The organism is Streptomyces millisiae (assembly GCF_031845425.1).
Lineage (GTDB): Bacteria > Actinomycetota > Actinomycetes > Streptomycetales > Streptomycetaceae > Streptomyces > Streptomyces millisiae.
The window spans coordinates 1-57,671 of the sequence record NZ_JAVREM010000017.1; the positions used below are offsets into that span (position 1 = coordinate 1).

At 74.0% G+C, this 57,671-nt stretch carries 25 protein-coding genes and 1 pseudogene (1 of these 26 running past the window's edge); 3 read left to right on the plus strand and 23 right to left on the minus strand.

From position 1 onward, the window contains the following. Nucleotides 1-247 precede the first annotated feature (247 nt). The 7 genes from pheT to infC form a co-directional block, all read right to left on the minus strand. A complete protein-coding gene (gene pheT / locus RNC47_RS15605) occupies nucleotides 248-2,773 on the minus strand; it encodes a phenylalanine--tRNA ligase subunit beta (protein WP_311599248.1) in 2,526 nt (841 codons plus the stop codon). Continuing rightward, entirely contained in the window at nucleotides 2,773-3,903 is a 1,131-nt protein-coding gene (pheS, locus tag RNC47_RS15610; protein ID WP_311599250.1) for a phenylalanine--tRNA ligase subunit alpha, read from the minus strand. Before pheS ends, pheT begins: the two co-directional genes overlap by 1 nt. A gap of 156 nt (nucleotides 3,904-4,059) precedes the next feature. Continuing rightward, on the minus strand, nucleotides 4,060-5,166 hold the full coding sequence (locus tag RNC47_RS15615) for a sensor histidine kinase (protein WP_311599251.1): 1,107 nt from the start codon (nucleotides 5,164-5,166) through the stop codon (nucleotides 4,060-4,062). Nucleotides 5,167-5,282: 116 nt separating this feature from the next. After that, nucleotides 5,283-6,134 (minus strand): TrmH family RNA methyltransferase, encoded by an 852-nt coding sequence (locus RNC47_RS15620; protein WP_311599252.1) that lies wholly within the window; start codon nucleotides 6,132-6,134, stop codon nucleotides 5,283-5,285. A gap of 131 nt (nucleotides 6,135-6,265) precedes the next feature. Continuing rightward, nucleotides 6,266-6,652, minus strand: coding sequence for a 50S ribosomal protein L20 (rplT, locus tag RNC47_RS15625; protein WP_132928306.1), 387 nt, complete (start codon nucleotides 6,650-6,652; stop codon nucleotides 6,266-6,268). 110 nt (nucleotides 6,653-6,762) lie between these two features. After that, a complete protein-coding gene (gene rpmI, locus RNC47_RS15630) occupies nucleotides 6,763-6,957 on the minus strand; it encodes a 50S ribosomal protein L35 (RefSeq protein ID WP_311599253.1) in 195 nt (64 codons plus the stop codon). A 62-nt stretch (nucleotides 6,958-7,019) separates the two neighbouring features. Then, nucleotides 7,020-7,634, minus strand: coding sequence for a translation initiation factor IF-3 (infC, locus tag RNC47_RS15635; protein WP_107485146.1), 615 nt, complete (start codon nucleotides 7,632-7,634; stop codon nucleotides 7,020-7,022). 333 nt (nucleotides 7,635-7,967) lie between these two features. Between infC and RNC47_RS15640 the strand changes: the two genes are divergently transcribed. Continuing rightward, on the plus strand, nucleotides 7,968-8,384 hold the full coding sequence (locus RNC47_RS15640) for a DUF1844 domain-containing protein (protein ID WP_311599254.1): 417 nt from the start codon (nucleotides 7,968-7,970) through the stop codon (nucleotides 8,382-8,384). Here RNC47_RS15640 and RNC47_RS15645 read toward each other — a convergent pair. The 4 genes from RNC47_RS15645 to rfbB all read right to left on the minus strand — a co-directional run bounded on the left by RNC47_RS15645 (nucleotide 8,338) and on the right by rfbB (nucleotide 11,899). Further along, nucleotides 8,338-9,078: an MIP/aquaporin family protein gene (locus RNC47_RS15645; protein ID WP_311599318.1), complete on the minus strand. Its 741-nt coding sequence runs from the start codon at nucleotides 9,076-9,078 to the stop codon at nucleotides 8,338-8,340. The genes RNC47_RS15640 and RNC47_RS15645 overlap by 47 nt on opposite strands. A 180-nt stretch (nucleotides 9,079-9,258) precedes the next feature. Further along, nucleotides 9,259-9,987, minus strand: coding sequence for an SseB family protein (locus RNC47_RS15650; protein WP_311599255.1), 729 nt, complete (start codon nucleotides 9,985-9,987; stop codon nucleotides 9,259-9,261). Nucleotides 9,988-9,997: 10 nt separating this feature from the next. Beyond that, nucleotides 9,998-10,792, minus strand: coding sequence for a thioesterase II family protein (locus RNC47_RS15655; RefSeq protein ID WP_311599256.1), 795 nt, complete (start codon nucleotides 10,790-10,792; stop codon nucleotides 9,998-10,000). A gap of 108 nt (nucleotides 10,793-10,900) precedes the next feature. Further along, nucleotides 10,901-11,899, minus strand: coding sequence for a dTDP-glucose 4,6-dehydratase (rfbB, locus tag RNC47_RS15660; protein WP_311599257.1), 999 nt, complete (start codon nucleotides 11,897-11,899; stop codon nucleotides 10,901-10,903). A 389-nt stretch (nucleotides 11,900-12,288) separates the two neighbouring features. On the opposite strand from rfbB, the gene RNC47_RS15665 reads away from it, so the two are divergent. Beyond that, on the plus strand, nucleotides 12,289-15,090 hold the full coding sequence (locus RNC47_RS15665; RefSeq protein ID WP_311599258.1) for an AAA family ATPase: 2,802 nt from the start codon (nucleotides 12,289-12,291) through the stop codon (nucleotides 15,088-15,090). Nucleotides 15,091-15,160: 70 nt separating this feature from the next. On the opposite strand, the gene RNC47_RS15670 is transcribed toward RNC47_RS15665, so the two are convergent. The 8 genes from RNC47_RS15670 to RNC47_RS15705 all read right to left on the minus strand — a co-directional run bounded on the left by RNC47_RS15670 (nucleotide 15,161) and on the right by RNC47_RS15705 (nucleotide 44,453). Continuing rightward, a complete protein-coding gene (locus tag RNC47_RS15670; protein WP_311599259.1) occupies nucleotides 15,161-20,599 on the minus strand; it encodes a type I polyketide synthase in 5,439 nt (1,812 codons plus the stop codon). Further along, nucleotides 20,596-36,774 carry a type I polyketide synthase gene (locus tag RNC47_RS15675; RefSeq protein WP_394814792.1) on the minus strand — a complete coding sequence of 5,393 codons (16,179 nt, stop codon included), beginning with the start codon at nucleotides 36,772-36,774 and terminating at the stop codon, nucleotides 20,596-20,598. Before RNC47_RS15675 ends, RNC47_RS15670 begins: the two co-directional genes overlap by 4 nt. Nucleotides 36,775-36,988: 214 nt before the next feature. Next, nucleotides 36,989-38,185, minus strand: a complete 1,197-nt coding sequence (locus RNC47_RS15680; protein ID WP_311599261.1) for a cytochrome P450 — start codon at nucleotides 38,183-38,185, stop codon at nucleotides 36,989-36,991. Continuing rightward, nucleotides 38,182-39,492 carry a methylaspartate mutase gene (locus RNC47_RS15685; protein WP_311599263.1) on the minus strand — a complete coding sequence of 437 codons (1,311 nt, stop codon included), beginning with the start codon at nucleotides 39,490-39,492 and terminating at the stop codon, nucleotides 38,182-38,184. Before RNC47_RS15685 ends, RNC47_RS15680 begins: the two co-directional genes overlap by 4 nt. Next, on the minus strand, nucleotides 39,479-39,982 hold the full coding sequence (locus tag RNC47_RS15690) for a cobalamin B12-binding domain-containing protein (protein WP_394814790.1): 504 nt from the start codon (nucleotides 39,980-39,982) through the stop codon (nucleotides 39,479-39,481). The genes RNC47_RS15685 and RNC47_RS15690 overlap by 14 nt, the downstream gene beginning before the upstream one ends. After that, nucleotides 39,979-41,217, minus strand: coding sequence for a type III PLP-dependent enzyme domain-containing protein (locus RNC47_RS15695; RefSeq protein WP_311599265.1), 1,239 nt, complete (start codon nucleotides 41,215-41,217; stop codon nucleotides 39,979-39,981). The genes RNC47_RS15690 and RNC47_RS15695 overlap by 4 nt, the downstream gene beginning before the upstream one ends. Next, nucleotides 41,214-42,731, minus strand: a complete 1,518-nt coding sequence (locus RNC47_RS15700; RefSeq protein WP_311599266.1) for an AMP-binding protein — start codon at nucleotides 42,729-42,731, stop codon at nucleotides 41,214-41,216. Before RNC47_RS15700 ends, RNC47_RS15695 begins: the two co-directional genes overlap by 4 nt. A gap of 162 nt (nucleotides 42,732-42,893) precedes the next feature. Beyond that, nucleotides 42,894-44,453, minus strand: coding sequence for an AMP-binding protein (locus RNC47_RS15705; RefSeq protein WP_311599267.1), 1,560 nt, complete (start codon nucleotides 44,451-44,453; stop codon nucleotides 42,894-42,896). Between the two features lie 136 nt (nucleotides 44,454-44,589). Here RNC47_RS15705 and RNC47_RS15710 point away from each other — a divergent pair, with 136 nt between their 5' ends. Next, nucleotides 44,590-44,838 (plus strand): acyl carrier protein, encoded by a 249-nt coding sequence (locus RNC47_RS15710; RefSeq protein WP_311599268.1) that lies wholly within the window; start codon nucleotides 44,590-44,592, stop codon nucleotides 44,836-44,838. Nucleotides 44,839-44,842: 4 nt separating this feature from the next. Here the strand turns inward: RNC47_RS15710 and RNC47_RS15715 are convergent, their stop codons facing one another. The 4 genes and pseudogenes from RNC47_RS15715 to RNC47_RS15730 form a co-directional block, all read right to left on the minus strand. Further along, complete coding sequence (locus RNC47_RS15715) at nucleotides 44,843-45,793, minus strand: ACP S-malonyltransferase (RefSeq protein WP_311599269.1); 951 nt, start codon at nucleotides 45,791-45,793, stop codon at nucleotides 44,843-44,845. Between the two features lie 3 nt (nucleotides 45,794-45,796). Then, nucleotides 45,797-46,717 (minus strand): proline iminopeptidase-family hydrolase, encoded by a 921-nt coding sequence (locus tag RNC47_RS15720; protein WP_311599271.1) that lies wholly within the window; start codon nucleotides 46,715-46,717, stop codon nucleotides 45,797-45,799. A 113-nt stretch (nucleotides 46,718-46,830) separates the two neighbouring features. Further along, nucleotides 46,831-57,399 (minus strand): type I polyketide synthase, encoded by a 10,569-nt coding sequence (locus RNC47_RS15725; protein ID WP_311599273.1) that lies wholly within the window; start codon nucleotides 57,397-57,399, stop codon nucleotides 46,831-46,833. A 52-nt stretch (nucleotides 57,400-57,451) separates the two neighbouring features. Beyond that, nucleotides 57,452-57,671, minus strand: a pseudogene (locus tag RNC47_RS15730) (type I polyketide synthase); its annotated part runs 4,640 nt beyond the window's last position; the annotation flags it as partial.

Here is a 57,671-nt window from a genome sequence, read left to right on the forward strand (position 1 = left end):
GCCGCGGGCCCGCGCGCGGTGCACGGCCGATGGCCGGGCCCGCGGCGGCTGCGCCGCCGGGCCACCCGGCCCGGGCCGCGCGACGACCCGCCCGGAGGGCGGGTGGGTGGGCGCGGCACGGCCGCCAGGCCGACACGGCCGCCAGGCCGACACGGCCGCCAGGCCGACACGGCCGCCAGGCCCGACCTCGGCGGCTACGCCGCCTGGTCGGGCCGGCGGGCCGGTGGCCAGGGCCAAGCGGCCAGCGTTACCGCTGGGTGGCGCCCGTGCGGGCCGTCGCGGCGGCTACCGCCGCCTCGCGGGCGGCTGTCGTCTCCTCGGCCTTCAGGGTCCGGTCGGGTGCGCGGAACCGCAGGGTGTAGGCGAGCGACTTGCGGCCCTCGCCCACCTGTTCGCCGGTGAAGACGTCGAACAGCCGCAGGGACTCCAGCAGCTCGCCGGCCCCCTCCCGGAGCGCCGCCGCCACCTCGGCCGCCGGGACGGAGGCGTCGACGACCAGCGCCACGTCCTGGGTGGCCACCGGGAACGAGGACACCGCGGGGGCCGCCGGCAGGCCGGCGCCCGCGCGCTGGAGCGCGTCCAGGTCGGCCTCCATCGCGCAGGTGCGCTCCGGCAGGCCGAGGGCCTTGATCACCCGTGGGTGCAGCTCACCGGCGTGGCCGACCAGTGTGCGCTCGCCGTCCGCCACCGCGTACAGCGCCGCGCACCGGCCGGGGTGCCACGGGGCGTGCCGGTCGCTCTCCACGACGAGTTCGGCGCCGGCCTCGGCGGCCACCGTGCGGGCGGCCTCGACGGCGTCCGCCCAGCTGGCCGGGCGGCCCTCGCCCCACCAGCCGGCCGGCTCGCGGGAGCCGGCGAGGACCACGGCGACGCGCCGCGGCTGCCGCGGCAGCGCCGCGTCCAGCAGGGCGATCTCCTCGGCGGACGGCCGCCTGGTGACCGGCAGCCGGACGGGCGCCGGCTCGTCGCCGGTGGGCCGGAAGACCAGGCCGGTCTCGAACAGGGCCAGGTCGCCGGTGCCGCGGCCGACGTTGCGCCGCAGCGCGTCGAGCAGTCCGGGCAGCAGCGTGGTGCGCAACGCCGGCTCCTCGTCGGAGAGCGGGTTGAGCAGGCGGACGGTGCGCCGGCGGTCGTCGTCCGCCGGCAGGCCGAGCGCGTCGAGCTGGGCCTCTCCGAGGAACGGGTAGTTGGGCGCCTCGACGTAGCCGGCGCCGGCCAGCGCCCGGCCGACCCGCCGGTGGAGCCGCTGCCGCTCGGTGAGGCCGCGGCCCGGCTTGGGGCGCGGCAGCGTCGACGGCAGGGCCGCGTAGCCCTCGAGGCGGATGACCTCCTCGGCCAGGTCGTTGGGGTCGGTGAGGTCGGGTCGCCAGCTCGGCGGGGTGACGGTCAGCAGGTCGCTGCCGGTGACCGTGCAGCCGACCTCCTGGAGCCGGCGCACGACGGTCTCGCGGCCGTAGGTCATGCCGGCGACCCGGTCGGGGTGGTCGGCGCGGATGGTGATGGTCACCGGCGGCGCCTCGGTGACGACCTCGGTGACGCCGGGCTGCGCGGTGCCGCCGCCGAGCAGCACCAGCAGGTCGACGGCGCGCTGCGCGGCCGCGCCGGCCGCCAGCGGGTCGACGCCGCGCTCGAAGCGGCGGGCGGCCTCGCTCGACAGCCGGTGGCGGCGGGCGGTGCGGGCGATGGCAACCGGGTCGAAGTGCGCGGCCTCCAGGACGATCTCGGTGGTGCCGCGGCCCTCGCCGATCAGCGGCTCCGGCTCGTCGACGGGCGCATCGGCGATCTCGGTGTCCTGGCCGCCCATCACGCCGGCCAGGCCGATCGGCCCGTTGGCGTCGAAGATCACCAGGTCCTCCGGGTCGAGCGCGCGGCGCGCGCCGTCCAGGGTGGTGAGCTTCTCGCCCGGCTGGGCACGGCGCACGCCGATGGGCCCTGTGACCCGGGTGTGGTCGTAGGCGTGCAGCGGCTGGCCGATCTCCAGCATCACGTAGTTGGTGACGTCGACGGCGAGCGAGATGGGCCGCATGCCGGCCTTCTGGAGCCGGCGCTGGAGCCAGATCGGGGACCGGGCCTCGGGCCGCACCCCGGTGACGGTGCGGGCCACGAACCGGTCGCAGCCGGGGTCGGCGACCCGGACCGGGAAGCCCTCGGCGTTGGGCGCCGGCACGTCGAGCAGCGCCGGGTCGCGCAGCGGGAGGCCGAAGGCGGTGGCGGTCTCGCGGGCGATGCCGCGCATGGACAGGCAGTAGCCGCGGTCGGTGGTGACCGCGATGTCCAGCACCTCGTCGACGATCTCGAGCAGCTCGATGGCGTCGGTGCCGGCCTCGTGCTCGGGCGGCAGCACGATGATGCCGTCGTGGTCGTCGCCGAGGCCGAGCTCGCGGGCGGAGCAGATCATGCCCTCGGAGACCTTGCCGTAGGTCTTCCGGGCGGTGATCTCGAAGCCGCCGGGCAGCGTGCCGCCGGGCAGCACGACCACCACCTTGTCACCGACGCGGAAGTTGCTGGCGCCGCAGATGATGTTCTGCGGCTGCCCGGTGCCGTTGGCGGTGCCGACGTCCACCTGGCAGTAGCGGATCGGCTTCTTGAACTCGGTGAGCTCCTCGATGGCCAGCACCTGGCCGACGACCAGGGGTCCGGTGAGGTCGGCGCCGAGCTGCTCGACGGTCTCGACCTCCAGGCCGGCCGAGATCAGCCGGGCCGCGACCTCGCGGCCGGTGATCCCCTCCGGCAGGTCCACGTATTCCCGCAGCCAGGAAAGCGGGGCGCGCATCAGATCTCCATCCCGAACGGCCGGGTGAACCGCACGTCACCCTCGATCATGTCTCGCATGTCCACGATGTTGTGGCGGAACATCAGCAGGCGCTCGATGCCGAAGCCGAAGGCGAAACCGCTGTACCGCTCGGGGTCGATGCCGCAGGCCACCAGGACGCGCGGGTTGACCACGCCGCAGCCGCCGAGCTCGATCCAGCCCTCGCTGGAACAGGTGCGGCAGGGCCGGTCCGGGTTGCCGACGGACTCGCCGCGGCAGCGGAAGCACACCATGTCCATCTCGGCGGACGGCTCGGTGAACGGGAAGTAGTTGGGCCGCAGCCGGGTGCGCATTCCCTCGCCGAAGAGCGACTGGACCATGTGGTCGAGGGTGCCCTTGAGGTCGGCCATGGTGAGGCCCTCGTCGATGGCCAGGAGCTCGACCTGGTTGAAGACGGGGGTGTGGGTGGCGTCCAGCTCGTCGGTGCGGTAGACGCGGCCCGGGCAGATCACGTAGATGGGCGGCTCGCGGTCCAGCATGGAGCGGACCTGCACCGGCGAGGTGTGGGTGCGCAGCACCAGGTCGGCCTCGGCGCCGCCGGCCCGGTCCTTGTCGCCGGCGAGGAAGAAGGTGTCGTGGGTGGTGCGCGCCGGGTGGTCGGGGCCGATGTTGAGGGCGTCGAAGTTGAACCACTCCGCCTCGACCTCGGGGCCCTCGGCGACCTCGTAGCCCATCGCCGTGAAGATGTCCTCGATGCGCTCGGAGAGCGTGGTCAGCGGGTGCCGGGCGCCGGCCGGGCGCCGGTCGTAGGGCAGGGTGACGTCCACCGCCTCCTCGACCAGCACGCGCTCGTCCCGCTCGGCCTCCAGCTCCTCCTGGCGGGCGGCGAGGGCGCTGCCCACGGCCTTCCTCGCCTGGCCGACGCGCCGACCGGCGTCCGCCTTGGCGTGCGGCGGGAGCGCGCCGATCTCGCGGTTGGCCAGGGCGAGGGGCGACCGGTCTCCGGCGTGGGCCACCTTGACCTCGCGCAGCGCGTCGAGGCTGTCGGCGGCCGCGATGGCCGCGAGCGCCTCGTCGCGCGCTCGGTCGATCTCTTCCGGTTTCAGTGCCTCGACCTCGACAGGGTCGTACGACTTGTTGGGTGCCGACATATCTTCCGTTGCTTCCGTTTGGCGTGGCGCCCCGCTGCGCGCCCCGCGCCGAGTCTACGGGGGCACGCCGGGGGCGTGGGCATGCGGTGCGAGGGGGGGGTGAGCCCGCGGCCAGGGCCGGCGGTGATCCGGTGCGATCGGTGACGATCGCGGGGGTCACGAAAGGAACGCCGGGGTGCCCGCGGGCAGGGTAAATCGGAACCTGGCGCCGCCCTGGGGCGAGCGGCCGACCGCGACGGTGCCACCGTGGGCCTCGACGATGCCCTTGACGATGTAGAGGCCGAGCCCGGTGCCGCCCCGGTCGTTGCCGCGCCAGAAGCGCGTGAAGACCCGGTGGACGGCGTCCTCTGGGATGCCGGGGCCTTCGTCGCTCACGGTGACCGATGTCCCTTCCTGGCTGGGGGCGCCTTCCGGCGTCGGCGGGGAGGGGGCGCCGGACGGCGCCCTGTCCACCTCGATGGTGACGGTTCCCGCGCCGTGCCGCACGGCGTTTTCCAGCAGGTTGCCGAGGACCTGGTCGATCTTGTCGGGGTCGGCCCACAGGCCGGGCAGCGAGTCGGCGATCCGCAGGTGGAAGCGGTCGGCCTGGACGCCGCCGTTGACCAGGGTCTCGACGTGGCGGCGGACCGCCTCGTCGAGCCTGACCGGCTGGCGGCGGATCTCCAGGCGGCCCGAGTCGATCCGGGAGACGTCGAGCAGCTCCGTGATCAGCCGGGTGACGCGGTCGGCGTCGCTGTCGACGGTCTGCAGCATCAGCTTCTTCTGCTCGTCGGTGAACCGCTCCCACTTGTCGAGCATGGTGGCGGTGAAGCCCTTGACCGAGGTGAGCGGGGAGCGCAGCTCGTGGGCGACGGTGGCGATCAGCTCGGCGTTGCCGCGCTCCGCGCGCCCTCCGGTGTGGCCGCCGCGCAGGGTGAGGACCAGGCGGCGGACGGGGCCCGCCGGCCGGGACCGCGCGTAGCGGGTGGTGACCAGCAGCTCCTGGCCGCTGGGCAGCAGCAGGGTCCGCTCGGGCTGCCCCGGACGGTCCGCGGGGCCGTGGTAGGGGTCGGTGAGCCGCCACCAGTCGCGGCCGTCCGTGGACTCGAGCGGCAGCGCCTCCTCGATGCGGCGGCCCAGCGCCTCGGCGGCCGGGCGGCCGGTGAGGCGGGCCGCCTCGGCGTTGAAGCAGACGACCAGGCCGGCGTCGTCCGCGACGACCAGCCCTTCCGGCAGGTCGTCGGGGAGCAGGTCGAGCTCCCCGGCACCGGCTTCGGTGTCCATCCCCGTCCGCCCCTCTCGCAGTGCGGTCAGCGTACTAGGACGCGTCGGTTCATCCCTCCCCCGGCGGAGCGCGCGACCACCGTGCCGGCGCGCTGATGGCCGAAGGTCAACCCCCACTACGTCGCCGCCCGGCACCCGCCGGGCGCGCGCTGGGCGCGTGCCGAGGCGTACAGGCAGACGGCCGCCGCGGTGGCCAGGTTCAGGCTCTCGGCCCGGCCGTGGATGGGGACCCGGACGACGGCGTCGGCCAGCGCCCTGGTCTCGGCGGGCAGGCCCCAGGCCTCGTTGCCGAAGATCCAGGCGGTGGGCCCGCCCATGGCGCCGGCGTCGAGCTCCGCGTCCAGGTCGCGGTCGCCGCCGCCGTCGGCCGCCAGCACCCTGGTCCCGGCCGCGGCCAGACCGGCGACGGCGCGCTCCACGGGGACGCCGACGGCGACCGGCAGGTGGAACAGGCTGCCGACGGAGGCGCGCACCGCCTTGGGGTTGTAGAGGTCGACGGAGGCGTCGGTGAGGATCACGGCGTCGGCGCCGGCCGCGTCGGCGCAGCGCAGCACGGTGCCGGCGTTGCCCGGGTCGCGGACGTGGGCGAGGACGGCGACCAGCCGGGGGCGGGCCGCCAGGATCTCCTCGATCGGCCGGTCGAGGAACCGGCAGACGCCCACCATGCCCTGGGGGGTGACGGTCTGCGAGATGCCCGCGACGATCTCCTCGGTCGCCCGGTGCACCGGGGCGCCGGCGGCCAGGGCGGCCTCGACGATGTCGCCGTGCCGCTCGGCGGCCTCCGGGGTGGTGAACAGCTCGACCAGGGTGCGCTCGCCGCCGGCCCGGTGGTCGGCGGCCTCCCGTACCGCCTGGGGTCCCTCGGCGAGGAACCTGCGCTCCTTGCCCCGGAAGCTGCGGCGGGCCAGCCGCCGGGCGGCGACGACGCGCGGGGAGCGTGGGGAGGTCAGCTCGGCGGCGGGGGGCATGGCGTGGGACTCGCTATCTCTTCGGCTCGGGCGGTGGTACGCGTGGCCGCACCGGGACCGGTGAAAGCACGAACCCGCAGGCACGTGGCCTGCGGGTCCGGACTCGGTGTGCCAGCGAGGAGCGGGCTGGCTCAGGCGGCGGCCCTGGGGGCGTTGACGTCGCTGGGCAGCGCCTTCTGAGCCGTCTCGACCAGGACCGCGAACGCGTTCGGGTCGTTGACCGCGAGCTCGGCGAGCATCTTGCGGTCCACCTCGATCTCGGCGGCCTTCAGGCCCTGGATGAACCGGTTGTAGGTGACGCCGTTGGCGCGGGCGGCGGCGTTGATCCGCTGGATCCACAGCTGCCGGAAGTCGCCCTTGCGCTTCTTGCGGTCGTTGTAGTTGTAGACGAGGGAGTGGGTGACCTGCTCCTTCGCCTTGCGGTAGAGGCGCGAGCGCTGACCGCGGTAGCCGCTGGCCTGCTCCAGAACAGCCCGGCGCTTCTTGTGGGCGTTGACTGCCCGCTTGACGCGTGCCACGTGTGTACTCCTTGTAGGGGGGCCGCGGGACGGTCACGCGGCCCGGAACGGATGGGGTCCCGGTCGGACGCCCGGATGTCCGCGGCCGGTCGGCCGGCGGACGCGCCGGGTCACTTGCCGAGAAGCTTCTTGATCCTCTTGGCGTCGGCCGGAGCCGTCTCCGTCACACCGGCGAGGCGACGGGTCAGCGTCGACGGCTTGTGCTCCAGGTAGTGACGGCGACCGGCGCGAGGGCGCATCACCTTGCCGGAACCAGTGATCTTGAAGCGCTTACTGGTACCGCTGTGCGTCTTGTTCTTCGGCATGTCGCCGTTCTCTCCTCGTCGTCTTCCTGATCCTTGACGCCCGGCAGGGGGCGCCGGCCTTGTCAGGCCGACGCCTTGCCCTGCTGGCGCTCGGCCTTGCGGGCGGCCTGGGCCTCCCGCGCCTCGGCCATCGCCTCGGTCTTCTTCTTGTGCGGACCGAGAACCATGATCATGTTGCGCCCGTCCTGCTTGGGGTTTGACTCAACAAAGCCCAGATCCTGGACGTCCTCAGCGAGCCGCTGCAGCAGCCGGTAGCCCAGCTCGGGGCGGGACTGCTCACGACCGCGGAACATGATCGTGATCTTGACCTTGTCCCCCTGCTTGAGGAACCGGACGACGTGACCCTTCTTGGTGTCGTAGTCGTGCGGATCGATCTTCGGCCGGAGCTTCATCTCCTTGATCACCGTGTGCGCCTGGTTCTTGCGCGCCTCACGGGCCTTCATGGCCGACTCGTACTTGAACTTTCCGTAGTCCATGAGCTTGCAGACCGGCGGGCGGGCGTTGGCCGCCACCTCGACCAGGTCCAGGTCGTACTCCTGGGCAAGCTCCAGGGCCTTGGCAAGCGGCACGATGCCGACCTGCTCGCCACTGGGACCGACGAGTCGCACCTCGGGGACGCGAATCCGGTCGTTGATACGGGGCTCGGCGCTGATGGGGCCTCCTCGGTTGCGCCGCACGGTTGCCTGGCGGACAGCCGTGCCGGGATCGTTCCTGGCGGACAGCCGTTCGGCGGCGTGAAAAAACGCCCCGAACGGCACACAGGCGGGGCTCCTTGGGGATCCGGGAGCACCGCCGCAGATCACCGCGGGGCGCAGCCTGACCAGTGACCTGCCGGCCCGGGGGGCCAGCCAGGTGGGAGTACGGAGCCTCCACTTGTGGGTCAGCCACATGAGTGACCGACCGGTCGAATTCCAGACTACACGAAGTACCCGGTGGTCGCTTGCGCACGGTATGGGTGCGCGACCGGGGGCCGCGCGTGACACGGTCGGGCCGGGCCTACCCTGGACGGCATGAGCGAGACCGCACCGGCCGACCGTCCCGGCGAGACCCCCGACCCCGCCCCCGCCGCACCCGACGTCGAGGGCCTGACCCGCGACATCGCCGACGTGCCCGCGGTCGAGGTGATCACCACCGTGGCGGTGCACCTGATGAGTTCGGCCGCGGTCAACCTGGGCCTCGCCGAGGGCGGCGAGGAGCACAAGGACCTGGACGAGGCGCGCAAGCTGATCACCGCGCTCGCCGGCCTGGTCACGGCGAGCGCCACCGAGGTGGGTTCCTACCACGCGGCGCCCCTGCGGGACGGTCTGAAGTCGCTGCAGCTGGCGTTCCGTGAGGCGTCCGCGGTGCCGGACGAGCCGGGCCAGGGGCCTGGCGAGAAGTTCACCGGGCCGGTCCTCGGCTCGCCCGCCGCGCGTTCTGCTCGCTGAACCAGCCGCCGTTCTCGGTGTGCACCAGCTGGTGCACCAGCACGGCGACGGCGGCGCCGACCAGCGGGGCGACGATGAAGAGCCACAGCTGCGTGAGCGCGGAGCCGGTGGCGAAGATCGCGGTGGCGACGCTGCGCGCCGGGTTGACGCCGGCGCCGGTCAGCGGGATGCCGACGAGGCTCACCGCGCCGAGGGCGAGGCCGATCGGCACGCCGTCGAAGCCGCGGAGCAGGAGGCCGGGCCCCGGGGTCGCGGCGAGGTAGACGAAGACCAGCAGGAAGGTCAACAGCGCCTCGATGACGAAGGCGCCGCCGAGCGAGATGCCCACCGCGGAGCGGCTGTCGAAGCCGTTGCTGCCGAAGGCGCCGTGGGTGCCGAGCCCCGGCACCTGCTTGGCGACCAGGAAGAGCAGCGCGGCGCCGACGATGGCCCCGGCGAACTGGGCGATCCAGTAGGCCACGGCGGCGCGTGGGTCCATCCGCCCGGCCAGCAGCATGCCGAGCGTGACGGCGGGGTTGACGTGCGCGCCCGAGACGTGGCCGAACACGTAGACCAGGCCGATGAGCACGAAGGCGAAGGCCAGCGAGATGCCGAGGGTGCCGATGAACTCCCCGGCGAGCACGGCTGATCCCACGGCGAAGAAGACCAGGAGCAGGGTTCCCACGAACTCGGCGACCAGCGGTCGCGGGTCTATCGCGGCGGGGCCGCCGGCGTGGCGGGTGTCGGCGGAGTCGGTCGTGCCGGGCTCGGTCTCGGCGGACATGGCGCCCTCCTGTGCCAGACGTCGGTCGTGCTGGCAGTCTCCGACACCGGATCGCGACCCGCACGCGCATGCCGCCATGCGGGTGGCGGTCGCCGCCGCCAGGACCGCGGCTCAGCGGCGGTAGGTGGGCTCGCCCGGCAGCTTCGCGTCGGGGGGCAGCACGGCGAGTTGGAGGCCGCGCACCAGGTGGGCGCGGAGCGTGGCGTCGGCGGCCAGCGTGCCGGCGAGTCGGCGCACGGTCTCGGCGGTGGGGGCGGCCGGGTCGAGCAGCAGCGCCAGGGTGGCGTCGGCGTCCTGGCCGCCCGGCACCAGGCGGGCGACGCGGACGGCGGGCTCGGCGGCGAGCGCGGCGCGGACGGCGTCGAGCACGGCCGGCGCGCCGGCCGGGTCGCCGCCGCCGGCCACGGCGCGCAGCGCGGGGCCCGAGAGTTCGTAGCTGACCGGTCCCGCGACGTCGACGACGAGGGCGCCGGCGTTCTCCTGGACGGCGGCGCGCAGCGCCTGGGCGGTGGTCACGGCGACGGGGCGGGCGTCCGGGCGCCAGCGGGCCAGGGTCTCGGTGGCGGTGAAGACCGGAAGCGCGCGGCGGCCGCCGGGCAGTTCGAGGGTGAGGACGGCCATCTCGCTGCTCTTCTCGCGGCGCAGCCCGTCGGGTCCGGTCTCGGCCTCGCCGAGCACGGCGACCACCGGGACGAGCAGCCGGGCCGGCCCGAGCGCGGCCAGCAGTCGCGGCTCGGTCCGTGGATCGCGGGCCCAGGCGTCGAGCGCCTCCCGCACCGTGGGGTCGGCCGTGCCGTCGTCGTCGGCGAAGGCGGGTCGCGGGATGTTCTTCGGGGCCACGGTGAGGAGACTATGCGGGGCCGCCGCGGGGCGCCGTGGCGGGGGTGGTGCCGGCGAGCCAGGCGGTGGCCGTCTCGGTGAGGGTCCGCGTCACCGCGGCGGCCTGGGTCGTGAGGTAGAAGTGGCCGCCCGGGAAGGTGTGGACGGCGCAGGGTCCCGTGGTGTGGTCCTGCCAGGCGCGGACGTCGTCCACCGGCGCCAGGGGGTCGTCCGCCCCGGTCATGGCCGTCACCGGGCAGTTCAGCGCGGTGCCGGGCCGGTGGCGGTAGGTCTCCACCGCCGTGTAGTCGGCGCGGATCGCCGGGAGGAGGGAGCGCAGCAGTTCGTCCTCGCCGAGCACCTGGGTGGCGGTGCCGTCGAGTCGGCGTAGTTCCGCGAGTACCTGGTCGTCGTCGCGGCGGTGGACGAACTCCCTGGGCTGGCGGGAGGGGGCGCGGCGGCCGGAGACGATGACGCCCAGGGGCCCGGTGCCGCTCTCCTCGAGGCGGAGGGCGACCTCGAAGGCCAGGGTGGCGCCGAGGCTGTGGCCGAAGAGGACGACGGGGCGGTCGAGGCACGGCCGCAGGGCCTCGGCCGACTGGTCGGCCAGCTCGGCCATGCTGTCCACGCACGGCTCGTGGCGGCGGTCCTGCCGCCCCGGGTACTGGATGCCGAGGACGTCGTAGGCGGGGGCCAGGGCGCGGGAGAGCGGGAAGAAGTAGCTGGCGGATCCCCCGGCGTGCGGGAAGCAGGCCAGGATCAGGGGCGCCTGTGGGGAGGGGTGGAAGCGGCGCACCCACCGGGTCGTCGCTGCGGGGGCCGTCATCGTCTCGGCGCCTTTCTCTCCGTCTTCGCTCCGTGCGGCCGTGCCACCGCGTGCCGCTCGGTCCACGGTGAGCCAGGGGGCGGTCGCCGGGCGACCCCTATCCGCCCCTTACCAGGAGCCCTCGACCACGGGGCTGCGGCCCTTCAGGGGCTCCCACCAGTCCCGGTTCTCGGCGTACCAGCGGATGGTGTCCCTGACGCCCTCGTCGAAGGGGATCTCCGGCCGCCACCCGAGTTCGCGGCGGATCTTGCCGGAGTCCAGCAGGTAGCGGCGGTCGTGTCCCGGGCGGTCGGGGACGACCTCCGTGAGCGTGGTCGGCAGGCCCAGTTCGTCGAGTACGAGGTCCGCGAGTTGTCGGACGCTCGCCTCGACTCCCGTTCCGACGTGGTAGGTCTCGCCCGACTGCCCTTTGAGCAGCACCGCCTCGACGGCCCGGCAGTGGTCGAGCACGTGGATCCACTCGCGGCGGTTGTCGCTCGACTCGTACATCGGCAGCGGTCGTCCGTCCAGTGCCCGGGTGGTGAACAATGGGAGCACCTTTTCCGGGAACTGGTGGCTGCCGTAGTTGTTCGCGCAGTTGGTGATGGTGACGGGCAGGTCGAAGGTCTCGTGGTAGGCGCGCACCGCGTGGTCGGCTCCGGCCTTGCTCGCGTTGTAGGGGGTGCGGGGCCGGTAGGGACTCCTTTCGGAGAAGGTCTGCGTGGAACGCAGCGAGAGATCGCCGTACACCTCACAGGTCGAGATGTGGTGGAAGCGTTCCACGCCGGTCTCCCGGCAGACCTCGAGGAGGTTCTGGGTGCCGAGCACATTCGTGCGGAAGAAACGCCCGGGGTCGAGCACCGCGAGGCTGTTGTGGGATTCCGCGGCGAAGTTGACCACGATGCCGACCCCGTGCTCGTCGAGGAGTCGTCTGACGAACGGGGCGTCGCCGATGTCGCCGTGCGCGAAGACGATGTCGTCGCGTACGTCGGCGAGGTTGGTGAGGGTTCCCGCGTACGTCAACGCGTCCAGCGCGACCACGGTGTCCCCGGGGTGCTGCCCGAGCCAGTACCGCACGAAGTGCGAGCCGATGAAGCCTGCCGCGCCGGTTACCAGGAGAGAGGTCATGCCGAACACGCTAACGAGATCACGGCCGCGCGTCCCCGGCCGGCGCGGTGCGTAGCGGTTCATAGGGGCCCGACTCCGGGCCCTGGCGGCGCCGCGCCCTTCCCCCGCGCGAACCCGGTCCGGCCCCCCGGGGGGTCACGCGTCGGCGCCAGCGAATGGTGGCAGTGAATGAACCGAATTGGCAGGAGATGACCGAACTGGCGTGGTTGTGGGGAAGTAATCACCAAGATGTAATTCTACAGAACCCTTTCACGACCTGCGTGTACGTGATACAGTCGCGAAATTCCGGCTAAGTCAACCCAAGAAGCAAGTAAAGCTACACCCTAGAGGTCGACCACATCATGTGCCCCACGGCGCATTGAAAAACAAATCAGGGGGAAAGTTTTACCATGTTCACGGGGAGAAAAAAACATCTGGACGTCCTGCTTTCCTCGCTCACCCAGGCACAAAGCGGAAGTGGGCAGGTGGCGCTGGTTACCGGATGTCTCGCCTCCGGAAAGAGCGCACTGCTTCAGCAATTCTCCGAAAAAGCCGATTCCTCGGGCGCCATCGTTTTCAACGCCACGGGTTCGAGAACCGAACGCGACCTGCCCATGGGAGTCGTCTGGCAGCTACTGCACAGCACCCCGATCCCCTCCAAGGTAATCCGCCGTTTTTCTCGGTTCAGCAGAGCGGAAACCGCGGGGAGAAGCGAGGAGGATTCTCCGTCGGGAGGGCTCAGACGGGGCGAGGTTCTCGCCCTGAACAGCCTGTTCTCGTCCCTGCTGATCCTGGCCAGGTCGCGTCCCGCCGTCATCATCGTCGACGATCTCCACTTCGCCGACAACGCCTCGTTGCAGGCGCTACTCTTCCTCCGGCATCGCCTGCGGTCCTCGCGGGTTCTGGTCGTGCTCTCCTCCTGGGACCGGCCCGGATATGTGGGCCCGGCCGTGCAGATGGAGCTGATGCGCCAGGCCCACCACCGTATCCGTCTCGGTCGGCTGTCGACCGAGGAGATCACCGAACTCGTCCTGGACGCGGGCCACCGGGATCCTTCCTCGGCGGCGGATCTCGCCGCCGGCCTCGGCGTGCTCAGCGGCGGCAATCCGCTGCTGGTCCGTGCCCTTCTGGACGACAGTCCACTCGGCGTGGACGAGGGGCCGGGGCCGGCCGGGCGCCCCGTCGCCGGCGAGGCCTTCCAGCGGGCCGTGCTCGACTGTCTGCACCGCTGGGACCCGGCGTTGATGGAGGTGGCCCGCGGTCTCGCCGTGCTCGACGACCACGCCGCGCCGGAGCTGATCGCGCGCCTGCTCCCCATGCAGCCGGACACGGTCCCCCAGCTGTTGGCCGTCCTGGAGAAGGCGGGGCTGCTGCACCAGGGGCGTCTCGGCAGCCCCGAGATCGCCGCCGTCGTCCGGGGCACGCTCTCGGGCGAGGAGACCACGCGGCTGTACTCCCGCGCCGCGGAACTGCTCTACGAGCACGGCGCCATGGCGAGGGACGTCGCCCGCCGCCTGCTCCGCGCCGACACGGTGCCTGGCCCCTGGGCGCTGCGGGCCCTGCGGCAGGCGGCCGAACAGACCCTGGCCGAGAACGACGTGGACTCCGCGGTGCGCGGCCTGGAGCTGGGGCTCCGCGAGTGCGGCCAGGGGCCGGAGGCCCTGAAGTTCCGGGCGGCCCTGGTGCGGGTGGCGTGGCGGGTCAATCCCTCCGCGGCGGCGCGCCACATCTCGCCCCTGTACGACGCGCTGAACCTCGGCCAGTTGAGCGCGCGCGACGCCGCGCCACTCATCCGGCACCTGCTGTGGCAGGGCGACCGGGCGACGGCCACCCGCCTGCTGTGGTCCATCACCTCCTCCCCCGAGGCGGGGCGGACGGCGGGGCTCGCCGAACTCCGGATCGCCCACGAGTGGATCTACGGCGCGCCGTGCGAACCGCCGGCCGCCGAGCCCACGGCGCCCTCCGACCGGAGCAGGGCGCGAAGGCCGGCGGCCGGCCCGCAGCCGCGGGGCAGCGCGACGCTGAGCACGCTGTGGCGGCAGGGGATGAGCGAGGCGCTCCTCAACGGCGTGGAGCACATCCTGCAGGGCCGACTCGGCGACACCATCCCGGAGGCCGGCGCGATGGCGCTCCTGGTGCTGCACCACTCCGGGCACCGCAAGCGGGCCGAGTATTGGCACGGCGTGCTGTCCGCGGAAGCGGCCCGGTTGGACGCCCCGACGTGGCAGGCCGTCCTGGCCAGCGTCGGCGCCGACATGGCGATGCGGCGCGGCGACCTGGCACGGGCGGCGGCGCTGGCCCGGGACGCGCTGAGCCGGCTCCACGCCCAGAGCTGGGGCGCGGCGATCGGCTTCCCGCTGTCCACCCTGATTCTCGCCGAGACGGCGATGGGCCGGTACGAGGAGGCGTCGAAGCTGCTCGACCTGGTGGTCCCCGAGGCCGTGTTCGACACCGTTGCCGGACTGCAGTACCTCTACGCGCGGGGACACTACAACCTGGCCGTGGACCGGGTGCTCGCGGCGGCCGGCGACTTCGAACGGTGCGGCGCCCTGATGCGGGAGTGGGACGTCGACTTCCCGGCGCTGGTGCCCTGGCGCAGCAGCCTGGCCCAGGCGAACCTGCGGCTGGGACGTTCCAGGGAGACCGCCGAGCTGATCGCCCAGCAGCTCGACCTGCTCGGCCCGTCCGAGTACGCCCGCACGCGCGGCGTCTCGCTGCGGGTGCTGGCGGCCGCCAGCCCGCTCAAGGAACGGTGCGCCCTGCTGCAGGAGGCCGCGCTGCTGCTGGAGCAGAGCGAGGACCGCCTCGAACTCGCCCGAACCCTCAACGACATCAGCCAGGTGTATCAGACGCTCGGTGACCTCGGCCGGGCCCGTCTGGTGGCCCGGCGGGCGACCCAGGAGGCCAAGGCGTGCAACACCGATGTCGTCACCCCGCTCCAGGCCCTCCGGGTGCCGAAACATGTCATTCGGAGCCAGTCGGAGCCACCGGCCCACCAGACTGACGGGCTGGTGGCGCTGAGCGAGGCCGAGCGGAAGGTCGCCACGCTGGCCGCCTACGGCCACACCAACCGGGAGATCGGACGCAAGCTGTACATCACGGTGAGCACGGTCGAGCAGCACTTGACGCGCGTCTACCGGAAGCTCAACGTCCGGCAGCGGACGGACCTGCCGTCCGAACTGACCCGCTACGCCTCCGACATCAGGCCGTAGCAAGCCGGCCGGAAACGCCGGAAGGGCCGGGGCGACGCCCCGGCCCTTCGGCGTGCTCGGCTCCGGCCCCTCACCCCAGGGCGCCCAGCTCGTCGTCGAGGATCTCGAAGAGCTCCTCCGCGGTCGCCCCCTCGACGTCGTTCCCCGGCTCCTGCTCGGTGCCGGTGCCCCGAGCCAGCGTGGCGGCGAGGGACCGCATGCGGGCGGCGAGCCCGGCGCGTTGCTCCGCGGTGAGCGGCGCGCTGTCCGCCAGGGCCGCCTCCAGGGCGGTGAGCCGCGCCTCCGGCGACGGGCCGGCCGCCTCCGCCGCCGGCTCCTCGTCCCCCAGGCCGGCCAGCAGCCGGTCGGCCACGGCGGCGGCCGTGGGGTGGTCGAAGACCAAGGTGGCCGGCAGCCGCTGCCCGGTGACGGTCTCCAGGTGGTTGCGGAGCTCGATCGCGGTGAGCGAGTCGAAGCCGAGGTCAAGCAGCCCACGCTCGGGCTCCACCATCTCCTTCCGTTCGTGGCCAAGCACCATGGCGGCGGTCGACCGCACCAGGTCCAGCACCGCCCGCTCGCGCTCGCTCCCGGTCAGGGCCAGCAGCCTCCCCCGGACCGCCGTCGCGCCGCCGGACGGCGCCACGCGGCGCCGGGCGGGCGCGACCAGGGCGCGCAGCATGGCCGGCACGCCCTCGGGAGCACGGGCGACCCCCGACAGGTCGAGCCGCGCCGGCACCAGGGCGGGCTCGTCCGAGCCGAGCGCACGGTCAAGGAGCGCGAGCCCGTCGTCGAAGGACAGTCCGAGCACACCGGAGCGGGCCATCCGGACGAGATCGGTCTCCGACAGGGCGCCGGACATGCGGCCGTTCGCCCACAACCCCCAGGCCAGCGACACGGCCGGCAGCCCCCGCGCCCTGCGGTGGTGGGCCAGCGCGTCGAGGAACACGTTGGCGGCGGCGTAGTTGGCCTGCCCCGCCGCCCCGAGCGTCCCGCCCATCGAGGAGAAGAGCACGAAGGCGGCCAGGTCGAGCCCCAGGGTGAGTTCGTGCAGGTTCCACGCCGCGTCGACCTTCGGGCGCAGCACCGCGTCCATGCGCTCCTCGGTGAGGGTGGTCAGCACCCCGTCGTCGATCACCCCGGCGGTGTGGACGACCGCGGTCAGGGGGTGGTCCGGGGGGATGGCGGCGAGGAGTGCGGCGAGGGCGTCCCGATCCGCGACGTCGCAGGCCGCGACCGTCACCTCGGCACCCAGTTCGGTGAGCTCCGCCCGGAGTTCGCCGGCCCCTGGGGCATCCTGACCACGGCGGCTGACCAGCAACAGATGCCGGACACCATGCCGAACGACGAGGTGTCGGGCCAGCACCGCACCGAGCCCACCCGTCCCACCCGTGACCAGCACCGTCCCCACCGCATCGAACCCCACCCCGAGACCCGGAACGTCGACAGCGGGCGGAACGGCCGCACGGGCCACCCGGGGAACCCGGATTCCCCCGTCACGCACCGCCATGTCCCGCTCGTCGGCGTACGCGGCGGCACGGACGGCCCGCACGAGAAGACCGGGTTCCGCAGCCCCGGCACCCGCCCCTTCGACGTCGAGCGCCGCGAACCTGCCCGGGTATTCGAGTGCCGCCGTGCGCACCACTCCCCACACGGCCGCGCTCGTCAGGTCGGGAACCTCCTCCCCCGGCCCTGCCGCGATCGCGCCGCTGGTGACGACGACCAGCCTGGACTCCGCGAACCGCTCGTCGGTCACCCAGTCCCGAGCAACCCCGAGCACCGCGTTGGCCGCCGCCCGGACGGCCGAGGCGCTCTGCGCCACCCCTGCCCCCTCGCCGGCGGCCCGGCAGAAGTGGAACAGCACGTCCGGGGCAGGCTCCCCCGAGTCCACGTCGGCGGTGAGGGCGGCCCAGTCCCGGTACGTGCGCACCCGTCCCCCGGCCGACTCGATCGCCCGGGTCAGTTCCGGGAAGCCGTCGCCCAGAACAGCGCAGTCACGAACGGGCGGCAGTCCCCCGGCCGGCGTCCAGGGGATCCACTCGACGCGGTACATGGTGTCGGGTGTGGTGGGGTCGACGGGGCGGACGGCCAACGACGCGACCGAGACCACGGGTTGTCCCTGCCCGTCCGTGACGAGCAACGAGACCGCGCCGGTTCCCGCACTGGTATCGGCTGGGGTGATGCGGACCCGCAAGGAACCCGCCCCAGGGCCGTGCACCACCACGCCGGACCACGAGAACGGCAACACCGGACCACCAGCCACATCAGCGTCAAGGAGTTGGGCGTGCAACGCCGCGTCCAACAACGCCGGATGAAGCCAGAACCCCGACACATCCACCCCGGCCCCCTCCGGCACCGCGACCTCGGCGAACACCTCCTCCCCACGCCGCCACACCGCGCTCAGACCACGAAACGCCGGCCCATAGCCATACCCCGCCGCCTCCAACTCCTCATACACACCCCCCAACCCCACCTCCACCACCCCCACCGGCGGCCACACCACCAACCCCTCCCCATCCTCACCGGCCACCTCCAAAAACCCAGCCGCATGCCGCACCCACCCACCAACGCCGTCCATGGCACGGGAGTGAATCGCGAACCCACGCCGGCCCTCCCCATCCGCACCATCCACACTCACCCGCAGATCAACCGCACCACGCTCCGGCACCACCAACGGAGCCTGGAGGGTCAACTCCCCCACCACCCCACACCCCACCTCAGCCCCAGCCCGCACCGCCAACTCCACAAACGCCGTCCCCGGCAACAACACCCGCCCCAACACCCGGTGATCCCCCAACCACCCCTGATGGCCAACCGACAACCGCTCCGTCAGAACAACCCCACCCGACTCCGGCAACTCCACCACCGCACCCACCAACGGATGCTCCAACCAGAACCGCCGACGCTGAAACGCATACGTCGGCACATCGACCCAACAAGCACCAGAACCAGCGAACAGCGCCTCCCAGTCCAGTTCCGCGCCGTGGACGTGGAGTTGGGCCACTGCCTCGGCCAGGGCGCGGGGCTCGTCCCGATCCCGGCGCAGGGTCGGCGTCAGCACGACACCGTCGGTAGGGCTCAGGCACTCCTGAGCCATGGCGGTGCATGTGGCGTCCGGACCGATCTCCACCCACCGGCCCACGCCCTGGCTCTCTGCCGCCCGGATGGCGTCGGCGAACCGCACGGGGCGCCGTACCTGCGACACCCAGTACTCCGGATCACACCAGTCCCCGGCCCCACCGCTCACGGTCGACACGATGCCGACACGCGGCTCCCGGTACGTCAGCCCCTCGGCCACCGCCCGGAACTCCCCCAACATCGGCTCCATGAGCGCCGAATGGAAGGCGTGCGAGACACGAAGCCGCCGCGTCCGGCGGCCCGCCAACTCACGTTCCAAGACGGCCACCGCCTCCGCGTCGCCGGAGACGACCACCGATGAGGGGCCGTTGACGGCCGCCAGGTCCAGCCCCTCGCCAAGCAGCGGCAGGACCTCCTCCTCGGAAGCCGCCACCGCGAGCATCGCCCCACCCGCCGGCAACGCCTGCATCAACCGACCGCGAGCCGCCACCAACGCACACGCATCCGGAAGCGACCACACCCCGGCCACATACGCCGCCGCCAACTCCCCGATCGAATGACCGACCACCACATCAGGCCGCACACCCCACGACTCCAACAGCCGGAAGAGCGCCACCTGCACCGCGAACAACCCCGGCTGCGCGAACTCCGTACGATCAAGCGCGGTCGCGTCCTCAAAGACGACTTCACGCAACCGTCCGCCGAAGCCCGCACACACCTCGTCAAACGCCTCAGCGAACACCGGGAACGCCTCATACAGCCCACGCCCCATCCCCACCCGCTGCGAACCCTGACCCGAGAACACGAACGCGAGCCGACCGCTGCCCTCGGTGCCCGTGAACGCTCCGGAGGTCGTCTCGCCGGCCGTCAGTGCCTTCAGGCCGCGTAGTAGTTCCGCGTGGTCGTCGGCGATCAGCGCGGCCCGGTACCGCAGATGTGATCGGCCCGTCGCCAAGGACCACCCAACGTCGGCAGGATGGAGCTCCGGCTGCTCTCCGACCAGTGACAGCAGCCGAGCCGCCTGTGCGCCCAACGCCTCAGGGGTGTCTCCCGACAACACCCATGGGGCCACTACCCCACCGGCCCGCGGCGCCGACTCCGTGGCGGGTGCCTCCTCGATGATCACGTGCGCGTTGGTGCCGCTGATGCCGAAGGAGGAGACGCCAGCCCGCCGGGGGCGGTCGGTCTCCGGCCACTCCCGGGGTTCGGCCAACAGCCGCACCTCGCCGGCCGACCAGTCCACCTGGGGCGTCGGCTCGTCCACGTGCAGCGTGCGCGGCAGGACCCCGTGCCGCATCGCCATCACCATCTTGATCACGCCCGCCACACCCGCCGCCGCCTGCGTGTGCCCGATGTTCGACTTCAGGGAGCCCAGCCACAACGGACGCTCCTCCTCGCGCCCCTGACCGTAGGTGGCCAACAGCGCCTGCGCCTCGATCGGATCGCCGAGCCGCGTCCCCGTGCCGTGCGCCTCCACCGCGTCCACCTTGGAAGGGGCCAACCCGGCGTCGGCCAACGCGGCCCGGATCACCCGCTGTTGCGCCGGACCGTTCGGCACGGTCAGGCCGCTGCTGGCGCCGTCCTGGTTCACCGCGCTGCCCCGCACCACCGCCAGCACCCGATGCCCGTTCCGCCGCGCGTCCGACAACCGCTCCAACACCAACACACCCACCCCCTCAGAGCAGCCGACGCCGTCGGCCGAGGCCGAGAACGCCTTGCACCGCCCGTCGGGGGCCAACCCGCGCTGCTCGCTGAAGTACACGAACATGTCCGGTTCGGCCATGACGGTCACGCCGCCCGCGAGCGCGAGGGTGCATTCGCCGCGGCGCAGCGCCTGGGCGGCCAGGTGGAGGGCGACCAGGGAGGACGAGCAGGCGGTGTCCACGGTGATCGCCGGGCCTTCGAGGCCGAGGGTGTAGGCGACCCGGCCGGAGACGATGCTGCCGTCGCTCGTTCCCGCCCCGTAGTCGTGGTACATGACGCCGGCGAAGACCCCGGTGGCACTGCCCCGCAACGACAGCGGCGGCACACCCGCCCGCTCCAACGCCTCCCAGGACGCCTCCAACAACAACCGCTGCTGCGGATCCATCCCCAGCGCCTCACGCGGCGAGATGCCGAAAAGCCCGGCGTCGAACTCCGCCGCGTCGTAGAGGAACCCGCCCTCGCGACCGTAACTGGTACCCGGCCGCTCCCCCGTCGGGTCGTACAACCCGTCCAGGTCCCAGCCCCGATCGACAGGAAACCCCGAAACGGCGTCCCGCCCCTCGACGACCAGCTCCCACAACTCCTCCGGGGAACCCACCCCACCCGGATACCGGCACGCCATCCCCACGATGGCGATGGGCTCCGTCGCGGCTGCCGTGAAGCGTTCGTTCTCGCGGCGCAGTCTCTCGTTGTCGAGCATGGACTGCCGAAGGGCTTCGACGAGCTGTTCGGTGGAGGGCCCCGTGCTCATGATGTCTCCTCTTCACCAGCGTGTCCGACGGAGCCGCCGGATGCCGGGAACGCGTCCCCGAGGACGGCACGGACGAGATCCCCGGCGTCCATCTCCTTGATCGTCCTGGCCCGTTCGTCGGTGTTCTCGGTTTCCTCGGTGCTCTCGGCGCTCGACTCGTCCGTCTCGTTCTCCGACAGTTCGGCCAGGAGGTACTTGGCCAGTGGGGTCGGGCTCGGGTAGTCGAACATCAGCGTGGCCGGGAGTCTGAGGCCGGTCGCCTCGCCCAGCCGGTTGCGGAGTTCGATCGCGGCCAGCGAGTCCAGGCCCAGGTCGGTGAACCCCTTGTGGGGGTCGACCGCCCTGCCGTCGGTGTGTCCCAGCACGGCTGCGGCCTCGGTGCACACCAGGTCCAGCAGGACCCGCTGCCGGTCGCCGCTTCGTTGGCCGGCCAGCCGCTCCGCGAGGGTGTTCACGCTCGCGGCGTGCGCGGCGGCGGGTGGCTCGGTCGCGTGAGCGGGGTCGGGAAGCAGCAGGGCGGGTACGTCGTGCCGGCCGCGCAGGGCGGACCGGTCTATTCGGACCGGCACGAGCACGGCGTCCGGCGCCGCGAGGGCGGCGTCGAACAGGGCTAGGCCGTCGCGCGCGGTCAGTGGCGGGGTGCCGTTGCGGCTGAGCCGTTCCATGTCGATGTCGTCCTCGCTGCCCTCCCATGGGCCCCAGGCCAGGGAGAGGCCGGGCAGGCCGAGGGCGGCCCGGTGTTCGGCGAGCGAGTCGAGGAACACGTTGGCCGCCGCGTAGTTGGCCTGCCCCTCGGCGAGGATCAGTCCGCCCGCCGAGGAGTAGAGCACGAAGGCCGCGAGGTCCAGGTGCCGGGTCAGCTCGTGGAGGTTCCAGGCACCGTCCACCTTGGGGCGCAGCACGTCGTCGACCTGGCGCGGTGTCAGGGTGTTGAGCGTTCCGCCGTCCAGGCGGCCCGCCGCGTGGATCACCACGGTGAGCGGGTGCTCGGCCGGGACCCGGGCGAGCACCGCGGCGAGGGCGTCGCGGTCGGCGACGTCGCAGGGCGCGAGGGTGACGGGGGCGCCGAGCCGGGAGAGATCGGCGCTCAGTTCCGCTGCTCCCGGCGCGTCCGCGCCGCGTCGGCCGACGAGGAGCAGGTGCCGTATCCCGTGCTCGGTGACCAGGTGCCGGGCCAGGGCGCCGCCGAGGAGGCCGGCTCCGCCGGTGATCAGTGCCGTGCCCTCGGGATTCAGCACCGGTCCGGTGCCGGTCGTGGAGACCCGGTCGAGCCGGGGCTCCAGGAACTTTCCTGTCCGTACGGCGAGTTCCGGACGGTTGAGCGCCACGGCGGTCGGCAGGGCACGCAGTGAGGCGTCCGTGGCATCGGTGTCGATCAGGGTCACCCGCCCCGGGTTCTCCGCCTGTGCCGCGCGGACCAGTCCCCAGAGGGGTGCGGTGGCGAGATCCGGTCCTGCCGGCGCGTGCACCGCGTGCCGGGTCAGGACGGCGAGGCCGACCCTGGACAGGCGCGGCTCGGCCAACAGGTCGCGTACCAGAGCCAGGGTCCGGTGCACCGCGTCCCGCGCGGCGGCGGGCGGATGGTGTCCGGACGCGGCGTCGGCCGACGGAGGGCAGGGCAGCAGGACGGTGTCGAGCGCCGCGGCCGACTCGGCGAGCGATGCCACGTCGTGGTGGGTGGGGAGGTTCAGGCCGAGGTCGTCGGTGCCGAGTACGGCCAAGCGCCGGTGGTGGGGCGCTGCGGATGCCCGCGGTTGGGGCATCGGCCGCCAGGCGACGCGGAACAGGGACTCCGGTGTGTCGGTGCTGTCGGCGAGCCGGGTCGCACCGATCGGCCGGGTCACCAGGGATGCCACGCTCGCCACGGGGCGACCGGAGGTGTCCATGAGGTCCAGTGCCGCGGCGCCGTCACCGGACGCGGGACGGACCCGGACCCGGAGGGCCGTGGCTCCGGTGGCGCGCAGCGACACGTGGTTCCACACGAAGGGGATCGTGGTCTCGGTGAGTGCCTTCGGGCCACCGTCGGCGAGGAAGTCGACGGCGCCGAGGGCCGAGTCGAACAGAGCGGGGTGGAGGCCGTAGGAGGCCGCGTCGGTGTCGGCGGGCAGGGCAACCTCCGCGTACACCTCGTCGCCCCTTCTCCAGACGGCCCGCAGATTGCGGAACACCGGGCCGTAGCCGTACCCGGCCTCCGCCAGGTCCTCGTACACGTCGTCGATGTCGATCCGTCGCGCGCCGTCGGGAGGCCAGGCAGCGGGGCCAGGGGCCCTTCCTCGGTCGGTCGCGTCCGGGGGGTTCGCGGCGCTCGTCGTCAGCGTGCCGGCCGCGTGCAGGGTCCAGGCGGTGTCGGGGGGTGCGCCTTCGGGTCGTGAGTAGACCGACACCGGTCGCCGGTCGTCCTTCTCGGGCCCGACGACGATCCTGGTCAGCGCTCCGCCCTCCTCGGGCAGCACGAGCGGCGCCCGCTGTGTCAGTTCCTCGATGACGTCGCAGGCGGCGTGCTTCCCCGCGTGCAGGGCCAGTTCCACGAAGGCCGTACCGGGCAGCAGTACCTGGCCCATGATGCGGTGGTCGGCGAGCCAGGGCTGCTGGCCGGTGGAGAGGCGGCCGGTGAGGACGACGCCGCCCGAGTCGGGCAGTTCGACGACCGCGCCGACGAGCGGGTGGTCGTCCCCGCCGACACCGGCCGAGGCGATGTCACCGGAGGCGGGTGTGGCGTTCAGCCAGTACTCCTGGCGTTGGAAGGGGTAGGTGGGGAGGTCGACGCGGTGGGCCCCGGTCCCGGCGAACAGGGCCTCCCAGTCCACGGCGCCGCCGCTCGCGTAGTGCGTACCGATCGCGGTGAGCAGCGCCGTTGCCTCCGGACGGCCACGGCGCAGGGTCGGGGTCAACGTGACCTCGTCGGCGTCGGTGAGGCACGCCTCGGCCATGGCCGTGCAGGTGGCGTCCGGGCCGATCTCGACGAACCGGTCCATGCCCTGGGCCTCCACCGCCCGGATGGCGTCGGCAAACCGCACCGGCTGCCGCACCTGCGACACCCAGTACTCCGGATCACACCAGTCCCCCGCACCCGCGGCCTGGCCGGTCACCGTCGATATCGCCCGCAGGCCCGGCTCCCGGTAGGTCAGCCCCTCGGCCACCGCCCGGAATTCGTCAAGCATCGGCTCCATCAAGGCCGAGTGGAACGCGTGCGACACGCGAAGCCGCCGCGTCCGGCGGCCCGCAAGCCTGGCCTCCAGGCCGGCCACCGCGTCCTCCCTGCCGGAGACGACCACCGACGAAGGACCGTTCACCGCCGCCAGGTCCAACCCCTCACCGAGCAGCGGCAGGACCTCCTCCTCGGAAGCCGCCACCGCGAGCATCGCCCCACCCGCTGGGAGGGCCTGCATCAACCGGCCGCGAGCCGCCACCAGAGCACAGGCGTCCTCAAGCGACCACACTCCGGCCACATACGCCGCCGCCAACTCCCCGATCGAATGACCCACCACCACATCAGGCTTCACGCCCCACGACTCAAGGAGCCGGAACAGGGCCACCTGCATCGCGAACAACCCCGGCTGCGCGAACTCCGTACGATCCAGCGCCCCCTGATCCGAACCGAAGACCACCTCACGCAACGACCCACCGAAGCCCGCACACACCTCGTCAAACGCCTCGGCGAACACCGGGAACTCGGAGTGGAGTTCACGCCCCATCCCCACCCGCTGCGAACCCTGACCCGAGAACACGAACGCCGTCCCACCCGTGCGGGCGTGTCCCCGTACGACGTCGGCCGGGAACGTTCCGGAGGCGATTTCGGTGAGCGCGCGGAGCGCGCCCTCGGGGTCGGCGGCCAGGACGACCGCGCGGTGGTCGAGGCCGGCGCGGGTCGTCGCCAGCGAGTAGCCGAGGTCACGCAGCGACGGTGCCTCAGCCGCACGCGCGGTGAGGTGCTCGACGAGGCGCGCGGCCTGGGACCGGAGTGCGTCCTCCGTGCCTGCCGTGATCGGCAACGGCACGGGGTCGGGTGCCGGCGCCGGGAGGGCCGGGAGGCCGACGGCGGGCGCGGGCGCCGGCGCCTCCTCGATGATGACGTGCGCGTTGGTGCCGCTGATGCCGAACGAGGAGATCCCCGCCCGACGCGGGCGACCCGGGTCGTCCCACGCCCGCGGCTCCGTCAGCAGCTCCACCGCGCCGGCCGACCAGTCGACGTGGGGGGAGGGGGCGTCCACGTGGAGGGTTCTGGGCAGCGTGCGGTGCCGCAGGGACTGCACGATCTTGATGACCGCCGCGACGCCGCCGGCCGCCTGGGCGTGGCCGATGTTGGACTTGATCGACCCGAGCCACAGCGGTCGGTCCGCCGGCCGGTTCTGTCCGTAGGTGGCCAACAGCGCCTGCGCCTCGATGGGATCGCCGAGGCGGGTCCCGGAGCCGTGTGCCTCGACCGCGTCCACGTCGCCGGGGGTGATTCCCGCGTCGGCAAGCGCCGCCTGGATCACCCGCTGTTGGGCGGGACCGTTGGGCGCGGTCAGCCCGTTGGAGGCGCCGTCCTGGTTCACCGCGCTGCCCCGCACCACCGCCAGCACCCGGTGCCCGTTGCGGCGGGCGTCCGACAGCCGTTCCAGGAGCACCAGGCCCACGCCCTCGGCCCAGCCGGTGCCGTTGGCCGCGGCGGAGAAGGACTTGGAGCGTCCGTCGGGGGCGATGACGCCCTGCCGGCTGGAGTCCACGAACAGGGCGGGGCTGGACAGGACGGTGACGCCGCCGGCCAGTGCGAGCGAGCACTCGCCGTTGCGCAGCGCCTTGGTGGCGAGGTGGAGGGCGACCAGCGACGACGAGCAGGCGGTGTCGATCGTCATGGAAGGGCCTTCCAGGCCCATGACGTAGGAGACGCGGCCGGAGACGACGGCTCCCGAGCTGCCGTTGGCGAGGTACCCGGCGACGGCGGCGGGCGCGTCGTGGACCCGGCTGCCGTAGTCGTCGTACATCGCTCCGGCGAAGACCCCGGTGGAGCTCCCGCGCAGCGAGCTCGGGTCGATCCCGGCCTGCTCGACGGTCTCCCAGGCGGTCTCCAGCAACAGTCGCTGCTGCGGGTCCATGGCCAGGGCCTCGCGGGGGCCGATGCCGAAGAACTCGGCGTCGAACTCGGCCGCGCGGTGGAGGAAGCCGCCCTCGCGGGTGTAGCTCTTGCCGCGCCGGCCCGGCTCGGGGTGGTAGACGCCTTCGATGTCCCAGCCCCGGTTGGTGGGGAACCCGCTGATCGCGTCGGTGCCTTCGGCGAGCAGCCGCCACAGGTCGTCGGGGGTCATGACGTCGCCGGGGTAGCGGCAGCCCATGCCGATGATGGCGATGGGGTCGTCGTCGTGCGAGGTCGTCGCGGCCCTCGCCGCCGGGGTGGGCGCGGCTGCCGGGGCGGGCCCCGCGATCCTGCTCCTGAGGTAGTCGGCCACGTGATGGACCGTGGGGTGGTCGAAGACCAGGGTCGCGGGCAGGGTCAGGCCGGTCGCCGAGCCGAGGAGGTTGCGCAGTTCCACCGCGGCGAGCGAGTCGAAGCCCAGTTCCTTGAAGGCCCGCCCGGCGTTCACGTCCGCCGCGCTCGCGTGGCCCAGGACGGTCGCGACGTGCTGGGTGACCAGCTCGGTGAGGGCCTGGTCGCGCTCGGCGTCGGGGAGTTGGGAGAGGCGTCGGGCCAGGTGCGATTCCTGTCCCGCGGGCGTGCCGGTGGTGGCCGCGCGGCGACGGGCGGCGGTGACCGGCAGGCGGGCCGGGGTGAGCGAGCGCAGCAGCGCGGGCAACTCGTCGGTGCGGGCCTTCAGGGCGTCCTGGTCGATCCGCAGCGGCGCGATGACGGGTTCCGTGGCACGCAGGGCCTCGTCGAACAGGGCCAGCGACTCCTGTGCGTCCATGGCCGGCAGTCCGAGGCGAGCCATGCGGTGGAGGTCGTCCGCGCCGAGTTCGCCGCCGAGTCCGGTGTTCTCGGCCCACAGGCCCCAGGCCAGGGAGCTCGCGGCCAGGCCCGCCGCGTGGCGGTGCTCGGCGAGGGCGTCGAGGAAGGCGTTGGCGGCGGCGTAGTTCGCCTGGCCGGCGGCCAGCACGCTGCCGCCCGCCGAGGAGAAGAGCACGAAGGCGGCCAGGTCGAGGTCCCGGGTCAGCTCGTGAAGGTGCCACGCGCCGTCGACCTTCGGGCGCAGGACGTTGTGGAGCTGTTCGTCGGTCAGTCCGGCGACGAGGCCGCCGTCGGCCGTGCCGGCCGCGTGGACGACGGCGGTCAGCGGCTGGTCGGCCGGGATGGCGTCCAGTACCGCGGCCAGTGCCGGCCGGTCCGCGGTGTCGCAGGCGGCGATCGTCACCGAGGCGCCGAGGGCGGTCAGTTCCTCGCGCAGCTCCTCGGCGCGGGGGGCGTTGGGCCCGCGGCGGCTGGTGAGCACCAGGTGCCGGACGCCGTGTTCGGTCACCAGGTGGCGTGCCACCAGGCGGCCGAGGCCGCCGGTGCCGCCGGTGACGAGCACGGTTCCGTCGGGCTTCGGCGGGGTGGGCGGGGCGTCGGCCTGGGTCGCGAGGCGGGCGAACCTGGGCACCTGGGCGGCCGAGCCGCGGATGGCGAACTCGGGTTCGCCCGAGGCGATGGCGGCCAGGAGCAGCCCGGGAGGGGCGTCGTCGGCGTCCACGAGGACGAGGCGCCCGGGGTGCTCGGCCTGGGCGGCGCGCAGCAGTCCCCATACCGGGCTCGCGGCCGGGTCGGGGGTGCCCTGTGGGGACACGGCTCCCCGGGTGAGTGCCACCAGGCGGGCGCCGTCGAAGCGTGCGTCGGCCAGCCAGTCCCGCAGGGTGCGGAGGGCTCCGGTGGTACGGGCCCTGGCCTGGGCGGGCACGTCGGTCGGGTCGCCCCCGGCGGGAGGGCGGCAGTCGAGGACCACAACCTGGGGGAGGGGCGCGCCCGCCTCGATCGCGGCGGTCAGCGCGCCGAGGTCGTCGTGCACGGCGTCGGCGGGGACGAGGTGGCTCAGGACGTCGGTCGCCGGCGACGCCGCTCCCTCCGTCTCCTCCTCGACCGTGCCGGTGCCGACGACGGCCCAGCCCGCGGCGGGCCGGGACTCGTCGGCGGTGAGGGGGAGCGGGCGCCACTCCACCCGGTAGAGGGCGCCGTTCGAGGCGTGATCGGCGGGCGGGGCGAGCGGTTGTCCCGAGACCGGCCGCGAGACCAGGGATTCCACGGCGGCGACGGCCCTGCCCTCGCGGTCGGCGATCTCGATCGCGGAGACCTCGTCACCGCTGACGCGGGTGATCCTGACGCGCAGCCCGGTGGCCCCGGCCGCGTGCAGCGTGACGCCGTTCCACACGAAGGGCAGCAGCGTCGCGCCGTCCGGGTCGGTGAGCAGGTCGGCGTGCATCGCCGCGTCGAGCAGGGCGGGGTGCAGGCCGTACGCGGCGGCGGTGCGGGCGGTGGTGTCGTCGGCCTCGATCTCGGCGAACACCTCGTCGCCGCGCCGCCACGCGGCCCGCAGTGCCTGGAACGCCGGCCCGTAGTCGTAGCCCCTGGTGCGCAGGGTCTGGTAGGCGCCGTCCAGGTCGATCGGCTCGGCGTCGGCGGGCGGCCAGTGGCTGAGGTCGAACGACTCCGGACGGCTCTCCTCGGCGAGCACGCCGGTGGCGTGGCGCGTCCACTCCTGGTCGGCCGGGGCGTCCTCGGCACGCGCGTACACCGCGAGCGGGCGCCTCCCCCGCTGCGGTGCGCCGACGACCACCTGGACGGCGACGCCGCCCGCGTTCGGCAGTGCCAGCGGTGTCTCCAGCGTCAGTTCCTCCACGGTGCCGCAGCCGACCTGGTCGCCCGCCCGGACGGCGAGTTCGACGAAGCCGGTGCCCGGCAGCAGGGTCGTTCCGTGCACCACGTGGTCGGCGAGCCACGGCTGGCTCTGGACGGACAGCCGGCCGGTGAGCACCACGGTGTCGGCGCCGGGGAGGGCCACGACCGCCCCCAGTACCGGGTGGTCCCCGGGGAGTTGGCCGAGTCCCGCGACGTCGGTCGCGGGCGTGGCGTCCAGCCAGAACCGGCGGTGCTGGAAGGCGTAGGTGGGCAGGTCGAGCAGGTTGCCGCCCCGGCCGAGCAGGGCCGGCCAGGTGATGGGTACGCCCCGCACGTGCAGCCGGGCCAGGGCGGTGAGCGCTTCGGACGGTTCGGCCCGATCGCGCCTGAGCAGGGAGAGGAAGTTGAGGTTCGGAGGGTTCTGGAGCGCCTCGGCGCCCATGGCGGTGAGGACCCCGTCGGGGCCGAGTTCCAGGAAGGTGGTGGCTCCCTCGTCCGCCGCCACCCGGACGGCGTCGGCGAACCGCACCGGCCGCCGTACCTGCGACACCCAGTACTCCGGATCACACCAATCTGTGGCCCCACCGGTCACGGTCGAGACGATGCCGACACGCGGCTCCCGGTACGACAGTCCCTCGGCCACCGCACGGAACTCCCCCAACATCGGCTCCATGAGCGCCGAGTGGAACGCGTGCGACACCCGGAGCCGTCGCGTTCTATGGCCCGCAAGCCTGCGCTCCAGGTCAGCCATCGCCTCCGCGTCACCGGAGACGACCACCGACGAAGGACCGTTGACCGCCGCCAGGTCCAACCCGTCGCCAAGGAGCGGCAGGATCTCCTCCTCTTGGGCCGCCACCGCGAGCATCGCCCCACCGTCTGGGAGGGCCTGCATCAACCGGCCGCGAGCCGCCACCAACGCGCACGCATCCGAAAGTGACCAGACCCCGGCCACATACGCCGCCGCCAACTCCCCGATGGAGTGACCGACCAGCACATCAGGGATCACACCCCACGACTCAAGGAGCCGGAAGAGCGCCACCTGCACCGCGAACAAGCCCGGCTGCGCGAACTCCGTCCGATCAAGCGCCGCCGTGTCCTCGAAGACCACCTCACGCAACGACCCACCGAAGCCCGCACACACCTCGTCGAACGCCTCGGCGAACACCGGGAACGCCTCATACAGCCCACGCCCCATCCCCACCCGCTGCGACCCCTGACCCGAGAACAGGAAGGCGAGACCGCCGCCGTCCTCGGTGCCCGTGAGCGTCCCGGGGGCCGTTTCGCCGGCCGCCAGGGTCTCCAGGCCGCGCATGAGGTCCGCGTGGTCGCCGGCGAGCACCGCCGCCCGGTGTTCGAGCGGTGCGCGGGTGGTGGCGAGGGAGCGTGCGAGGTCGCCGAGGTCCGTGCCGGGCCGCTCGCCCAGGAAGGAGCGCAGCCGGGCGGCTTGGTCGCCGAGCGCGGCGGGGCCGCGCGCGGAGAGCACGAACGGCAGGACGGGCAGGCTCGGTTCCCCGGTCCCCCTGCTGGGCAGGTCGGGGGCGGGCGGCGCCTGTTCGACGATGACATGGGCGTTGGTACCGCTGATGCCGAAGGAGGAGACGCCGGCCCGGCGGGGGCGGTCGGCCTCCGGCCACTCCTGGGGTTCGGCCAACAGCCGCACCTCGCCGGCCGACCAGTCCACCTGGTGCGAGGGCTCGTCCGCGTGCAGGGTCCTGGGCAGGACGCCGTGCCGCATCGCCATCACCATCTTGATCACGCCCGCCACACCCGCCGCGGCCTGCGTGTGCCCGATGTTCGACTTCAGGGAGCCGAGCCACAGCGGGCGGTCGGCCGGCCGGTCCTGGCCGTAGGTGGCCAACAGCGCCTGCGCCTCGATCGGATCGCCGAGCCGCGTCCCCGTGCCGTGTCCCTCGACCGCGTCCACCTCGGTTGGGGCGGCTCCGGCGTCCGCCAACGCGGCCCGGATCACCCGCTGTTGGGCGAGGCCGTTGGGCGCGGTCAGACCGTTGGAGGCGCCGTCGTGATTGACGGCGGAGCCGGAGACGACGGCGAGGACGCGGTGCCCGTTGCGGTGGGCGTCGGAGAGCCGTTCGACGAGCAGCATGCCCACGCCCTCGCCCCAGCCGGTGCCGTCGGCCGCGGCGGAGAAGGACTTGCAGCGGCCGTCGGCGGCGAGCCCACGTTGGCGGCTGAAGTCGATGAAGGTGTCGGGTGTGGACATGACCGTCACCCCGCCGGCCAGGGCCAGGTCGCACTCGCCACGGCGCAGCGCCTGGACCGCCCAGTGCAGGGCGACCAGGGAGGACGAGCAGGCCGTGTCGACGGTGACGGCGGGTCCCTGGAGGCCCAGCGTGTAGGCGATGCGGCCGGAGACGACGCTGGAGAGGCTTCCGTTGCCGAGGTAGCCGGCCATGTCCTCGGGCACGGTGCCGAGTCTGGTGCCCCAGTCGTGGTACATGACGCCGGCGAACACGCCGGTGTCGCTGCCGCGCAGCGAGCGTGCGTCGATGCCCGCCCGTTCCAGCGCCTCCCAGGAGACCTCCAGGAGCAGCCGCTGCTGCGGGTCCATGGCCTGGGCCTCGCGCGGGCCGATCTCGAAGAACTCGGCGTCGAACTCGGCCGCCTCGTACAGGAACCCGCCCTCGCGGCTGTAGCTCCTGCCCGGTGTCCCGGGTTCGGGGTCGTAGAGGGCGTCGACGTCCCAGCCGCGGTCCGTGGGGAATCCCCCGATGGCGTCGGTGCCCTGGGCGAGCAGCCGCCACAGGTCCTCGGGGGAGGTGACGCCGCCGGGGTAGCGGCAGGCCATGCCGACGATGGCGATGGGCTCGTCCGCCACGGCGGGGGCGGCCGGGGTCGGGGCCGGGGCCGGTTCGTCGTCCGGCTGGTCGGCGAGCAGCCGCAGGATGTGGTCGGCCAGGGCCTGCGGTGTCGGGTGGTCGAAGACGAGTGTGGCGGGCAGCCCGAGACCGGTGATGGCGTTGAGCGCGTTGCGCAGGTCGACGGCGGCCAGCGAGTCGAAGCCGAGGTCGGTGAAGGGGCGGCGGGGGCTGACGGCGTCCCGGTCGGTGTGGCCGAGGACCTTGGCGACCTGGCTGCGCACCAGTTCGAGGACGGCGCGCTCCCGGTTGGGCCCGGCCAGCTCCGCCGGGGGCCGCCCGGGTCGGGTCCGGTGGGGAGCGTTCCGTGCGGCGGCCGGGTGGCGGGCCGGTGCCGGGACGAGGTCGCGGAGCAGGCCGGGCAGGGTGTCGGCGCGGGCCCGCAGGGCGGTGGGGTCGACGGTGACCGGCGCCAGGGTCGGTTCCGGGGTGCGCAGGGCGGCGTCGAGTGCGGCGAGGCTCTGTTCGGCGGTCAGCGGAACGAGCCCCAGGCGGTCGACGCGGCGCCGTCCGGCCTCGGCCAGGCGGCCGCCCATGCCGGTGTCGCCGGACCACAGTCCCCAGGCCAGGGAGTGCGCGGGCAGGCCGAGCGACGCGCGGTGGGTGGCCAGCGCGTCGAGGAACACGTTGGCGGCGGCGTAGTTGCCCTGTCCCGCGCCGTCGACGAGGCCGGCGGAGGAGGAGAACAGGACGAAGGCGGCGAGGTCCTGGTCCCGGGTCAGCTGGTGGAGGTGCCAGGCGCCGTCGACCTTGGGGCGCAGGACGGTTCCCAGCCGGTCGGCGGTGAGGGTGCCGATCAGGGCGTCGTCGAGCACGCCCGCGGTGTGCACCACGGCGGTCAGCGGGTGCTCGTCCGGTATCCCGGCCAGGGCGGCGGCCAGGGCGGTGCGGTCGGCGACGTCGCAGGCCCTGACGTCGACCGTGGCGCCCAGCTGCCGCAGTTCCGCGGTGAACGGCTCGGCGCCCGGGGTGTCCTGGCCGCGCCGGCCGAGCAGGAGCAGGTGGCGGACGCCGTGGGCGGCCACCAGGTGGCGGGCCACGAGCCGGCCGAGGCCGCCGAGACCGCCGGTGACCAGCACGGTGCCGTCCGGGTTCCAGCCGGCCGTTCCCTCGGCGGAGTCCTCGGCGGAGTCCTCGGCGGGGTCCCGCGCCGGGTCGTGGGGGTACCGGGTGAGCCGTGGTGCGAGCAGCGCGCCGTCCCGGCGGCGGAGTTCGGGCTCTCCGGTGCCGAGAGCCGCGCGCAGGGCGGGCGCGGGCAGGGGGGTGTCGTCGAGGTCGAGCAGGACGATCCGGCCGGGATGCTCCGCCTGGGCGGAGCGCACCAGGCCGCGCACGGGTGCCACGGCGAGGCCGGCGGGGGCGGCCGGGTCGGCGCCGCGGGTGACGACCACCAGTCGGGAGTCGGCGAACCGTTCGTCGGCGAGCCACCGCTGGAGGGTGGCGAGGACGCGCAGGGTGGTCTCGAACGCGGCCTCCGGCATGCCGGAGGGTTCCGTGCCCGGGGTGGCGGCGATGGGCAGGAGGACGGTCGTGGGCACCTGGGACGCCGCGAGGGAGTCCAGGTCCTGGTGCGGGTCGGCGTCGAGCCCGAAGGAGTCGGTCCCGAGCAGCGCCGGCCGCTCGCCCCCGTCGTCGGCGGGGGCGGCGGCCACCGGGACCCAGCGGACGGTGTGCAGCGGCTGGTCCTTCGGGGCGGTGAGCGCGCCGGGCGGCACGGGCCGGCTGCGGAAGGACTCGGCGGAGGCCACCGGCGCGCCGGACGGGTCGGTCAGGAGCAGCGAGACCCCGCCGGACGGGAGCGAGGTGATGCGGGCCCGCACCTCGCCGGTGCCGGGGGCGTGGCGGCGGATCCCGGTCCAGGCGAAGGGGAGGTGGACCCGCGCCGGATCGCGGGCCTCGCCGGCGGCGAAGTCCGTGGCGTGCAGGACCGCGTCGAGCAGCGCGGGGTGGAGGCCGAAGGCGGTGGCGTCGGGGCCCGCCTCCTCGGGGAGCACCACGTGCGCGTAGACGTCGGTGCCGTGTCGCCAGACGGCGCGGAGGCCGTGGAAGGCCGGGCCGTAGCCGTAGCCCTGGTCGGCCAGCGTCTCGTAGAGCCCGTCGACGGCGACGGGCTCGGCGTCCTCCGGCAGCCAGCCGGGTCCTGGCAGTCCGCCGGTCCCGGTGTGTCCCGGGGGCGGCGACGGCGGTTCGTGTCCTGGCGCGTCGGCGGTCAGGACGCCGGTGGCGTGCCGGGTCCAGACGGCGGCCTCGGCGTTCCCCTCGGGGCGTGCGTAGAAGTCCAGGGAGCGGTGGCCGGCCTCGTCTGGTGCGCCGACGATGGCCTGGAGGATGACGCCGCCCGTCCGGGGCAGTGTCAGCGGGGTGTGCAGGGTGAGGTCCTGGACGGCCGTGCCGCCGGCGTGTTCGGCGGCGTGCAGGGCCATGTGCACGAAGGCGGTGGCGGGCAGCAGCACCGTTCCGGCGACGGTGTGGTCGGCCAGCCAGGGCTGGGTGTCGAGCGTGACGCGGCCGGTGAGCACGATGCCGTCGTCGTCCGCGCGGCGGACGGCGCCGGCGAGCAGCGGGTGTCCGGACGCGGTCTGGCCGAGCGCCGCGGCGTCGCCCCCGCCGCGGGGCGCATCGAGCCAGAAGTGTCGCCGTTGGAACGGGTAGGTGGGCAGGTCGACGACGCGGCCGCCGTGTTCGGCGTAGTAGGCGGGCCAGTCGACGGCGGCGCCCCCGGTGAAGGCGGTGGCCAGCGCGGTGAGCAGGGTGCGTGCCTCGTCGGAGTCCCGGCGCAGGGCGGGGGCGCAGACCAGGTCCTGGCCGGGCAGGGCCTCGGCGGCCAGGGCGGAGAGCACCGGGTCGGGCCCCAGTTCCAGGCAGGTGGTGACGCCGGCCCGGACCAGGGCGCGCAGCCCGTCGTGGAAGCGGACGGCGTCACGGGCCTGGCGGACCCAGTAGTCGGGCTCGTGCGTCTCCCGTGGCCCGGCGGGGTGGCCGGTCAGGCCGGAGACGAGGGGGATGCGGGGCTCGTGGTACTCGACGACCTGGAGGACCCGGCGGAACTCGTCCAGCATCGGGTCCATCAGTGGCGAGTGGAAGGCGTGCGAGACCCGGAGCCGGGTGGCCCTGCGGTCCTGTTCCCGGAGGTTCCGCTCCAGGGCGGCCACCGCCTCCCCGTCGCCGGAGACGACGACCGCCGAGGGGCCGTTGACCGCCGCGATGGCGAGTCCCGCGCCGAGCAGCGGCCGGATCTCCTCCTCGCCGGCCGCCACCGCGAGCATCGCCCCGCCGTCCGGCAGCGCCTGCATCAGCCGGCCCCGGGCCGCCACCAGCGCGCAGGCGTCCGCCAGCGACCACACGCCCGCCACGTGCGCCGCCGCCAACTCCCCCACGGAGTAGCCGAGCAGCAGATCGGGCCGCACCCCCCACGACTCGAACAGCCGGAACAACGCGACCTGCACGGCGAACAACGCCGGCTGCGCGAACTCCGTACGGTCCAGCGCCCCCTGGTCGGAACCGAACACCACCTCGTGCAGCGGACGGTCGAGGTGGACGTCGAGATGCGCGGCCACCTCGTCGAACGCCTCGGCGAACACCGGGTGCCGGGAGTGGAGTTCGCGGCCCATGGCGATGCGCTGCGAACCCTGGCCGGTGAAGAGGAAGGCCAGCCGGCCGCCGGTCGCGGCGCGGGCGACCACGCCGGGGCCGGTGTTTCCCTCGGCGAGGAGCGCCAGACCGCGCCCGGCCTCCTCGGCGTCCGCGGCGATGACGACGGCGCGCCGCGTCAGGGCGGCCCGGGTGGTGGCGAGGGACCGCCCGAGGTCGGCGGCGGTCACGCCGTCCCGCGCCAGGGCGCCGAGGCGGCGGGCCTGGGCACGCAGGGCTGCCGCGTTCCGCGCGGTGACCGGGATGGCCACGGCCGGCGGGGGGTCGGCGGGGGCGTGGTCCGGCTCTTCGGTCGCCGCCGTGGCCGGGGCCTGTTCGATGATGAGGTGGGCGTTGGTGCCGCTGACGCCGAAGGAGGAGACGCCGGCCCGCCGGGGGCGGTCGGTCTCCGGCCAGGCCCGGGGTTCGGTCAGCAGCTCCACGGCGCCGGCCGACCAGTCCACCTGGGGCGTCGGCTCGTCCACGTGCAGGGTGCGCGGCAGGACACCGTGCCGCATCGCCATCACCATCTTGATGACGCCCGCCACACCGGCCGCCGCCTGCGTGTGCCCGATGTTCGACTTCAGGGAGCCCAGCCACAGCGGGCGCTCCTCCTCACGCCCCTGACCGTAGGTGGCCAACAGCGCCTGCGCCTCGACCGGATCGCCGAGCCGCGTTCCGGTGCCGTGCGCCTCCACCGCGTCCACCTCGGAAGGGGCCAGCCGGGCGTCGGCCAACGCGGCCCGGATCACCCGCTGTTGGGCGGGGCCGTTCGGCGCGGTCAGGCCGTTGGACGCGCCGTCCTGGTTGATCGCGGAGCCACGTATCACGGCGAGCACGCGGTGCCCGTTGCGCCGGGCGTCGGAGAGCCGTTCCAGGACGAGGATGCCCACCCCCTCCGCGAACCCGGTGCCGTCGGCGGCCGCGGCGAAGGCCTTGCAGCGTCCGTCGGGGGCCAGCCCGCGCTGCCGGCTGAACGCGGTGAAGGTGCCGGGGCCGCCCATGACGGCGACGCCGCCGGCCAGCGCCAGCGGGCACTCGCCGCCCCGCAGCGACCGCACGGCCAGGTGCAGGGCCACCAGCGAGCCGGAGCAGGCGGTGTCGACGGTGAGGGTGGGGCCTTCGAGGCCGAGGGTGTAGGCGACCCGGCCGGAGACCACGCTGGGCGCGTTGCCGGTGAGCAGGTATCCGTCCAGGCCCTCGGGCGCCTCGTGCAGCCGCGGCCCGTACTCCTGTGCCTCGGCGCCGACGAACACGCCGGTGGGCGTGGCGCGCAGCGTGGCCGGGTCGATGCCGGCCCGCTCCAGGGCCTCCCAGGAGGTTTCGAGCACCAGCCGCTGCTGCGGGTCCATGGCGGACGCCTCGCGTGGGCTGATGCCGAAGAAGTCGGCGTCGAACTCGGCGGCCTCGGGCAGGAAGCCGCCGACGCGCACATAGCTGGTGCCGGGGGTCTCGGGGTCCGGGGAGTACAGGGCGTCGAGGTCCCAGCCGCGGTCGGTGGGGAAAGGGGAGAGGGCGTGGCCGCCGTCGTCGACCAGTCGCCACAGGTCCTCGGGCGAGGCGACGCCGCCGGGGAAGCGGCAGCCGACGCCGATGACGGCCACCGGTTCGTCGTCGGCGGGCGCGGTGCCGGTGTCGGTGGTCCTTCGCTCGTCGGCGCCGAGGAGTTCGGCCCGTAGCCTGCGGGCGACCGCGTCGGGTGTGGGGTGGTCGAAGGCGAGGGTGACGGGCAGCGGCAGCCCGGTGTCGGTGGTCAGCCGGGCGTGCAGGGCGACGGCCCCCAGCGAGTCGAGTCCCAGGTCGCGGAAGGCGGTGCCGGGGTCCACGGTCTCCGGCGCGTCGGGCAGCACGTCACGGAGCACGGCGATGGCGCGGTCCCGCACGAAGTCGAGCAGGAACCGGTGCTGCTCCTCGGGTCCGAGGTCCGCCAGCAGGTGTGCCAGCGTCGGTCGCTGGTCCGTCGCTTCCTGTGCCGCCGGGGCGTCCTGGCCCGAGGGGGTGTGCATCTCGCTCATTTCCGCTCTCCGCTGGTCTGGCAGGCAGATGGTCGGGCGGGCACGCCCGGTCGTCGTGGTCGCCGTCGGGTGCTCGGGGTGTTCACCAGGAGATGTGCAGGCGGGAGGGGCCGCGCACGATCACCCCGTACTTCCACGCCACGCCCTCCGGTCCTTCGGCGAGCCGGAGCTCGGGGAAGCGCTCCAGGAGCGCCTTCAGCGCCTCCTGGAGTTCGAGGCGGGCGAGTTGGGCGCCGATGCAGTGGTGCGGGCCGTGTCCGAACGTGACATGGGGGTTGTGTTCGCGGGTGAGGTCGAGGCGCTCGGGGTCCTCGAAGATTTCGGGGTCGCGGTTGGCCGCGTGCAGGGCGGCCAGTACCGGGTCGCCGGCCCGTACCAGGGTGTCGCCGAAGGTCACGTCCTCCAGCGCGTAACGGGCGAACATGGCGGCGGTGTTGATGGGCACGTAGCGCAGCAGTTCCTCGACGGCGCGGGGCAGCAGCTCGGGTTCGCGGCGCAGCCGGGCGAGTTGTTCGGGGTGGGTGAGCAGGGTGAAGACGAAGCTGGGCAGGGCGGAGGAGACGGTCTCCACGCCGCCGGTGAGGAGTCCGGCGCCGGCGATGGAGATCAGTTCGTCCTCGGTGAGCCGGTCGCCGTTGTCGCGGGCGTAGACGAGCGCGCCGAGCAGGTCGTCGGTGGGCTCCGCCCTGCGCCGGGCGACGAGTCCCGCCATGTACTCCTCCAGCTTGCCCCCGACCTCGTACAGCACGTCGCCCCTGGCGGTGGAGTCGTCGGTGAGGCCCGCGGTCCACTCCCGGAAGACGTGGTGGTCCTCGACGGGCACCCCGAGCAGGTCGCAGATGACGGTGACGGGCAGCGGGGTGGCGAAGTCCTCGACGAGGTCGGCCGGCCGTCCGGCGGCCTCCATGCGGTCGATCAGCCGGTGGCTCAACTCCCTGATGGAGGACCGCATCCGCTCGACGCGGCGCGCGGTGAACGCCTTTCCGGCGAGCCGGCGCAGCCTGGTGTGGTCCGGCGGGTCCATGCCCATGATGCCGTCGCCGGTCGACTCCCTGCGGAGCCGCGGCTGGTCGAGGCCCTGGGCGATGGCGCGGCTGAACCGCGGGTCGGTCAGCACGAGTTTGACGTCGGCGTGCCGGGTGGCGAGCCAGGCGGGTTCTCCGTAGGGCAGCGCGACGCGGCTCAGCGGCTCCTCGGCCCGGAGCCGCGCGTACAGGGGGGAGATGCCGATGTCGTGCATCTCGAAGGGGTAGCTGCGGACTTCGCTGCTGGTCGTCATAGCGGCTCCTCCTCGGGGACCGTGCGCCGGCGGGCGTCCACCGGGCGGCTCGCGCGGTGCTCGAGCGCCTCCGCGTCGTACGTGTGCTGGACGTGGGAGAGCGCCCGCATGAGTTCGGCGGAGCCGACCGGGCGGGCGCGGCGCGTCTCGGTGACGCCGGCGAGCGGCAGGGAGCCGATGTCGGCCCAGCCGAGGCGTCCTTCGGCGTCGATGTAGCCGCGGCTGCGGCCGGCGTTGTCGGGGTGGACGCAGTAGGGGATGTCGAGGATGCCGCGGCGGAACGCCTCGACCAGGGCGCGCCCGATGTCGGGGTGGCAGTCGAGCACGGCGTCGATCAGCGCGCGGGCCTCGCGGTGGGTCTGGCTGTCGGTGCCGGCGGGCGGGACGGCCGGGCGCGCGACGGACTCGGCGGTCGCGGCGGCGTGTTCGAGCGCGGCCACGTTCTCGACGATGGTGGGGATGCGGTGGGCCTCGGCGGCGGTCTTGACGATGAGCCGCTCCGAGCCGGTGTCCACGGCGAGCCGGGCGGCCCGGGCGAGGAGCGCGAACGCCCCCTGGGCGGTCCTCGGGTAGAGGCCCATGTAGGTGTAGACGACGACGTGCCAGTCCACCGCCGGGGACAGCAGCTCGGCGCTGAGCGCGCGCAGGGCGGCGACGGCCTCCCGGTCCTGTTCCTGGCTGGTCTGCTGGGCGTAGCTGAGGGAGATGCTGCGCAGCCCGTGTTGCTCGAAGAACAACGCCTCCAGGACGCTGAGCGCGACGAGCTGACTCGGCGGGCACAGCTGGCCCATCATGCAGCCGCCGAAGGTCTCCAGATGGGCTTCGACGCCGAAGTCGCAGCCCTTCAGCAGCAGTTCGCAGGCGTGGGCCCAGTTGCGCACGGACTCGGCCAGCGGGGTGCGGCCGTAGGGCAGGCAGTAGGAGACCGGGCCGCCCTCCGTGGCGTGCAGGAGCGCGGCGGTGAGGGCCCGCACGATGGCCTGGGGCCGGCCGGAGCCGTGCCGGACCTGGACGGGGAACTCCTCGGGCGGCAGGCCCGCCAGGACCCGGCGGGTGGTCGAGGGCGCGTGGGTGACCAGGGGGTAGCCGTTGAGTCCGGTGCCCTCGCGCAGCGCGCGGCCCGCGGACTCCAGGTCCCCGGTCCTCGTGTAGCTGTCGACGGTGATGGTGCCGACCGTGGTGGCGTCGGCGCCCCTGGTGGCGAGCAGCCCCGCGCGCATCCGGGCCGGGTCGGCGTACCCCATCCTGGGCTGCACGACCAGCGTGCCTCGCCGGTGGCACTCGCGGACGAACTCACCCAGGTTCACGGGCCGTACCCCCGGACAGCGCGGCGGCGAAGGAGCGGAACACGGCGACGCTCTCCGCGTCGTCGTCGAAGACCGCGTCGAAGCCCGCCGCGAGCAGGTCGTCGACGTGGGAGCGGCCCTCCGCGCCGAGGACGCCGAGCTTGCCGCCGATCACGACGGGCGTGTCGGTGAGCGCCGCGTGGGCGCGCAGCCTGCCGATGACCCGCATCCCGTCCTGGTAGCCGTGGCCGTTGAGGCTGCTGATGACGACCATGCGGGGTCGCCGGTCGAGGGTCTCGGACAGCAGCAGTTCGTCGGGCACGCAGGCGCCCAGGTTCACGACGTCGTAGCCGAGTTCCTCGATGAGCAGTTGCAGGAAGACCAGGTTCCAGGTGTGCGCGTCGGACGCCAGGCTGCTGACGATCACGGTCCGGCCGTCGTGGCCGTCGCGGCCGGGCGGGGTCGCCGGTGGTGCGGGGCCGCGCTGGTCGAGGCGGTACGGGCCGGTCACCCCACGGCCGCCTTCACCGGCTCGTGGACCCGGCGCGGTTCGAGACGGGACACCGACACCACCTCGCCGGCGCGGACCACCACCTCGGTGGGGGCGGGCCGGCTGAGGAAGCCCATCAGGCTGGCCGTGACGCCGTAGGCGCCGACGTTGGGGACGGCGACGACGTCGCCTGGCTCCAGGGCGGGCAGCGGAACGTCACGCGCCAGGGTGTCGCCGGGGGTGCACAGCGGACCCACCAGGCTCGCCCGCAGGTCGCCCACCGGGCCCTCGACGCCCACCGCGGCCGGCAACAGCCGGCCGAGTCCCGAGAGTCCGCCGACCGCGTTGATCCCGGCGTCCAGGATGACGAAGGTGCTGCCCCGGCTCTCCTTGATGTTGACGACGCGCGTCAGCAGCGTTCCGCTGTCGCCCACCAGGTAGCGGCCCGACTCGCAGGCGACGCGGGGGGTGGCGTCGCGCCAGCGCGGCAGCCGTTCGTCGAGCAGTCGCTCGAGACCGGCCCTGAGCCGCGGGTACCGGTCCCGCCGACCCGGCACGGCGTACGGGGCGGCGAAGCCGCCGCCGATGTCCAGGTACTCCAGGGGCAGGCCGGCCTCGTGCGCCAGCCGGGTCGCCAGCTCGACGGCGTGTTCCAACTCCGCGAAGAGCCCCGCCTGGTCCTTCGCGTTGCTCATGGTGAACAGGTGCGCGCCGACGATCCGGGTGCCGGGCACGGCGAGCAGCTCCGGCATCAGGCCGGGCAGGGTCTCGCTGTCCATGCCGAACTGGGAGGGCCGGCCGGTCATCCTGATGCTGGTGGTGGCGGTCCCGGTGGCGGCGTTGACGCGGAGCAGGCAGTCGGCCGTGACGCCGTGCCGGGTGGCGTGCGCGCCGATGCGCCGCAGGTCGCCGGGGGACTCGACCGAGAACAGGCGGACCCCGGCGGCCAGGGCCTGGTCGAGTTCGGTGTCGGTCTTTCCCGGGCCGGTGTAGAGGCACTCGTCGGCGGGGCACCCGGCGGCCAGCGCCGCGGCCAGCTCCCCGACGGAGCTGATCTCCGCCCGGCAGGGCCGGCCCGGGCCGGCACGCAGCGCGCGGACCAGGTCGGGGTGGGGGTTGGCCTTGAGCGCGTAGTAGAGGTCGACCCCCGCGGGCAGCGCCGCGAACAGCTCCCGGCGGGCGGCGTCCACCCGGTCCAGGTCGTAGACGTAGAGCGGGGTGCCGTGACGCTCGGCCAACTCGGCGTGCGTGCTCAAGCCTCGGTACCTTCCAGGAGCGGGAGGAGTTCCCTGACGGCGTTCTTGCCGTGCGCGGTGAGCGGGAAGGCGTCGACCACGTGGCAGACGGCGGGCACCTTCGCGGGCTCCAGGCGCTTGGCGAGTTCCCTCAGCACGGTGTGCGGCGCGAGGTCGGTCTCCACGCACAGCGCGAGGTCGCGGCCCTCGACCGGCGGTATGGCCCCGGCGGCGCGGACTCCGGGGATGTCCATGGCGGCCGCCTCGATCTCCAGGGTGCTCATCCGGATGCCCCTGCGCTTGAACATGTCGTCGCGGCGGCCCTCGAAGTAGAGGTAGCCGTCCTCGTCGAGCCGACCGAAGTCCCCCGTGTGCAGGCGTGGTTCGCCGTCGGGTCCGGGCCGGAAGGCACGTGCGGTCAGTTCGGGCGCGCGCCAGTAGCCGGGCATGACGTGGGGGCCGGTCACCACGATCTCGCCGGTGGCGCCGGTCGGCAGCTCCCGTCCCTCCTCGTCCAGGATCAGCACCCGGGTGCCGGGCAGGGGGCGGCCAACCGAGTCGGGGCGCTGGTGTTCCTCGCCCGGCGGCATGATGGAGACCCGCTTGCACTCGGTCTGCCCGAACTGGCGGACCACGTGGGCCCCGGGGAACGCGGCGCGCAGCCGGTCGATGGTGGTGCGGGGAAGCGCGGCCCCGGTGTTGGTGAACATCCGTACCGGGGCGGCGGGTTCGGCCGACCGCTCGGCCAGGGTGACGATCATCGTGGCCAGTGAGGGGACGATCGGCACGATGGTGGCGCCGACCTCCCGCATGCGGCGGAGCAGGACCAGGTCGTCCTCGCCGTCGGCGAGGACGATCTCGGAGCGTCCCAGGCAGGACAGCAGCACCTTGTACAGGCCGTAGTCCCAGGACATCGGGAAGCGGCAGAACACCACGTCGTCGTGGCGGTAGCCGAGTTCGGCGTTGATGGCGGCCGCCGCGAAGGTGACCCGGCCGTGCGGCCCGATCACCCCCTTGGGGGTGGCGGTGCTGCCGGACGTGTAGACGAGGACCGCGATGTCCTCGGGACCGGTCCCGACCGGCTCGGCACGGGCACCCAGGGCGCGGTGCTCCTCGACCTCGCCCCACGTCGGGCCGATGCCGTGCACGGGCACGGTGGTGAGGGCCCGCACCGTGTCGACGGCCTCGTCGGAGACGATCACCAGCCGGGGTTCGGCGTTCTCCACGACCGAGCGCAGGTGGAACGCCTTCATCCCGGTGTTGAGCGGAACGAAGACGGCGCCGCGGCGGGAGACGCCGTAGAAGAGGGCGACGAGTTCGCTGGTGGTCGGCAGGCGGGCCACCACGCGGTCTCCCGGGCCGACGCCCCGGTCCCGCAACCAGGCGTCGACACCGTGGCTGTACTCGGCCAGCGTCGCGTAGTCCCACACCCCGCCGGCGTCCCGCACCGCGGCGGACGACGGGAATTCGGCCGCCGCCTCGTCGAGCAGTGTGTGAATGAGCTGATCGTGCCGAGGTACGTTCTCCACGTCCATTGCCGCGCTCCAGCCTGCCTGGCGAATAGGCGCCCACATGTCGACTCGCCGGGAATCACCGAAAATCACCGGCGGAGAAGTTCCCTGGTGTTTCCCGGCCTGTTTTCCCGGCGATCCGGAAGCTACCGGACCACAAAGCCGGGGCCCCACCCCTAGCGGCCTCTATTGTGTGGACGATTCCGGAACGGCCGGGCCACGGCGGGCCAGGACTTCTCCGGCCCGGGCGGCGAGCCCGGACCTGTCGACCTTCCGGTTGGGATTGAGCGGCAGCGTGTCCACGTGTTGGTAGTGACGCGGGATCACCGCCTCCGGCAGGGTGCGGCGCAGGCCGCGGGCCAGCTCGGTGGGCGGCACGGGGGTGCCCGTGTAGAACGCGAAGAGCCCGGTGCCGGAGTCGGTCGTGACGCCCACCGTGGCGGCCTCCTCCACGCCGGGGCAGGCCCGCAGCGCGTGGTCGACCTCGGCCAGTTCGACCCGCAGGCCGTGCACCTGGACCTGGGCGTCCAGCCTTCCCAGGTAGAGGAGTTCGCCGTCGGCCAGCCGCCGCACCCGGTCGCCGGTGCGGTACCAGACCCGGGTGTCGAGGCGCAGGAAGCGGTCACGCCCGTCGTCCGGGTCGAGGTAGCCGGGGGTGAGCTGGGGGCCGGTCACACACAGCTCCCCCTCGTCGGTGGTGGGGCGCCCCTCCTCGTCGAGCAGCACGATGTCGTGGCCCGGGTGCGGGGTCCCGACGGGCACCACGCCGTTGACGGCCCGGTGCGGCGAGACGTCGGCGGCCCAGCGGTGCGCGGTCACGGTGACGGTCAGTTCCGTCGGCCCGTACAGGTTCTCCAGCACCGAGCCGGGGGCGGCGCGTTCCCAGTCGGCGGCGTCGCCACACTGCAGCGCCTCGCCGGCGAAGAAGCTCCAGCGCAGTCCCGGCATGGCGGCGGCGCTGAGCCGACCGGTCCTGCGGACCAGGCCGATGGCGCTGGGGGTGGAGAACCACACGGTGACGCGGCGTTCGGCGAGGAAGGCCGGCAGGTCGCGGTACGCCCCGGGGGGCACGGCCACCAGCCGGGCGCCGGCGCCCCAGGCGCAGAACATGTCGAACAGCGCGCAGTCGAAGTTCAGGTCGAAGGTCTGCGAGAAGACGTCGCCGGGGCCGAAGTCGTAGCGCTCGTCCAGCAGTCGGAAGTAGTGGTCGGTGCCGCCGTGGGTGACGGTCACGCCCTTGGGGCGCCCGGTCGATCCGGACGTGAACAGCAGGAACGCCGGGTCCCCCGGCCCCACCGGGCGCGGCCGGGTCAGGGCGTGGCCGGGTTCCGGCGCGAGCGTCCCGGGTCCGCCCTGGGGAGCGAGGACGGCGACGGGGCCGCCGCCGGCCGTCAGCTCGGGCAGCGCCGCCGCCCCGGCGCGGTCGGCCACCACGGCGGTGGCGCCCGAGGCGGCGAGCATCCACCTCGTGCGGTCCGGGGGGAAGTCGGGCCGCAGCGGCACCACGGCGGCGCCGGCGTACAGCGCGGCCAGGACGCCGGTGTAGGCGGTCGTTCCCTTGCCGGCCAGCACCCCTACGGTGCGGGCCCCGGCCCGGGCCAGCGCCCCGGCCCACAGCAGGGCCCTCCGGTGGGTCTGCGCGTAGCTCGGCGCCTCCGCCCCGACCTCGAACGCCGGCACGTCCGGGGAGCGTTCGAGACCTCGCAGGAAACGCGCGTACAGGGCGGGCCCGGTGTCCGTGTTCATATCCTCGCTCTTCGCTGCGATGCGGGTTTCTAGGGGTCGGTTCGGGTCGATCCGTTCTTGACCTCGCCGGTACGGTGCTGAGCCGAGCGATCCGGCTTCGCATTCCGCGCGGCGACTCGTGATTCAGGGAGCTGATATGTGGGACAACTCGTACGAGGAGATTCTGCGGAGACACCTCCCCTTCCTGTCGGACGAGGAAGAGCTGGAATCGGAGACGAATCTCCGCGACTACGGTCTCGACTCGCTCGCCATGGTGGAACTGCTCTCGGCGATCGAGGGTTTCTACGGGACCCGGCTCGCGGAGGACGCGCTGACGCTGGAGACCTTCGAGACCGCGGGGTCCCTGTGGCGGGCCCTCGACGCGTCCCTGCAGACCGCGAACTAGCCCGTCACGGTACGCCCGCACCGCGCCGTCTGGGCCGTAGCGCGAGCTGCGGCCCCGCGGCGACGACCTCGAAGTTCTCCCTGGTGCACGCCACCCTGGAGAACAGGCTGTCCTGGCCGGCCACGCACACCGTGCCGATGCCCAGGTCACGCAGCGCGGCCACGACGGTCGGCCAGCGCAGCGGCCGGACGAAGCCGTCCAGCAGCATGGCGCGGACCTCCTCGGCGGAACGCACCACCCTGCCGTCGTGGTCGGCCACCAGCGGCAGCGTCGGGTCGGCGAAGTCCAGTTCGGCCAGCACCTCCTCCTCGGCCGCGCGGCGCAGCCCCTCGAACGCCGGCGAGTGCATCGGGGGCCGCATGGTGTACAGGGTGAGGCCGCCCATCGCCCGGACCTTCCGGTCCAGCCACTCCACGTTGCGTTCGCGCAGCGTCACCATGTAGAAGTCGTGGTCGACGTGGCAGGACACGTCGCACCACTCGCCGCGGCCACGCAGCTCTTCCAGCGCCTCGCTCACCCGCTCGCCCGGGGTGCGCACGAAGGAGTGCGTCACCACGTCCTGGTGCTCGGTGGCGAAGTACTCGTCCATGCGGCGCGCCAGCGCGGCGGTCATCCACACGGCGTCCTCGAAGGGCAGGGCCCCCGCGTGGGCGATGGCCGTCTTCACGCCGAAGCTCGCCCCGACGCACACCTCGGGCGTGACCCCCAGTTCCCGCTCCGCCCATTCGGCCAGCGCGAGACAGTTCACCAGGAACGCCACCTGGGCGTACTCGGAGTAGTCCCCCGGCGTCTCGCGGAAGCGGTCGACGAGGGAGTAGCCGAGCCGGGCGTCGGCGGCCGCGACGAGCCGGCGCGCCTGGGGGTTGAGCAGCATGAACTTCCCGACGTCCGCGAACCGCGCCGGCCCCATGCCGGGGAAGACCATCGCGGTGCCGGGTCGTGTCGCGCTCTCCATGGGTCACTGCCCTTTCCGCTCGGCGTCGCCGAGGCTCCTCAGGTAGTCGACGAGGACGGCCTGGAAGCTCTCCGGCTCCTCCAGGTGTGGCAGGTGGCTCGACTCCTCGAACACTTCCCAGCGGGCCCGGGGGACGAGTTCCTGGTAGGGCCTGACCGTGGCGGGCGTGGCCTCGTCGTGCCGGCCCGAGACCACCAGCGTCGGCACCTCGATGTCGGGCAGGAACTCCTCGACCGACCAGTCCTTCAGCGTTCCGGTGACGTGGAACTCACTCGGTCCGTTCATCACCGAGTAGACGGTGGGGTTGGTCGCCGTCTCCATGAACGACGCCTGGTAGTCACGTGGCCAGGGCACGATCCGGCACACGTGCCGGTCGTAGAAGACCCGCATGGCGCGGAAGTACTCGTCGGTGTCGGTGGTGCCCGCCGCCTCGTGGCGGCGCAGCGTCGCGTCGACCTCCGGCGGCAGTCCGGCCCGCAGTCTCTCCATCTCGGCGCGCCACAGCACGTACGAGGCCGGCGCGTTGGCGATGACGAGACCGCGCAGGCCGGGTGGGCGGAACGCGGCGTGCCGGGCCGCTAGCATGCCGCCCCAGGACTGGCCGAACAGCACGTAGTCGTCGGCGACGCCCAGGCCGCGCAGCAGGTTGTCGAGTTCGGCGAGGAACAGTTCGACGGTCCAGAAGTCGGCGCCGCGGTCCGGCAGCCGGGTCGATCCGCCGTTGCCGAGTTGGTCGTAGTGGATCACCGGCCAGCCCTCGTCGGCGAGGGCGCACAGGCCCAGCAGGTAGTCGTGGGTGCTGCCGGGGCCACCGTGCACGGCGACGACGGCTGGCCTCCCGCGACCCGTCGCGCCGGTCACCCGGTACCACGTCCGGAACTCCCCGAAGGGCAGCCAGCCCTTGGCTGTCGCCGCGACCGCCATCCTCGCCTCCCGTTCGGTCCTACCGCGCCACCCTGTCTAGCCAGCGGAGAACCCCGGCACCAACCCCTACGGGCCCTGTAGGGGCCGGTGCCGGCCCCGCTTCCGCTCGCCTGCTACTCGCCGCCCATCGCGCGCGCGATGAGGTCCTCGGCGCTGAGCGCGTCGATGTCGTCGATCGCGCCGCTCGTACGCGTCTCGGCCGCCGGGTCCCCGGGCCCGGTCTCGGGAGCGGTGAGCGCCCGCAGGGCGTCGAGCAGCCCGCTGTCGCGCAGCCTGGCCGGCGGTATGGCCGTCAGCAGCCGGCGGATCTCCTCGTCGGTCGGGGGGCGCCCGACGCCCGCGCCGGCGCCGGTGTCCGCCGGCTCCGGCGCCAGCTCCGCGTGCAGGTGGGCGGCGAGGGCCCGCGGGCTCGGGTGGTCGAAGACGACGCTGGCCGGCAGCCGCAGCCCGGTGACGAGGGTCAGCTTGTTGCGGAAGCCGACCGCGGTCAGCGAGTCGAAGCCGAGTTCGCTGAACGCCCGGTCCGGCTCGACGGCTTCGCGTCCCTCGTGCCCGAGCAGGGCTGCCGCGTGGGTCCGCACGAGGTCCAGCAGCATCGGCAGCCGCTTGTGTGCCGGGGCGTGCGCGAGCCGGTCGCGCAGCGCGCCGACGGAGTCCTCCGGCGCGTCCTGCGCGGCCCTGCGCGGCGCCGGGCGCACCAGGCCGCGCAACGGCGCCGGCACGTCGTCGGCGGCGCCGGCGGCACGCGCGTCCGGGGCGAGGCGCAGGGGCAGCAGGACGGCCTCGTCGGTGGCGAGCGCGCGGTCGAACAGGGCCAGCCCCTCCTCGGGGGTGAGCAAGCCGATTCCGCCGGTCGCGACGCGCCGGACGTCCGCCTCGCCGAGCCCGGCCCCCATGCCGTCGCCGCCGGTGTCCCACAGGCCCCAGGCGAGTGAGGTCGCGGCGCGTCCCGCCCCCCGGCGCCGGGTGGCCAGGGCGTCGAGGAAGGCGTTGGCGGCGGCGTAGCCGCCCTGTCCGGGCGAGCCGAGCACGCCGGCGGCCGAGGAGAACAGGACGAACGCCGACAGGTCCATGTCGCTGGTCAGCCGGTCGAGGACGAGGGCCGCGTCCACCTTGGGTCGCAGGACCCGGTCCAGACGCTCGGGGGTCAGCGAGGACACCGTCGCGTCGTCGAGCACGCCAGCGGCGTGCACCACGGCGACCAGCGGGTGTTCGGCGGGGATCGCCGCCAGCAGGGCGGCGGCCGCGTCCGGGTCGGCGACGTCGCACGCGACCAGCGAGACCGTGGCGCCCCGCCCGGTGAGCTCCGCGTGGAGTTCGGCCGCGCCGGGCGCGTCCGGGCCTCGGCGTCCGGCCAACAGCAGCCGCCGCACGCCGTGCCTGACCACCAGGTGCCGGGCCACCAGCCTGCCGAGCGCACCTGTCGCGCCGGTGACCAACACCGTGCCCTCGGGGCCCCAGGACGGTCCGGCCCCGGTGCCCGACGCGGTCGCCGCGACCATCCGTGGCACCCTGAAGCCGCCACCGCGCAGGACCAGTTGGGGCTCGGCCGCGGTCACCGCCGGGGGCAAACCGCACAGCAGGGGACCCGCGGCGGCCACGTCCTCGGTGCCGAGGTCGACGAGCACGATCCGGTCGGGATGCTCGGCCTGGGCGGACCGCACCAGGCCCCCCACGGCGGCGCCCGCCAGGTCGGTCACCTCGCCTCCGTCGACGGCCACGGCCCGGCGGGTGACGACAACCAGCCTCCCGGTGGCACCCCGCTCGTCGGCGAGCCAGGACCGCAGCAGGCCGAGAACGCGGCGCACCTCCTCCCCCACCGGCCGGTCGTCGCCGCCGCAGGGCAGCAGCACGAGATCGCTGCCGGCCACCGCCACCACGTCCGGTACGACCGGCGCGCCGCACGCCTCGGCGAGGCCCCAGCGGTCCTCGCCCAGCACGGCGCGGCGGCCGGGGGCCGTGGCCGCGCCGACGGGCAGCGGGCGCCACTCGGTCCGGAAGAGCGAGTCGACGGCGGGGGCGTGCTCCTCCGGCTCGGGCCCTTGGTCCGCCATCGGGCGCAGCACCAGCGCGCCGACGGTGGCCACCGGCCGCCCGGCCCCGTCGGCCAGGTCGAGCGCGACCTGGCCGGCGCCGGGGCGGCGCACCCGGACCCGCAGCACGCTCGCGCCCACGGCGTGCAGTTCGACCCGCTCCCAGCTGAAGGGCAGCGCGGCCCCACCGGCGGTCGCCCCAGGCCCGCCGAAGCCGATCGTGTGCAGCGCCGCGTCGAACAGCGCGGGGTGCAGGCCGTAGTGCTCCGCCTCCGCCCGCTCGGGCCGGTCCTCCGCCGCGACGATCTCGGCGTAGACCTCGTCCCCGCGCTTCCAGGCGGCCCGCAGACCACGGAAGGCGGGGCCGTAGTCGAGACCGCGATCCGCGAGTTCCTCGTACACGCCGTCCACGGGCACCTGTTCGGCCCCCGGCGGGGGCCAGACGGACAGGTCGAAGGACGGGCGCGCCCCGGCCGGGCCCAGCACACCGGTCGCGTGCCGGGTCCAGGGCCGGCCGTCCGCCGCCCCCTCGGGACGCGAATGCAGGCTGAACCGCCGGGTGCCGGCACCGTCGGGAGCGGACAGCGTGCACTGCACACGCACTCCGGAGCGCGGCGGTATCACCAGCGGTGCCTCGTGGGTGAGTTCCTCCAGACGCGGGCAGCCGGCCGACTCACCGGCGTGTACGGCCATCTCCACCATGCCGGTGCCGGGGAACAGGATCCGGCCGCCCGGCCGGTGGTCGGCCAGCCACGGGAGGCTGCCCGTCGAGAGCCGGCCGGTGAACAACAGCCCCTCGGAGTCGGCGAGTTCGACCGCCGGCCCGAGCAGCCGGTGGTCGGGGGCCCCGGCGGCGGCGCCGTTGGTGCTGTCCACCCAGTACCGCTTGTGCTGGAAGGGGTAGGTGGGCAGGTCGGTCCGGCGGGCTCCGGTGCCGGCGAACAGCGCCTGCCAGTCCGGTTCGGTGCCGCTGACGTGGAGTTGGGCGACGGCCTCGGCCAGGGCGCGGGGCTCCTCCCGATCCCGGCGCAGGGTCGGCGTCAGTACCAGGCCGTCGGCGTCGGACAGGCACTCCTGCGCCATGGCGGTGCAGGTGGCGTCCGGACCGATCTCCACGAACCGGCCCACGCCCTGAGCCGCTATGGTCCGTATGGCGTCGGCGAACCGCACGGGGCGCCGCACCTGCGACACCCAGTACTCGGGATCGCACCAGTCCCCGGCCCCACCGGTCACGGTCGACACGATGCCGACATTCGGCTCCCGGTAGGTCAGGCCCTCGGCCACCGCCCGGAACTCCCCCAACATCGGCTCCATGAGCGCCGAATGGAAGGCGTGCGAGACGCGAAGCCGCCGCGTCCGGCGGCCCGCCAACTCACGTTCCAAGACGGCCACCGCGTCCTCCCTGCCGGAGACGACCACCGATGAGGGGCCGTTGACGGCCGCCAGGTCCAACCCGCCGCCAAGCAAGGGCAGGATCTCCTCCTCGGGGGCCGCCACCGCGAGCATCGCCCCGCCCGCCGGCAGCGCCTGCATCAACCGGCCGCGAGCCGCCACCAGAGCACAGGCGTCCTCAAGCGACCACACTCCGGCCACATACGCCGCCGCCAACTCCCCGATCGAATGACCGACCACCACATCAGGGCTCACGCCCCAGGAGTCAAGGAGCCGGAACAGGGCCACCTGCACCGCGAACAACCCCGGCTGCGCGAACTCCGTACGATCCAGCGCCTCCCCGTCCTCAAAGACGACCTCCCGCAACAACCCACCGAAGCCCGCACACACCTCGTCAAACGCCTCAGCGAACACCGGGAACGCCTCATACAGCCCCCGGCCCATCCCCACCCGCTGCGAACCCTGACCCGAGAACACGAACGCCGTCCCACCCACGGCATCCGCCACACCCCGGACCAGACCCGGCGCCTCCTCACCATCCGCCAGCGCCATCAGTCCGCGCAGGAACTCCGGCCGTCTGGTGCCGAGCAGGACCGCGCGGTGGTCGAAGACCGAGCGGGTGGTCGCCAGTGAGTACCCGAGGTCCGCGAGGTCCAGGTCCGGGTTCTCGTCGAGGCGGGCCAGCATGCGCTCGGCCTGGGCGCGCAACGCGGCCCTGGTGCGGGCGGAGAGCGGCCAGAGCAGGGGCCCGAGGGCCGTCCCGGCGCGTGGGGCCTCGACGGGGCTCGGCGTGTCCTCGTACTCCTCGATGATCAGGTGGGCGTTGGTTCCACTGACGCCGAACGAGGAGACCGCTGCCCGACGGGGAGAATCGCCGGCCTCCCAGGGCACGGCCTCCGTGAGGACCTTGACGTTCCCCGCCGACCAGTCCACCTCGGGCGTCGGCTCGTCCACGTGCAGGGTGCGCGGCAGGACCCCGTGCCGCATCGCCATCACCATCTTGATGACGCCCGCCACACCGGCCGCCGCCTGCGTGTGACCGATGTTCGACTTCACGGAACCGAGCCATAGCGGGCGATCGTCCTCCCGCCCCTGACCGTAGGTCGCCAACAGCGCCTGCGCCTCGATCGGATCGCCGAGCCGCGTGCCCGTCCCATGCCCCTCCACCACGTCCACCTCGGAAGGAGCCAACCTCGCATCAGCCAACGCCGCCCGAATCACCCGCTGCTGCGCCGGACCATTCGGCGCGGCCAGACCGTTGGACGCGCCGTCCTGGTTCACCGCGCTGCCCCGCACCACCGCCAGCACCCGATGCCCGTTCCGCCGAGCATCCGACAACCGCTCCAACACCAACACACCCACCCCCTCCGACCAAGCGGTGCCGTCGGCCGAGGCCGAGAACGCCTTGCACCGCCCGTCAGCGGCCAACCCACGCTGCCGGCTGAACTCGACGAAGGTCTCCGGGGTGGCCATCACGGTCACGCCGCTCGCGAGCGCGAGGGAGCACTCCCCCGCCCGCAGGGCCCGTGCGGCCAGGTGCGTCGCGACCAGGGAGGAGGAGCAGGCGGTGTCCACCGACACCGCCGGGCCTTCCAGGCCAAGCGTGTAGGCCACCCGGCCGGAGACGACGGCGCCGGTGCTGTTGCTGCCCACGTAGTCGTGGTACTGGACTCCGGCATAGACGCCCGTGGCGCTGCCGCGCAGCGTCAGGGGGTCGATGCCGCCGCGCTCCAGGGCCTCCCAGGACGTCTCGAGCAGCAGCCGCTGCTGTGGGTCGAGGAGTGCGGCCTCCTTCGGGGAGACCCCGAAGAAGCCCGGGTCGAAGTCGCCGGCGCCGTGCACGAACCCGCCCTGGCGGACGTAGGTGCTGCCGGGGCGTCGCCCTTCCGGGTCGTACAGGCCGTCGAGGTCCCAGCCGCGATCGGCGGGGAACTCGCCGATCGCGTCGGTTCCCTCGGCCAGCAGTCCCCACAGTTCGTCGGGGGTGTGCGCGCCGCCGGGGAACCGGCACGCCATGCCGACGATGGCGATCGGCTCGTCGGTCCTGGCGACGGTGGCGGGGGCCGCCGTCTCGTCGACGGCCCCGGTCAGTTGGGCCAGGAGGTGCCGGGCGAGTGCCGCCGGCGTCGGATGGTCGAAGACCAGGGTGGCGGGCAGCCGCAGCCCGGTGGTGGCGTTGAGCTCGTTGCGCAGTTCGACGGCGGTCAGCGAGTCGAAGCCGAGTTGCTGGAACTCCCTGCCGGGTTCGACGTCGGCCGGGGAGCCGTGCCCCAGGACGGCGGCGACCCGGGCCCGGACCAGGTCGAGGACGGCGGCGGGGCGGTCGTCCGCCGGCATGGCGCGCAGCCTCTCGGCGAGCGTGGCGGCGCCCCGCGCCAGGTCGCCGGTCGCGGCGCGCCGTGGCCCGGCCCCGGCGAGTCCGCGCAGCGCCGCGGGTGTCTCGGCCCCGGGGGCGCGCAGCGCCGACGGGTCGAACCGGGCGGCGACGAGCAGGGGGTCTGCCGATCCCAGGGCCGCGTCGACGAGGGCCAGGCCCTGGCGGGTGGACAGGGGCAGTACCCCGCCTCGGGAGAGGCGTGCGCGGTCGGTCTCCTCCAGGGCGTCCGCCATGCCGCCCTCCCGCTCCCACCATCCCCAGGCGATCGCGACGGCGGGCAGCCCCGCGGCCTGCCGGTGGGCGGCGAGGGTGTCGAGGAGGGCGTTGGCGGCGGCGTAGTTGCCCTGTCCCGGTGCGCCCAGCAGTCCGGAGAGGGAGGAGAAGAGGACGAAGGCGGCCAGGTCCAGGTCCCTGGTGAGTTCGTGGAGCCGCAGCGCGGCCTCCGCCTTCGGTGCCAGTACGGCGTTCAGGCGGTCCGGGGTGAGGGAGGTCAGCACGCCGTCGTCGAGCGCTCCGGCGGCGTGGACGACCGCGGTCAGCGGGTGTTCGCCGGGCACGGCCGCGAGGGCGTCGGCGAGCGCGGCGGGGTCGGCGAGGTCGCAGGCCACGGCCGTGACCCGGGCTCCGGCCGCCGAGAGTTCGCCGGCCAGCCCGGCCACTCCTTCGGGGCCCTGGCGGCTGGTCAGCAGCAGGTGCCGGACGCCGTGCTCGGCGACGAGGTGGCGGGCGACGGCGCCGCCGAGTGCGCCGGAGGCGCCGGTGACGAGGACCGTGCCGTCCGGGTCGAGCCGGGGCGGCCCTTCGCCGTGCTCCGCGGCCGCCGGGACCCGGGCCAGCCGTGGGGCGTGGAGCCGGCCGCCGCGTACGGCGAGTTGGGGCTCGGCCGTGCCGAGGACGCCGGGCAGGTGGGGGTCGGCGTCGGTTCCGGGTTCCACGTCGAGCAGGACGAACCGCCCGGGATGCTCGGCCTGGGCGGAGCGGATCAGGCCCCAGACCGCGGCACCGGCGAGGTTCGTCGGCCGGTCGCCGTCGAAGGTGACGGCGCCCTCGGTCACGAAGACCAGGGTCGTGTCGGCGCGTCCCTCGTCCGCGAGCCAGCTCTGGACGGCGGCGAGCGCCTGGTGGGTGGCGGCGCGTACCGCTTCCACGTCGGCGCCGCCTGCGCACGCGTGGAGGACCGCGGCCGGTACCGCCGTGGCCGGGGGGTGTGTGGCGATCGGCTGCCAGCGGAGCCGGTGCAGCGGGGGGCGGCCGGCGGCGGCGAGCCGCGACGGGGCGACGGCTCGGAAGACGGCGGAGTCGATGGTGGCCACCGGGGCGCCTGTGGCGTCCGTGACGCTGATCGCGTACGCGTCGTCGCCGGTGGGGGTGAAGCGGACGCGCAGGGCGGAGGCGCCGGCGGCGTGCAGTTCGGTGCCCGTCCAGGAGAAGGCGACGCGACCCACGGCTCCCGTGTCGTCGCCGCCGGCGCGCAGCGCGTGGGTGGCGGCGTCCAGGGCCGCCGGGTGCAGTCCGAAGGCCGCCGCCTCGCCTGACATCTCGTCGGGGAGCCACACCTCGGCGTGGATCTCCTGGCCGAGGCGCCAGGCGGCGCGCAGGCCGCGGAAGGCGGTGCCGTAGCGCAGTCCTGAGTCCTCGAACTCCGCGTAGAGGCCGGTGAGATCGATCGGTTCGGCGCCGGCGGGCGGCCAGGCGGCGGACCCGGTGGCGGGCCGGGCGCTCGGCGGTTCGAGCACGCCCCTGGCGTGGGTGGTCCACTCGGCGTCCGGGCCCGCCTCCTCGGGCCGCGAGTGCACGGTGAGTGGGCGTGCGCCCGCGTCGTCGGCGCCTCCCACGGCGACCTGGAGCCGCGTGCCGCCGTGCTCGGGCAGCACCAGCGGGGCGTCCAGGGTGAGTTCCGCCACCCGGGGGCAGCCGACCTGGGTGCCGGCGTGGAGCGCCAGTTCCAGGAACGCGGTGCCCGGCAGGGTCACCGCGTCGCCGGCCCGGTGGTGGGTCAGCCACGGGTGCCGGCCGGTGGACAGGATGCCGCTGAGGACGACGCCACCGGTGTCGGCGAGGGAGACGGCCGCGCCGAGCAGCGGGTGGCCGGCGGCCTCCAGGCCCGCGCCGGTCGCCTGGTCGCGCCACGTCCGGTCGTCGAGCCAGTAGCGGCGGCGCTGGAAGGCGTACGTCGGCAGCGGCACCCGGCGGGCTTCGTGCCCGGCGTACAGGGCCTCCCAGTCCAGGGCGCCGCCCGCGGTGTACAGGCCCGCCAGGGCGGTGAGCAGCGTCCGCGCCTCGTCGCGGCCGTGGCGCAGCGTCGGGCAGCGGAACGCGGTGTCCGCCGTGTCGGTGAGGCAGTCGCGTACGAGGGCGGTGAGCACGCCGTCAGGACCGATCTCCACGTACCGGGTGACGCCCTCGGACTCCAGGCGGCGGACGCCGTCGAGGAAGCGGACGGTCTCGCGGACGTGACGGACCCAGTGCTCGGGCGTGCGGAGCTCGTGCGCGGCGACCGGGCCGCTGGCCGTGTGGGTGACGACCGGCAGGGTCGGCTCGGCGTAGGTCACCGACTTGGCGACGCGTCCGAAGTCGTCCAGCACCTCCTCCATCAGGGGCGAGTGGAAGGCGTGCGAGACCCGCAGCCGGCGCGTCCCGTGGCCCTGGTCCGTGAGCTTCCGCTCCAGGGCGGCCACGGCCGCCCCGTCGCCGGAGACGACCACGGCCGAGGGCCCGTTGACGGCCGCGATGTCGAGTCCTTCGCCGAGCAGCGGCCGGATCTCGTCCTCGGCGGCTCGGAGCGCGAGCATGGCGCCGCCCGCCGGCAGCGCCTGCATCAGCCGGCCCCGGGCCGCCACCAGCGCGCAGGCGTCCGCCAGCGACCACACGCCCGCCACGTGCGCCGCCGCCAACTCCCCCACCGAGTGGCCGAGCAGCAGATCGGGCCGCACGCCCCAGGAGTCGAGGAGTCGGAACAACGCGACCTGCACGGCGAACAACGCCGGCTGCGCGAACTCCGTACGGTCGAGCGTCTTCTGGTCGGAACCGAACACGACCTCGCGCAGCGGCCGGTCGAGCAGCCCGTCGAACTCGGCGCACACCGCGTCGAACGCCTCGGCGAACACCGGGTACCTGGAGTGGAGTTCGCGGCCCATGCCCACCTGCTGGGCGCCCTGCCCGGTGAAGAGGAAGGCGGTCGACCCGTCGTCCGCGACGCGGCGCGGCACCGCCGGGTGCGGCTCGTCCGCGGCGAGCGCGGCCAGTCCGGCGATGCCGTCGACGGTGTCCTCGGCGAGCACCACGGCGCGGTGGTCGAGGGCGGCGCGGGTGGTCGCCAGCGACCGGCCGATGTCGGACGGGTCGGCCGCCGGGCCTTCCTCCAGGTGGGCCCGGAGGCGGTCGGCCTGGGCGCGCAGCGCGTCCGCGCTGTGGCCGGAGACCGGCCACAGCACCGGGGCGCCGGTCGGCCGCTCCGGCCGGGGGACGTCGGCGGCTGCGACGGGTTCGGGTGTTGCCTCCTCCACGATCAGGTGGGCGTTGGTGCCGCTGACGCCGAACGACGACACGCCGGCGCGGCGCGGCCGTTCGTCGCGCGGCCACTCCCGGGCCGCGGTGAGCAGTCCGATCCGGCCCTCGGTCCAGCCGACCTGCCGGCTGGGTTCCGCGACGTGCAGGGTGCGGGGCAGCAGGCCGTGCCGCATCGCCATGACCATCTTGATGACGCCCGCCACCCCGGAGGCGGCCTGCGCGTGGCCGATGTTGGACTTGAGGGAGCCCAGCCACAGCGGGCGGTCCTCGGGCCGTTGCTGCCCGTAGGTGGCCAGCAGCGCCTGCGCCTCGATCGGGTCGCCGAGCGTCGTGCCGGTGCCGTGCGCCTCGACGGCGTCCACGTCGGCCGCCGCCAGTCCGGCGTCGGCCAGCGCCCGGCGGATGACGCGTTGCTGCGCGGGCCCGTTGGGTGCCGTCAGGCCGTTGGACGCGCCGTCCGAGTTGACGGCCGAGCCGCGGATGACGGCCAGGACGGGGTGCCCGTGACGGCGGGCGTCGGACAGCCGTTCGAGCAGCAGCAGGCCGGCGCCCTCGGCCCAGCCGGTGCCGTCCGCGTCGTCCGAGAAGGCCTTGCAGCGGCCGTCGGGCGCGAGGCCGCGTTGTCTGCTGAACGCGACGAAGGGCCCCGGGGCGGACATCACCGTCACGCCGCCGGCCAGGGCGAGTGAGCACTCGCGGCGCTGGAGCGCCCGCCCGGCGAGGTGCAGGGCGACGAGTGAGGACGAGCAGGCGGTGTCGACGGTGACGGCCGGGCCTTCGAGGCCGAAGGCGTAGGCCACCCGGCCGGAGAGCACGGAGGCCGCGTTGCCGGTGCTCAGGTAGTCCTCGACGGCTCGGGTGCCGGCCGGCCGGGACAGGTCCTCGTAGTAGTCCTGGCCGCCGCTGCCGACGAACACCCCGACCTGCCCGCCGCGGAGCGAGTCGGGGGAGATCCCGCCGCGTTCCATGGCCTCCCAGGCGAGTTCGAGCACCAGCCGCTGCTGGGGGTCCATGGCGAGCGCCTCGCGGGGCGAGACGCCGAACAGGGCGGCGTCGAACTCGCCGACGCCGTCGACGAAGCCGCCCTCGTGCACGTAGCTGGTGCCGGCGCTGCCGGGGTCGGCGTCGTGGAGGGCCGCCAGGTCCCAGCCGCGGTCGGTGGGGAACGGGCCGATCGCGTCGCGCTCCTCGGCGAGGAGCCGCCACAGGTCGTCGGGCGAGGCGACGCCTCCCGGGTAGCGGCAGCTCATGGCGACGACCGCGACGGGTTCCCGTTCGGCCGTCTCCAGCGCGCGCAGCCGTTCGCGGGTGTGGTGCAGGTCGGCGGTCACGCGCTTGAGGTAGTCGAGAAGCTTCTCTTCGTTGTTCATCGGAGCCTCTTGTCGATCCGTCGGTTCAGGTCAGCGACATGCGTGGTCGGGGTCATGTCGACCCGAACTCCTTGTCGATGAGGGCGAAGAGGTCGTCGGCGGTGGCTCCGTCGAGCCGGTCCGCCAGGTGCTCCGCCGGTTCCGTCGCGCCGAGGGACCGGTTCAGCCGGTTGAGCAGCGCCTGGAGTCGGGCCGTGAGCCGGGCGGCGTCGATCTCCTCGCGCGGCGTGCGCTCCGCCAGCGCCTCGAGACGGTCCAGGGTGGCGAGCAGG

Bases quoted from the DNA above. Each gene is read 5' to 3' on its own strand.
- pheT (WP_311599248.1), bottom strand. From the start codon at position 2,773: ATGCGCGCCCCGCTTTCCTGGCTGCGGGAATACGTGGACCTGCCGGAG.
- pheS (WP_311599250.1), bottom strand. From the start codon at position 3,903: ATGTCGGCACCCAACAAGTCGTACGACCCTGTCGAGGTCGAGGCACTG.
- RNC47_RS15615 (WP_311599251.1), bottom strand. From the start codon at position 5,166: ATGGACACCGAAGCCGGTGCCGGGGAGCTCGACCTGCTCCCCGACGAC.
- RNC47_RS15620 (WP_311599252.1), bottom strand. From the start codon at position 6,134: ATGCCCCCCGCCGCCGAGCTGACCTCCCCACGCTCCCCGCGCGTCGTC.
- rpmI (WP_311599253.1), bottom strand. From the start codon at position 6,957: ATGCCGAAGAACAAGACGCACAGCGGTACCAGTAAGCGCTTCAAGATC.
- RNC47_RS15640 (WP_311599254.1), top strand. From the start codon at position 7,968: ATGAGCGAGACCGCACCGGCCGACCGTCCCGGCGAGACCCCCGACCCC.
- RNC47_RS15655 (WP_311599256.1), bottom strand. From the start codon at position 10,792: ATGACGGCCCCCGCAGCGACGACCCGGTGGGTGCGCCGCTTCCACCCC.
- rfbB (WP_311599257.1), bottom strand. From the start codon at position 11,899: ATGACCTCTCTCCTGGTAACCGGCGCGGCAGGCTTCATCGGCTCGCAC.
- RNC47_RS15665 (WP_311599258.1), top strand. From the start codon at position 12,289: ATGTTCACGGGGAGAAAAAAACATCTGGACGTCCTGCTTTCCTCGCTC.
- RNC47_RS15670 (WP_311599259.1), bottom strand. From the start codon at position 20,599: ATGAGCACGGGGCCCTCCACCGAACAGCTCGTCGAAGCCCTTCGGCAG.
- RNC47_RS15680 (WP_311599261.1), bottom strand. From the start codon at position 38,185: ATGACGACCAGCAGCGAAGTCCGCAGCTACCCCTTCGAGATGCACGAC.
- RNC47_RS15700 (WP_311599266.1), bottom strand. From the start codon at position 42,731: ATGGACGTGGAGAACGTACCTCGGCACGATCAGCTCATTCACACACTG.
- RNC47_RS15705 (WP_311599267.1), bottom strand. From the start codon at position 44,453: ATGAACACGGACACCGGGCCCGCCCTGTACGCGCGTTTCCTGCGAGGT.
- RNC47_RS15710 (WP_311599268.1), top strand. From the start codon at position 44,590: ATGTGGGACAACTCGTACGAGGAGATTCTGCGGAGACACCTCCCCTTC.
- RNC47_RS15715 (WP_311599269.1), bottom strand. From the start codon at position 45,793: ATGGAGAGCGCGACACGACCCGGCACCGCGATGGTCTTCCCCGGCATG.
- RNC47_RS15720 (WP_311599271.1), bottom strand. From the start codon at position 46,717: ATGGCGGTCGCGGCGACAGCCAAGGGCTGGCTGCCCTTCGGGGAGTTC.
- RNC47_RS15725 (WP_311599273.1), bottom strand. From the start codon at position 57,399: ATGAACAACGAAGAGAAGCTTCTCGACTACCTCAAGCGCGTGACCGCC.